The sequence below is a fragment of the Nonomuraea sp. H19 genome, assembly GCF_052068215.1.
GTDB lineage: Bacteria > Actinomycetota > Actinomycetes > Streptosporangiales > Streptosporangiaceae > Nonomuraea.
In genome coordinates, this window is the sequence record NZ_JBQHCV010000035.1 from 1 (window position 1) to 55,454 (window position 55,454).

The window sequence follows — 55,454 nt, forward strand, 5'->3', positions numbered from 1 at the left end:
AAGATGTGAGCACGCTTCTTGGTGGCGCGCCGGTTGGCGTAGGCGCCGGCCACCCGGGCGATGGCCCGCACGGCCGCCTGCGCGCCCAGCCCGGCCACCTGCGCGCGCACGTCGTAGTAGGTGAGCCGGTGCAGCTCCACCACGGTGAAGGTGCGTTGCCGCCAGGACAGGCGGGAGACGACGGTGGCCGCCTGATTGCACACCAGCACCGCCGCGGCCAGGGCGTCGGCCTGGGCCAGGGTGGGTGCGAGCCGGAACTGCACCACCGAAGGCAGGCCTTGCCGCTTGGCGGCAGAGCGGCGGATCGCCACCGCACACCTCCTGTCACTCCAGGCTCACTCACCGCACATATTACTTACTGTTACCAAGCTTTTCCATACTGTTTTCGAAAGGAGGGGTGGCGATTCCTCCCGGTCCTGAAGGACCGGGTCTCCGCGCCACAATTCAGATGAACTCGATCTGCCGGTGGCGCGGGGCGGGCTTGCCGAGGATCGCACCACCCGGGGTGGCAACGAAGCCGCCGAAGGCACTCGTGGCCCACGGGCTCTCGGTACGTTTGACCAGTCGCACGCGGTGTACGCCGGGGATGAGGCCGTTGACCCAGTACGTGGTCCGGCCCGGGGTCACCAGGGTGGCGACGGTCGCACCGTCGACCTCGACGTCGTAGTCATTGTCAGCCAGCGCTTGCCCGGGCACCGCAAGATCTGGTTCAGCCCCGTACGCCGACATGGGCTCCTACCACGGGCAACGTGGTGAGGCCTCACGGGCTCTGTGAAATGATCCTGAAACTAGCCGGGGTGGGGAACCCCGCGTACTCGCTCAATCGGAAAAATGCTCCTTGGGGATGACTCCGTGCACTCCGGTAGTCCGGTCGACCACCTGTGACACCTCGAAATCGGCAGCGGCGGACAGGTAGGCGTAGGCGACGGCGCGATCCATGCCATGGTCGTGTTCGAGGAAGTCGAGCGCGTTGACGACAGCCCGGCGCATGGCGACGTCAAGGTCGTTCGCCTGCCCGTTCTGGGACCCGTCGGGGTCGGACAGCCCGATCGGGACCCACGCCTGTGGCGTTTCGGCGAACGGGTAGTGGAAGGCGACCGAAGGGGCGTCGCCGGAGCCGGGCTTGCAGACAGTGAGCCGGAACGTGCCGCGCAGCGATCCCTCCATCGCGGTCAGCGCCACCTCGCCACCGCCCATCGCGTGGTGCGGGTCGCCAGTGTAGAAAAGAGCCCCTTCGGTGAACACCGGCAGGTAGAAGATCGCGCCCACGCCGAGCAGGTTGATGTCGATGTTGCCGCCACCGAGGGTGGGAGGGATCGAGTTGAGTGCTGGATCGGTCGGCCGGTCCGCGGACGCGAAGGCGACCCCCATCATCCCCATGAACGGACGCAGCGGGAAGGTCACCTCGCCGGAGTCTCCGCGCTTCATGACGCCGCTCGGCACACCCTTGCGCCCTCGGCGCACCGGCGTGAACACCGACACGTTGCCGTAGCGGGCCGGGTCGCCCGTAGGCCGTCCGTCTGTCGCCACGGGCGGCATGACCTCGTCGAGAGTGATCCCGTCCGGCGCGCCGCCGTTCGGCGTCCGAGCCAGCGCACCCTTGCCGTGCCGGCTCGACACGACGCCGTATGGCACTCGCGGCAGCATCGTCAAGATCTCGATCTTGAGCACGTCGCCCCGCTGCGCACCGTCCACATGGATCGGCCCTGTCACGACGTGCGGCCCGTCGACGTTGAAGTCGCGGACCGTTCGCGAATAGTCACGGGCGATCGCGATCGCGTCCTGCAGCACGTTCGCCCGAGGCACTCCGTGCTCGCCGAAGTAGGCGACCGGGTCACGCCCCTGGTCTTCGAGGAGGCCTTCATGCGAGACCGAGTCGATGGTGACCGTCTCACCTGATTTCATCCGGAGCACTGACGGGCTGCTCAGCGCCGGCACGTACCCCCACCGGACTTGCTCGACCACCGACGGCAGGTAGTGCTTGCCATCGATGGGGCCCTTGCAGGGCTGGAGGATCTCCCGAGGGAGCGTCACCGCCGGCGCGGCGGACGTCGATGTGGTCGCGGCGAAGGCGGCGCGCGAGCCGAGCAGGCTCCCGCCTGTCCCGGTCACGACCGCTGCCGCGCGAAGGAAATTCCGTCGCCCCAGTCTCGAGATCAGGGCGTCGCGCACGTCGCTGGGACTCTTCGGCACTTTCATGATTCTCCTTGCGACCCTCGCACTCCGAATGTGCCGAGGGGTAGGCCGCAACTGATGGTGTAGGAGGCCGGTTACATCCCTGTGTGCGTGGGGTTTCGGAGAGGACGGTTTCGTGTGCGCCGGTTTCGTGGCTCAGATCCCGCACCAATCGGCGCAGATCCGCTCGAAGATCTCGACTGATTCGGCCAGCTTGGTCACCGAGCACCATTCGTCGGTTACGTGGGCCTGATCCGCCTCCCCGGGGCCGCAGATCACCGTAGGGACGGATCCGAGGGCGGGGGTCAGCACCGAGGCGTCGGTGAAATACGTCGCCGCTCGTGGCTCATCCGCCCGCCCGGTCACCTGCCGGACGATCTCGCGAACCGACCGCGCCCATTCGTCCTCCGGATCGGTCCACACCGGCGGCAGGTCCACCAGCGGGCGCAGCCGCACGTCCGGACCGGCCGCACGGGACAGCGATGCCTCGACCTCCCTGTGGTCCTGACCCGTGATCGTGCGGATGTCCACGGTGGCGACCGCCCGGTCAGGCACGGAGTTCGTGTTCAGGCCACCCTGGATGGTGCCCACGTTCAGAGTCGGCGCGCCCATGATCGGGTGAGGTCCGGCCTCGAACCGGTATTCCTCGAACCTGGACACCGCCCGGACCAGCTTGTAGATGGCGTTGTCCCCCAAGGAAGGCATCGAGCCGTGCGCGGTGACACCGGTGGCGAGCGCCTCCAGCCAGAGTGCGCCCTTGTGCCCGTGGACCACGGCGTTGCCCGTCGGTTCCGCGATGACGAGGGGACCGCTCGGCCCTTCGAGCAGCGACCCTGCCACGTGCCGCGCGCCCAGTGAGCCCGTTTCCTCCGCGGCGGTCAGCACGAGCCGCAGCCCAGCCCGTGTCGGCGTGGCGGCCGCGATCCTGGTCGCGGCGAGCACGATCGCCGCCACGCCACCCTTCATGTCGCTGGCGCCCCGGCCGTAGAGGCGGTCGCCGTCGAGGTCGCCGGACGGGTCGTGCTCCCATCGCGCGGACCCGAGCGGCACCGTGTCGAGGTGCCCGGACAGGCACAGCGGCGGCACGTCCAGGCCGGTATGCCACTCGGCGACGAGAGTGCCGCGCCGGGGTTCGTGCTCGCTGATCATGACCGTGAACCCGGCCTGTTCCAGCAGCGGAGCGAGCAACTTCAGCGCTTCGCTCTCCGCCTTGCCCACCGTGTCGAGGCCGACCAGGCCACGGGTGAGGGCGACTACGTCCGTCATGGCGCCTCCGGCTTCGGGGTCGATTCCCTGATCTGCAAGGTAGGCGCGATCGCGATGCTACGGGGACCGTACGTGTCCGGTTGGAGCAGGAGCCGTACGCATTCGTCGGCCATCACGTCCCACTGCTGGCGCACGGTGGTCAGCGGCGGGTCGGAGATCTCCGCGAAGGTGATGTCGTCGAAGCCGGTGACGGCCACGTCGTCAGGCACCCGTACCCCGGCCTGCCGCAGCCCGCGCAGCACCCCCAAAGCGATCGCGTCGTTGCCGCACACGATGCCGTCGACCGTGTCCAGGTCGCCGATCAGCCGCCGCGCGGCTTCGAGTCCCCATTCGACCTCGAAGCTGCCGAGCAAGGCGGTACGGGCGGCTTCCAGACCGTGACGCCGCAGGGCCGCGTCGAAGGCGTCCGAGCGGGCGCGCCCGGAGTAGTTCGTGTGTGCGGAGCTGACGAACACCAGTCGCCGCCGGCCGACCGACACCAGCAGGTCGATCACCTGAGCGAGCCCCGCCCAGTCGTCGGCGCCGACCCAGTCGCTCAAGGTCCCGTCGACCCGGCGGTCCACCTGGATCACCGGGATCTGCCCGATCACGCCGGAGACGGCGGGGATGCTGCCGGTGAAGTCGTACGGGCTGATGATGATGCCGTCCACCTGGCGCTCCACCAGCGTTCGCAGCCTGCGCGCTTCGACGTCCACGTCGCGTTGCGAATCGCACAGCAACAACTCCAGCCCTTCGCGCTGCAGCCGCCGCTCGACGGCTTCGACCAAGGCGGGGAAGAACGGGTTGGAGATCTGCGGGACGAGCATGCCGATCGTGTTGGACCGGTTGGTGCGCAGGGCGCGGGCGACCGCGTTGTAGCGGTAGCCGAGTTGCTCGGCCGCCGCGACCACCTTGCGGGCGGACTCCGGGTTCACCGGCCGCGAGCGCGACAGCACGCGCGAGACCGTCGAGGTCGACACCCCGGCCAGCTTCGCGACGTCGTGGATCGTCGCCATCCACTCTCCTACCTGTCATGCGGTTGCTTCTGGCAAACGTTTTCTCGACAGTTTAACCAGTATGCAATCTTGACGCCAGACAATTTCCGTTCATACGCTGCAATTCCTGGCAAACGTTTGCCAGCCGCCTGCCGTGGAGTGACCATGCGAAACACCTGGAAGGCGGGCGCCATCGCGCTCGCGATGACCCTCACCCTGACCGCCTGCTCGCGCGATGACACGCCCACCAGCGCTACGCCCGCCGCCGCGACCGCGAGCGCCGACGGCAAGATCAAAGTAGGCCTGGTGCAGATCAACCAGCAGGCCATCTTCTTCAACCAGATGAACGAGGGCGCGCAGGCCGCGGCCGCGGCCCAGGGCGTGGAGCTGACGATCTTCAACGCCAACGACGACTCGGTGCAGCAGAACCAGGCCGTGCAGAACTTCGTGCAGCAGGAGTACGACGCGGTGATCGTGGTCGCGATCGACGTCGAGGGCATCAAGCCCGCGATCGAGGAGGCGAGCAAGGCCGGCCTGAAGGTGATCGCGGTGGACGCCATCGTCGACGACCCGGCGGTGAACGTGCAGGTGGGTGTGGACAACACGGCCGCGGGCCGGCAGATCGGCGAATTCGTCAACGACTACGCCAAGCAGAACGCGATCAAACCCAAGATCGGCATCGTCGGTGCGCTGAACTCGTTCATCCAGAACGCCCGCAAGGACAGCTTCAGCACCACGGTGACCGCGGCCGGCGCGAAGATCGTACAGACGGTGGACGGCAAGAACACTCAGGAGGGCGCCGCGACGGCGGCCGAGAACCTGCTCACCGCACAGCCCGGCATGAACGTCATCTACGCCACCGGCGAGCCCGCCCTGCTCGGCACCGTGGCGGCCATCCAGAACGCGGGCACGGCCGAAAAGATCAAGGTGTTCGGCTGGGATCTGACCAAGCAGGCCATCGACGGCATCGACGCCGGCTTCGTCGCCGGGGTGGTGCAGCAGGACCCGAAGACCGAGGGCATGAAGGCCGTCGAGGCGGCCAAGACGCTGGTGAGCGGCGGCCAGGTCGGCAAGCGGATCGACGTCCCTGTCACCATCGTGACGAAGTCCAACGTGGACCCCTACCGGGCGGTCTTCAAGTGACGGAATACCGCGTCGAACTGGTCGACGTCCGTAAGCGGTACGGGATGATCGACGCCCTGCGGGGCATCACGATCCAGGTCCGGCCCGGCGAGGTCCTCGGGCTGGTCGGCGACAACGCCGCCGGCAAGTCCACCGCGATGAAGATCCTCGCCGGGGCGGTGATCCCCGACTCCGGCGAGATCCGGGTCAACGGCGCGCGTGCCGCGTTCACCACGCCCAAGGAGGCGCGCGACGCCGGGATCGGCATGGTCTACCAGGATCTGGCGCTGTGCGACGACCTCGACGTGGCGGGCAACCTGTTTCTCGGTCGCGAGCCGCGATCGGGCGGTGGCCTGTTCCTCGATCGGCGCCGGATGCACGCCGAGGCACGCAGGCAACTGGACGCGCTCAACATCCGGATCCCGCTGACGAACGTCCTGGTGCGCAACCTTTCCGGCGGGCAGCGGCAGGCGGTGGCCATCGCGCGGGCGGTGTCGTTCGACCCGCAGGTGCTGATCCTGGACGAGCCCACCGCCGCGCTCGCGGTCACCGAGGTGGAAACCGTGCTGGAGCTGATCCGCACGGTTTCGGCGCGCGGCGTGAGCGTCATCCTCATCACCCACCGGCTCCAGGATCTGTTCCGCGTCTGCGACCGGCTCAGCGTGATGTACGAGGGCACGGTGCGCGCCGACCTGAACGCGGCGGAAACCAGCCTGGACAAACTGGTCGCCGAGATCGTCGGACGGGAGGTCGCATGAGTGAGGCCGTCAACGGGCGCGTGGTCACCACGCGGTCCGCGCGTGCGCACGCCTTCCTGGGAATGCACGTCCAGACCGTGGCGATCGCGGTGATGCTGCTGGTCGTGCTGGTCGTGTTCGCCTTCGCCGCGGACACCTTTCTCAGCGCCGGGAACGTGTTGAGCGTGCTGCGGCAGAACAGCCCGGCACTGATCGTCGCCGTCGCGATGACGTTCGTGATCACCGCCGCCGGCATCGACCTGTCCGTCGGTTCGGTGCTGGCGTTGTCCGGCGCGCTGCTCGGCATCCTGCTCTCGGCCGGGGTGAGCCCGACGGCGGCGTTCTTCATCGTGATCGCGATGGGCGCCGCGATCGGCGGCTTCAACGGCTGGTTCTCCTGCTATCAGGGAATTCCCGCGTTCATTGTCACGCTCGCGACACTCGGCATCATCCGAGGTGTCGCGCTGCGCTCGACGAACGGCTACTCGATCTCGATACCGAAGGACAACTGGGTCGGGTTCCTGGGTCAGGGCCGGATCGCCGGCATCCCGCTTCAGGCCCTCATCGCGATCGCCGTGGCGGTCGCGGCCTGGGTGGTGTTCACCAAGACACCGTTCGGCCAGTACGTCGTGGGCCTCGGGAGCAACAAGGAATCCCTGCGGCGTGCCGGGGTGAACGTCCGGCTGGTCGGGCTCGTCGTGTTCGTGCTGGCCGGGGTCGCCGCCGCGCTGGCCGGGGTGTTGGTGGCCATGCGGCTCGGCAGCGGATCGTCCAACCAGGGCATCGGCTTCGAGCTCACCGTGATCACCGCCGTGGTGCTCGGCGGGACGGACCTGTTCGGCGGGCGCGGCAGCGTGCTCGGGACGGTGCTCGGAGTGCTCACGCTGGGCTTCATCGAGAACGGTCTGCAACTGGCGCACGTCAGCCCGTTCTACGTGCAGATCGTGCAGGGCGCGATCCTGCTCGCCGCGATCCTGGCCAACACCAAGCTGTTCGCGCGGTTCACGGCGGCCAAACCATGAGCCGGGCCATGAGCCCGGTGATGACGGTGACCGGGCCGGTCGACGTGAGCGAGCTCGGCGTCACGCTGATGCACGAGCACCTGCTCAACGACTGCACGTCGTGCTGGAATCCGCCGGCGCCCGAAGACGCCGAGGGACACGAGATCGCGAGCGCTCCCCTGCGGATGGAGTTCCTCGGGCGGCTGCGCAACGATCCGTTCCTGTCGCGCGACAACTGCCGCCTCGACGACGTCGGACTGGCGACCGCGGAGGCCGCGCGGTTCGCCGCCGCCGGGGGCGGCACGATCGTGGAGCAGACCTGCGCGGGCATCGGCCGCGATCCCGCCGGGCTGGTCCGGATCGCCCGCGGCACCGGGCTGCGGATCGTGATGGGCTGCGGCTTCTACCTGGAGTCCAGCCATCCCCCCGAGGTCGCCGGGATGACGGCCGAGGACGTGGCCGGGCATCTGGAGCAGGAGATCCGCGACGGGGTCGACGGCGTCCGGCCCGGGATCATCGGCGAGATCGGCGTCTCCGCCGCGTTCACCGCGGCCGAGGAGAAGGTGCTGCGCGGCGCGGCCCGCGCCCAGAGGCGGACCGGGTTGCCGCTGTCGGTGCACCTGCCCGGCTGGGAGCGGCACGGTCACCGCGTGCTCGACGTGGTGGCCGAAGAAGGCGCCGACCTCGGCGCCACCGTCCTGTGCCACCTGAATCCGAGCCTGTACGACGCCGCCTACCAGCACGCGCTCGCCGAGCGCGGCGCCTGGCTCGAATACGACATGATCGGGCTGGAGTTCTACTTCGCCGACCAGGACGCCCAATCCCCCGCCGACGAGGACAACGCCCGTGCCATCACGGCGCTCATCGCGGCCGGCCACGGCGACCGGCTGCTCCTGTCGGGGGACGTGTTCCTCAAGACCATGCTCACCCGCTACGGCGGCTACGGATACGACCATGTGCTGACGAGCTTCTCCGCCCGGCTGCGCCGGCACGGCCTGGCCACGGCGGACCTCGATCGGCTGCTCACGCACAACCCGGCGGCCGTGTTCCGCGGCGCGGCGAAGGGAGCCGACAGATGACCAGTGTTCTCGTCGCGGGAGAGTCGTGGGTGAGTGAGGCGACGCACTACAAGGGCTTCGACTCGTTCACCTCGGTCACCTTCCACACCGGCATCGATCCGCTGCGCGACGCGCTGACGGGCAACGGCATCGCGGTGACCCATCTGCCCGCGCACGACGTACCCGAGAGGTTCCCGTCGAGCGTCCGGGAACTGTCGGAGTGGGACGTGGTGATCCTTTCCGACATCGGCGCGAACAGCCTGCTGCTGCACCCCGCCACCTGGGTGGACGGGCAGCGCAGACCGAACCGGTTGAAGGTCCTCGCCGAGTGGGTGGAGGCGGGGGGCGGGCTCGCGATGGCCGGCGGCTATCTGAGCTTCCAGGGCTTCGAGGGCAAGGGTTTCTACCATCGCACGCCGGTCGACGCGGTGCTGCCCAGCGTGATCGCACCTCATGACGACCGGGTGGAGACGCCCGAAGGGGCCGACCCGGTGGTGCGCTCCCCTGACCACAGGATCCTGTCCGATGTGGAGGGTCCCTGGCCCTTCCTGCTCGGCTACAACAGGTTCGGAGTCAAGGACGACGCGCAGGTGCTCGCCGAGGTGAACGGCGACCCGCTGCTGGCCGTGCGCGAGGTGGGCGCGGGCCGGACGCTGGCCTGGGCCTCGGACATCGCACCGCACTGGTGTCCGCAGGAGTTCGTCGACTGGGCGGGCTACGCGGTGCTGTTCAGCAACGCCTGCCGGTGGCTGGGGCGCGAGCTGTGACCCCCGTCATCCTGGACTGCGACCCCGGGCACGACGACGCGATCGCCATCATCCTGGCGGCCGCCGATCCCGCGATCGACCTGCTCGCCATCACCACCGTCGCGGGCAACCAGACGCTGGAGAAGACCACGCTGAACGCCCGGCGGGTGTGCACCGTCGCCGGCATCGAGGGCGTGCCGATCGCCGCCGGCTGCGCGCGGCCGCTGATCCGGCCGCTGCGCATCGCCGACGACGTCCACGGCGCGTCCGGCCTGGACGGGCCCGCGTTCCCCGAGCCCACGGTGGAGGTCGTGGACGAGCACGCCGTCGAGCTCATGCACCGGATCCTCACCGGGCACGGCGAGCCGGTGACCCTGGTGCCGACCGGGCCGCTCACCAACGTGGCGTTGTTGCTGACCCGATATCCCGAGGACGCCGCGCGGATCCGGGAGATCGTGCTGATGGGCGGTTCCGCCGAGCGCGGCAACGTCACTCCGTACGCCGAGGCGAACATCTACGTCGACCCCGAGGCCGCCGCCATCGTGCTCGGCAGCGGCGTGCCGATCACGTTCTGCGGGCTCAATGTCACGCACCAGGCGCTCGTCACCGAGGACGTGGTGGCACGGCTCCTCGGACTGGACACCGAACTCGGGCGGATCTGCGCCGACCTGATGACCTTCTTCGGTTCGACCTACCGGCGGCTGTGGGGTTTCGCCGCGCCGCCGCTGCACGATCCGGTGGCCGTGGCACGTGTCATCGACCCCACGCTCGTGGCCTGCGTCGACGCGCACGTCGCGATCGAACTGCACGGCGCGCACACCCTGGGCGCGACGGTCGTCGACCTGCACTCCTACCTCGGCCACCCGCCCAACGCCAAAGTGGCGCTCACCCTCGACCGGGATCGCTTCTGGGACCGGGTGATCGACGCGATCGCCCGGGTCAACTTCCCGGCGCGCTGAGGCGGTAGTCGAAGGTGTAGGAGTGGCCGCCGTCCGGGGCGATGATGACGTCCATCTCGCCCCTGAGGCCGCGCAGCTCGCCCGTCGCCGAGTCCGGCACGACCGAGATCCGCAGCGACTGCTCGCCGGCGTCGCTCACCGCGTTGTGCTGGACGACGAAGCTGCCGGACCGCCCGTCGAGGCTGCCCTCGATGCGCTCCAGCGCCACGTACGAGCGGGAGTCCTCCACCGGCGTCGTCGCCACCATCATCGTGACGACGCTGGTGCCGGTCAGGTCCCCGTGGAAGGTCTTGGACATGGTCACGAGGCCCAGCGTGACGCCGTCGCGGTCGTCGAAGGGCGGCTTGGCGTCCCAACCGGCGGTGTCGAACGTTCCTTTTGCGGTCATGAGCACATCATGCCGGTCGTGCCTGTCGGATCCTGTCAGGTACCGGCCAGGCGCTCCACCACGGGCGCGAACTGGCCCAGGGTTCGCCCGCAACGCCCTTTCATCGGGCCCAGCGCCGCAGGTCGGCGATGGCCTTTCCCTTCTGGTGCTGCGGCAGCTTAGCGATCACCTCGCCGAAGACGTCATGCTGGACACCGGGCGCGACGTACACGGCCGAGCAACGGCTTCCGGGCCCCAGCCGGTACGGCTCCGCGGTCGCGGGGTCGTCGCCCCCGTTGACGAACATCAGCCGGGTGCCGTGCATGCGGACCCACCGGTCGACGTCGCGGACCACGCTCTGATCCTGCTTCACCCGGATGTCTTGTGACATGTAGGTCCTGGGCCGGTAGCTGTCCTGGTGGCGCAGCAGCGGCCGCAGGTGTGGAAACGACGGGGTTGGCCACCCGATTTCCCGTTCGGCCTGGTAGAAGACGGACAAGAACGGCCTCAGGGTCTGGTCGGCGAAGAACCCGAACCCCGGGACCTGCTTGAGGTGCTGGTAGAGCACCTCATCGGGCGACTCGAGCGGCGGCAGCTTCGCCGAGGCCGCTCCTGGCGTGTGCATCCAGAACCGGAGCTTGTACTCCATCACCGCGTTCTCGGAGGCCTTGTCGATGCCGCCCACAGTGCTGAACGTCCAGCCTTCTTCGGCCGCGTCGGCGTCGCGCCACCATCCACCGCATCATCCACGGCCCGGGAAACCCAAGGCAGGCCCTCCTCGCCGGTGGCCCGCCCCCGGCCTCAATCGGCGACGAGCCGGACCTGGTCCGCCTGCTCGCGCTGGCGACGCAGCTCGTAGGTGCCGGGCGCGATACCGGTGAAGGCGTGTTCGGGGTGCGCGAGGTAGGCGGTAGCGCCCTCCTCGACGGTCAGCACGCCGAGCACCAGCGCGCGGCCGGACTGGTCAGGATTGAAGAACACCGCGCCGGTCGCGACCAGGAGGTGGGTGTTGGCCTGGGCCTGGCCGCGGACGACCGGGACGCCGGAGGCGGGGATCGGGGTACGGGCCGGCTCCCTGGTGACCGGCACGACGGCGACGTCGCCCTGGAACTGCAGGCCGGACAGGATGGGGATCTCGGCCTGCCGGTCGAGGTGCTCGTCGACGGTGACGCCGAAGGTAGCGATGGCCTGCTCGATGGTGGGCATCTTCTCAGGGCTCCTCAAAGGTCAGGATCGGCGCTGTGCCTGGGCGTACTGGGCGGGGGTGAGGCCGTAGGTCCAGGCGGCGGCCTCGATGGGGTCGGTGCAGTCGGCGGGGACGGTGAGGCCGAAGCGGCGGCGGGTGCCGTCCCGCTCGACGGTGCCGTTGGTGCACAGCAGGACGCGCACGCTCGTGGGGTAGACGCCCGGGGGGACGTCGTGCAGGGTGAGCGTCTGGCCGGGGTTGCCGGGGTCGGGCGCGGCGGGCCCGATCTGGGCGAGGCGGGCCTCGATGACGAAGCGGTCCCAGCCGCGGCGTTCGATGGCGCAGCGGCGGATCTCGGCGTTCGGCTCGCGGATGATCTCGTCGGCGGTCAGGGTGTCGTCGATGACGGTCCGGGGGACGTGGGTGCCGTGCCAGAAGTACAGCCCGAACCCGTCGGCCCAGGCGACGGCGGGCCCGTCGGGGCAGTGGAGCCGGCGCCTGGCCAGGTTGCCCTCGCCGACCTGTTCCTGGCGCAGCTCGTCCGGGGGCGGGCAGAGCAGGACGAAGTCGCGGAACGGCCACCACCACCAGGCGTCGGGCGCGGACCGGTGGCCCGGCAGGCAGGCCCGCCACAGCAGGCGGATCGCGCCGCGGATCGTGTCCTGCCGCACGCCGCCCACCGCCGCGTCCACCGCCAGCCGCACGACCGCGTCCGCGGCCTCGGTGACCGTGGCCCGGGCGCCGGTGTGCGTGCCGCGCGGCGCGGGGTCCGCCGTCGCGGCGATCTCGGCGTGCAGGGCGGTCGCCGCCGCCCCGTGCACCGGATCGCCTGCCACGCCGTCCGCCGCGGCCTGGACGGCGTCGCGCACCGCCCGCCCGATCGTCTCACCGGCTGTGCCGTCCACGGCGCGGTGGACCGAGTCGAGGACGCGGCGGTTGCGGTGGCCGGCGGCCAGGCAGGCGGCGATCGGTGCGGCGAACGCGCCGACGAGCGGCGAGGGCACCCACACGACCCGCTCCGGGAACGGGACCCCGATCTGCCGGTAGCAGGCGCGGGCGGCCGGCTCGAACGCCTGCCTCCCCTCGGCGGGGACGTCCTGCTCGTCGGTCGCGGGACGGGCCGAAGCCGGTGCGCTCACAGTGGAGACCTCCCATGCCGGCGGCCTGGCTCCGCCTCAGGACGCCGCAATTCATACCATGCCGCGCGGAGCTGTCCACGCCCGCGATCACGCGTCCGATGGGCGATACGCCTGCGGGCAAGGTCATTTCAGCGGTAGTTTAGCGGGGCTTTGTCTTGACATGTCAATGATGATCCGTACATTCGTTCGAATGGAAGTCATGGTCATCGAGGAATCATTACGGGCTCGTCCCGACGACTTCGCCGCGTGGCACGCGTACAGCGACCGACTGCTGCGGCAGGGCGACGCCAGAGGCATGCTGATTCGCCTTGAGCAGCGCCTGGCACGCACCCGCCCCGCCGATCGGCCGGCCGTGGAGCGCGAGATCGCCGACCTCGTCGCGGAGCACGAGGACCGATGGGACGACGGGCTGCCGGGCAGGGCGCGGGTGCGGTCGCGCCGGTACGGCTTCGCCACGGAGGTGGCCGTCGAGTGGTCGGACGATGTCCGCGAGGTCGTGGAGCAGGTGCTGCGCGCCCCGTTCGTCACCACGCTGAGGATCACCTCGAACGCGGCGGCTGAAGAGGACGAGGACGACGACTGGGACGACGACGAGGAGTCGTACCTGGCCGTGGACCGCGGCAAGCCGCGCCCGGGCGGCCTGGACCTGCGAGCCCTCGCCGGGCTGGACCTCGGGCGGCTCACCCATCTCGACCTGTCCTACCTGAGCGTCGGCTTCGACGGCGCCGAACTCCTCGCCGCCCTGTTCGCGTCGGACCGGTTGCGGGCACTCGACCTGCGGTACTGCCGCATCGCCGACACCGGCCTGGCGGCGCTCGCGGCCTGCTCGCACCTGGGCGGGCTGCGCCGCCTGCACCTGCAGCGCAACAGGGTGACCGCCGAGGGCGTGCGGTCGCTGCACAGGTTCACGGAGCTGACCGAGCTCGACCTGCGCTACAACGACCTCGGAGAGGCGGGCGCGCAGGCGCTGCTCGCCGCCCCGTTCGCCGGGTCCCTCACCCGGCTGTGGCTGTACGACTCCGATGTGGGCCAGGACGGCGTGCGGAAACTGGCGCAGGCCGCGAATCTTCCGCCGGGGCTGCGGAGCATGTGGAGGTGCGTGTGAGCATCGAACTTCGGGACCGGTTCTTCGCCCTGTCGGCCGGGGACGCCCCCGCCGAGGAGGTCGCCCGGTATCGGGCGGAGGTGGACGCGACCGACGCCGGACCGGCCGCGATGGTGGACGGGCTGGAGGTCTGCTGGCATCCGTCGGCGCGGTTCAAGGCCGTGCGCTTCATCGACGCCGAGCTCATCGACGAGCGGGTGCGGGAGCTGTTCGCCCGGCCCAGCGCGGACGCGCCGTACCTGGCTGCCGTGTTCGCGGATCCGCACGAGCTGTCGTTCCGCACGTTCGAGAACATCGTCCCGCTGGACCGCCTCCTCGAGGCCGTACCCCTGGAGATGGAGCTGACCGGGCGGACAGAGCACGCCGAAGGGGTGCACTCGTTCTCGCTGCGCCTGCCGGAGCAGGCCCGAGACCGGCTGGCGCGGCTGGACGACATGAACCTGTACGTGCCGCCGCTGAACGCCGCCTCCCGGGGCGGCGAACGGTTCATCTTCCACTCGGCGCTGCTGGCCGAGGCGTTGACCGCGGCGGTGGCCGACGCGCTGCCGCCGTCCGTGGCGGAGGGGTTCTCGCACGTGAACCCGGTGTTCCGGTGCAACGGGTTCGAGCCCGGTGACGCAAACTTCCACCTGCATCGGGACACGCCGTACTACGACGCGACGCGCCGGCACATCTCCCGCTACACGCTGCTGCTGTACCTGACCGGCGGCACGGGCTCGCCGGCGCTGGACCTGGTCGGCGGCGCCGCGCTCGGCGAGATCGGCGCCTTCACGTGCGTGATCTTCGATCAGCGGTACGAGCACGAGGGCGCCCCCTACCGCGACGGCCGCAAGGTGTTCCTGCGTACCGAGCTGATCTTCACCGCCGGCGAGGTCACCGAGGCGCCGGAGATCGGCGCGCTGTTCAGCAAGGCGTGCTACCTGACCGGCGAGAGCGTGTTCGCGCCCGAGCTGGCCCGGCACGCCGATGCGTACTACAACCAGGTGGCCGCCGCCCACTGGGACGGCTGGGGCGAGGGCCCCGCCCGCGAGACCTTCGTGCACAAAGAGTTCCGCGGGGTGCACTTCGTGACCAACGGCTACGACTTCTGGTTCCCCAGGACCGACGCGCTGCCGCCGGCGGAGTGCGCGGCCATCACCCTGCTCGACTACTTCAACTGCAAGCTCGGCGACACCGCGTTCCGCGCGCTGTGCCGGACGGAGGTGATCGAGGCCGAGGATGCCGCCTGGATCCCGGAGTTCCTGCGGGACAAGCACGGCCACTCGGTCATGACGCGGGTGGACAAGTCCGCGTTCTTCCCCGAGCCGGAGCAGCCCGACGGCGCGATCTGCTGCCCGTTCCACACCTCCGGGCAGTTCGACCCCACGCGCTTCGACGAGGTCGTCAAGCTCTACACCGACGCCCAGTCCTTCGCCCAGGCGCACATCCTGCCCGCGCCGATCCTCATGCTCGGCGAGGACGTGGCCCTCGACCCGGACCGGTTCGTCATCCAGGACGGCCTCATCCACGTGCTCGGCAAGAACACCCTCACGCCGGTCAACTTCGCCGCCTGCTGGAACGACGAATCCATCCCCGAGGACTACGTGGTCGTCGCGGCCAAGGTCGGCGTGGAGCAGTTCCTCGTACCACCGATCATCTACAACGAGTCCGCCGGCTGCCGCCACCTCAGGTTCGACTTCTTCCGCAACTCCTGGATGGTCGGCCACCAGCGGGCCACCATCCCCGTTCCCAGGATCACCGAGCTGAGCTGGGCCGATCCCGAGGACAGCCAGGCCTGGCGGCGCGAGGTGGACGACTCCCTCATCGACGACGAGCACCCGCTGGAGCCCAGCGACCTGTGGGACGACGAGGAGGACGACTGGGACGACGAGGACGAGGACGAGGACGAGGAGTGAACGGCCGGGCCCGGCCCGCACCGGGCCGGGCTCCGGCGTCGTGCACCAGTGGTCCGCCGGACGGGTGATGGGCTACATCCCGGCGCGCAGCCCATCCGCCATGGCTACTCCCCCAGCAGTACGCGGGTGAAGTCGTTGCCGAACTTGCCCGCCGGGTCCAACCGCCGCACCAGCGAGCGGAAGCGGTCGGGGCAGGACGGCCACCGGGTGAACAGCTTGCCCCAGTGCGGGCGGGGCTCGAACGGCGCCAGCGTCTCCTCCACCAGCTCCAGCACCGGCAGCACGCCGGCCAGGTCCTTGACCCAGGTGAAGTGGATGCCCACGCTGTCACGCCCGTGGAAGGGGCTGAGCCACAGGTCGTCGGCGGCGATCGAGCGCACCTCGGAGATCTGCAGGACCGGGCGAATGCGGTCGCCGATCGCGTACAGCTCCCGCAGCGCCTTGACCGCGTGCTCCCTGGGCAGGATCAGCTCCGACTGCAGCTCCTCGCCTGCCCCGCTGGGCTCGAAGTCGGGGCGGAAGTGCGGCAGCCGCTCGTGCCATGGGCCCGGTACGCCGAGCTGGAGCGTGCAGCTGTCGGCGGGCATGGTGGGCAGCGGGTGCCGGGGGCCGTCGGCGGGGGTGGTGCCGTACCAGTCGGGGCTGGTCAGCTCCTCGGTCCGCTTCAGCCAGACGCGGGTGTCGCGCCAGTCGGTGAAGAGGCTGACGCTGTAGCCACTCGACATGATCTCGTCGAAGTCGGTGAGCGCGTCGGTGGACAGGCCCTCGCGGACGTACTGGCGTACCTCGAAGGCGGGCACCAGGTCGAGGGTGAGCGAGGTGACGATGCCGAGCGCGCCCAGCGCCACCACCGCGCCGGGGAAGTCGGCGTCACCGCGCGAGAGGGTCAGCACGGAGCCGTCGGCGGTGACGAGGTCGAGCGACGAGACGGCCGCGGCAAGGCCGGGGATCGCGTCGCCGGAGCCGTGCGTGCCGGTCGCGACCGAGCCGGCGACGGAGATGTGCGGCAGCGAGGCCATGTTCGCCAGCGCGAAGCCGGCCTGATGGACGATGGGGGCCAGCCGGGCGTACGTCATGCGCGCCGGGACCCGCACCTGGCGGGCCGCGCCGTCGATGTCCACCCCGTCCGGCATCCGGTCGAGCACCACGAGGTCACCGGTGGTGTCCGCGACGTCGTTGAAGGAGTGGCCGCTGCCAAGCGCCCGCACCCGGTCGCTGCCCGCGACGAGCCGCTGGAGCTCGTCGAGCGAGGAGGGATGATGGACGTCTCTCGCCTGAAATGCGGTGTTTCCAGCCCAATTGATCAGCGTCACGGCCTTACCTTCCCACAGCGCCACCTTGTCAGCCTGCCCGGGTACCGCTAGTTTCGTGAGCCGCTGACGGAGGTGTGCCGTGCTCTATCTGTCCCAGGCCGCCGGCCTGGCCACGCTCGTGCTCTGGCTCTACTGCCTCTTCGACGTGATCACCACGCCGGACGTGCTCTGCCGAAACCTGCCCAAGATCGCCTGGGTGGTCATCGTGCTGCTGTTCCCGCTGGTGGGCTCGATCATCTGGCTGGTGGCGGGCCGGCCGAAGCGGACGGAGACGGCGACGCGGCCCAGCGCGTTCCCGGAATACGACCGCCCCGGCCGGTTCACCGCCACCAATCCCGATGACGACGAGGAGTTCCTGCGCCGCTGCCGCGAGCGCGCCGAGGAGCAGCGCAGGAACGCCCCCAAGAAACCCTCCGAGGACTAGAAGCCCTGGGCCAGGCGGTAATACGCCTGGTTCCAGCGCAGTTCCTTGGTGAACCGCTCGGTCGTCGTGTCGGCGTCGATGACCAGCAGCTCCACGCCCAGCATGTCGGACAGGTCGGTCAGTTCTTCCCTGCCGACGGCCGTGGACAGCACCGTGTGGTGCGGGGCCCCGGCGGTGAGCCACGACTCCGTGGACGTGCGCAGGTTCGGGCGGGGGCTCCAGACCGCGCGGGCCACCGGCAGCTTGGGCAGCGGCTGGGGTGGCGCCACGATGTCGATCTCGTTGGCCACCAGCCGGAACCGGTCCCCCATGTCGGCCAGGCCGACCACGATGCCGGGACCCGGCTCGGCGTCGAACACCAGCCTGACCGGGTCCTCCCGGCCGCCGATGCCCAGCGGGTGGATCTCGCACGACGGCGTGCCGGTCGCGATGGACGGGCAGACCTCCAGCATGTGCGCGCCCAGGATGAGCTCCTGGCCGGGCGTCATGTCGTAGGTGTAGTCCTCCATGAACGACGTGCCGCCCGGCGCCATGGCCTTGAGCGTGCGCAGCAGCACGGACGTCTTCCAGTCGCCCTCGCCGCCGAAGCCGTAGCCGTCGGCCATGAGCCGCTGCACGGCCAGTCCGGGGAGCTGGCGCAGGCCGCCCAGGTCCTCGAAGTTCGTGGTGAACGCCTTGAAGCCGCCGGCCTCCAGGAAGCCGCGCAGGCCCAGCTCGATCCTGGCCGCGTAGCGCAGCGACTCGTGGCGCTCGCCGAGCAGCTCGGGGGCCACCTGGTAGAGCTCCGCGTACTCCTTCACCAGCGCGGTCACGTCGGCGTCGGAGGTCGCGTCCACGGCCTCGACCAGCTCGTTGACGCCGTAGGTGTTGACCGAGACGCCGAAGCGCAGCTGCGCCTCCACCTTGTCGCCCTCGGTGACGGCCACGTCGCGCATGTTGTCACCGAAGCGCGCCAGCTTCAGCGTGCGCACCTCGGCCAGGCCCTTGGCGGCGCGTACCCAGGTCTGGATGCGCTCGCCCACGGACGGGTCGCTGACGTGCCCGGCCACGGTCTTGCGCGGCACGCCCAGGCGGGTCTGCACGTGGCCGAACTCGCGGTCGCCGTGGGCGGCCTGGTTGAGGTTCATGAAGTCCATGTCGATGGAGCTCCACGGCAGCTCCACGTTGGCCTGCGTGTGCAGGTGCAGCAGCGGCTTGCGCAGCGCGTCGAGCCCGGCGATCCACATCTTGGCCGGGGAGAACGTGTGCATCCACGTGATCACGCCGGCGCACGAGTCGTCCGCGTTGGCCTCGAGCATGATCCGCCGGATCGCGGCGGCGTCCGTCAGCACGGGCTTCCAGTCGACGGGGACGGGCAGCTGCTCGGCGATGCGCTGGGACTGCTCGGCCACCTGGCGCAGCGTGTCCTCGCCGTACAGTCCCTGGCTGCCGGTCAGAAACCAGATCTTCAACGCGGGCTCCTCTGTCCGTAGACGTTCTGATAGCGGTCGTACAGGCGGTCGATGTCGTCCTGGGCGATGGTCAGCGGCTCGCCGAGCTGCCGGGCCACGTGCACGGTACGGGCCACGTCCTCGCACATCACGGCGGCCTTCACCGCGGCCTTCGGGTCCTTGCCGATGCTGAACACGCCGTGGTTCTGCATGAGCACGGCCTTCGAGCGGTGGCCCTTGAGCGTCTCGACGATGCCCTGGCCGATGGAGTCGTCGCCGATCAGCGCGAACGGGCCGATCGGGATCTCACCGCCGAACTCGTCGGCCATCGCGGTCAGCACGCAGGGGATGGCCTCGCCGCGGGCGGCCCAGGCGGAGGCGTACGTCGAGTGGGTGTGCACCACGCCGCCCACGTCGGGCATGTTGCGGTAGACGTACGCGTGCGCGGCCGTGTCGCTGGACGGCGCGTGCTCGCCCTCCACCAGGTTGCCGTCGAGGTCGCACACGACCATGTTCTCCGGCGTCAGCTCGTCGTAGGAGACCCCGGACGGCTTGATGACGAACAGATCTTCGCCCGGGATCCGGCCGGAAACGTTTCCAGCGGTCCAGACGACCAAGTTGTACCGGACCAGCTCGGCATGGAGGTCAGCGACGGTTTTTCTCATGCGTGGGCCTCGTTCCTGATCGCGCGCAGCGTGTGCAGCATCTTTCCGTCTCCGAAGAAGTCGTGGAGCCTGCGGTATTCGGCGTAGAGCCGGTCGTAGGCGTCGGCGCGCGCCTCGTCGGGCACGTACGCGGCCTCGGTGCGCTGGCCCATGGCCGCCGCGGCCTCCTCGATGCCCGGGTAGGCGCCGGCGGCGACGGCCGCGTGGATCGCCGAGCCGAGCGCGGGCCCCTGGTCGGAGCCGATGACCGACAGCGGGCGGCGCAGCACGTCGGCGTAGACCTGCATGAGGAAGGGGTTCTTGAGCAGGCCGCCGGCGACGACGAACTCCTCGACGGGCACCCCCGACTTCTCGAACGTCTCCACGATCATGCGGGCGCCGTACGCGGTGGACTCGATGAGCGCGCGGTAGACGTCCTCCGGCTTGGTGGCCAGGGTCTGGCCGATGATCACGCCGGAGAGGTTGTGGTCCACGAGCACCGAGCGGTTGCCGCCGAACCAGTCCAGCGCCACCAGCCCGTGCTGGCCCACGGCCTGCTTCTCGGCCAGCGCCGTGAGCTGTTCGTGCCCTGCGGGCCCGAAGTTGTCGACGAACCAGGCGAAGATGTCGCCGACCGCCGACTGCCCGGCCTCGTAGCCCCACAGGCCGGGCACGATGCCGTCGCGTACGACGCCGCACATGCCGGGCACCTCGGCGAGCTGGTCGCTGGGCATGATGTGGCAGGTGGAGGTGCCCATGATGGCCACCATCTGGCCGGGCCTGACGGCGTCGGCGGCGGCCGCGGTGACGTGGGCGTCCACGTTGCCGACGGCCACGGCGATGCCCTCGGGCAACCCGGTCCACCCGGCGGCCGCGGCGGTCAGGCGGCCGGCGAGGCCGCCGAGCGGGGCCAGCGTGACGCCGTTGACCTCGTCACCGACCTGCCCGGTGGCGAGCTTGCCGACGAAGCCGGCGAAGCCGGGGTTGAGCGCGGCGAGGAACTCCTCGGACGGGTAGCCGCCGTCCTGGAAGACGCCCTTGTAGCCGACGGTGCAGATGTTGCGGCTCTCGACGCCGGTGAGCTGCCAGATGATCCAGTCGGCGGCCTCGATCCAGCGCTCGGTCCTGGCGTACACGTCGGGGGCTTCTTCCAGGAGCTGCAGGCCCTTGGCGAACTCCCACTCGGAGGAGATCTTGCCGCCGTAGCGGGGCAGCCAGCTCTCGCCCCGGCGCGCGGCCAGGTCGTTGATCCGGTCGGCGTGCGACTGCGCGGCGTGGTGCTTCCACAGCTTCGGCCACGCGTGCGGCTCCGCGGGGGTCTCGAAGCACAGAGGGGTGCCGTCCGCTGTGGTCGGCAGCACGGTGCAGGCGGTGAAGTCGGTGCCGACGCCGATGACCTGCTCGGCCGGTACGCCGGCGGCGGCGATGGCCTCGGGCACGGCGATCCTGAGCACGTCGAGCCAGTCCTGCGGCGACTGCAACGCCCAGTCAGGGCCCAGCCGCACGTCCGAGCCGGGGAGCGTGTGCTCGATGACACGGTGCGTGTACTCGTGGACCGCGCTGCCCAGCTCGGCGCCGTCGCTCACGCGCACGACCACCGCACGCCCCGAGAGCGTGCCGAAGTCGACTCCGACCACGTAATTGTTAGCGTTCACATTGAACTCCAGGGATTTTCCGGGGGCATGCACATCATCATCTACCGCGCGGCGCCCGTACTCGATCTCACCACGAAGCTGGGCCTCACGACCAGGCGCTCGTACGCGGTGGGGCCGGCGTCGATCTGCCGCAGCAGCACCTCGATGCAGTGCCGGCCCACCACGTCGAAGTCCTGCCTGACCGTGGTGAGCGGCGGCGAGAAGAACTCCGACTCGGGGATGTCGTCGAAGCCCACCACGCTGATCTGCTCGGGCACCCGCACGCCCATCTCGCTGAGCGCGCGCAGCACGCCGAGCGCCATCTGGTCGTTGGCCGCGAAGACGGCGGTGACGCCGTCCATCGCGGCCAGGCTCTTGCCCGCCTCGTAGCCGGCGCGCGGGCTCCAGTCGCCGGCCAACGGCTCGGGCACGGGCCGGCCCGCCTCCTTGAGGGCGGCGCGCCAGCCCTCGATCCGGCCCTCGCTCTCCAGCCACTCCGCCGGGCCGCTGACGTGCCAGACGGTCTCGTGGCCCTGCTGGAGCAGGTGCCGCGTGGCGAGCTTGGCGCCTTCGATCTGGTCGATGCACACCGCCGACACGTCGGTCCGCTGCGTGGTGCCCTCGACGGCCACGGCCGGCATGCCGGCCGGCAGGCTCTCCAGGGCACGCGAGGCCGAGTGCTGCGGCGCGACCACCACGACCCCGTCCACGCCCTGCTCGGTGAGGTAGTCGACGGCATCGCACACGCTGTCGGCGTCGATCGACTTCAGGCTCACGATGCTGACGAAGTAGCCCGCGTTCCTGGCCGCCTGCTCGATGCCGTAGATGGTGCTGGCCGGGCCGTACAGCGTGGTGTCGAAGCTCACCACGCCGAGCGTCCGCGACCGCCGGGTGACCAGGGCGCGGGCGACCAGGTTGCGGCGGTAGCCCAGCCGGGTGATCGCCGCCTCCACGCGGGCCCGGGTGTCGGCCCGGACGTTCGGGTGGTCGTTGAGCACGCGGGAGACCGTCTGATGCGACACGCCCGCTTCCTTGGCCACGTCGGCCATGACCGGCAGGCGGGGCTTGGGGGTTGTCAACGGTCTCTCCTTTCGGCTGGGCTGATCTTAACGGGATCAGCGGGAGGCACCTGCCCGGCGCTTGGTCCACACATCGAATGCCACGGCCGCCAGCAGGACGGCGCCCTTGACGAGCATGACCTGCTCGCTGGGCGAGCCGATCAGCGACATGCCGTTGTTGATGACCGCCATGATCAGGCCGCCGGTGATCGCGCCGACCACCTTGCCGACGCCGCCCTGCACGGCCGCGCCGCCGATGAAGGCCGCGGCGATGGCGTCCAGCTCGAAGCTGTTGCCCGCCGTCGGGCCCGCCTGGTTGAGCCGGCCGGCGAAGATGATGCCGGCGATGGCGGACAGCACGCCCATGTTGACGAAGATCCAGAAGACCACCGACTTGACCTTCACGCCGGACATGACGGCCGCCTGCAGGTTGCCGCCGATGGCGTAGATCTGCCGGCCGAACACCGTGCGGTTGGCCATCAGCGAGTACGCCAGCACCAGCACCGCCAGCAGCACCAGCACCCACGGCAGGTTCTTGAAGCGGGCGAGCTGCACGACGAGGAAGAGGATCAGCCCCGCCCCGGCCGCCAGCTTCAGTACGAACAGCGCCATGGGCTCGACGGCCTGGCCATAGCCCTTGCGGGCGTTACGGGTGCGCCACTGGGCGGTGGCCATGCCGGCGATCGCGACGACGCCGATCAGCAGGCTGAACAGGTCGGCGCCGCCGAGCGGGCCGAGGCCGATGTTGTCCAGATAGCCGCTGGTGAAGCCGTTGGCCAGCGTGCGGACCTGGTCGGGGAACGGGCCGATGCCCTGGTTGCCCAGCACGGTCAGCGTCAGCGCCCGGAACAGCAGCATGCCGGCCAGCGTCACGATGAACGCCGGGATGCCGAAATAGGCGATCCAGTATCCCTGCCAGGCCCCGATCAGCGCGCCGGCCACGATCGTGACGAGCAGGGCCAGCGGCCACGGCCAGCCCATGTTCACCATGAGCACGGCGGCCAGCGCTCCGGTGACCGCGACCACCGAGCCGACCGACAGGTCGATGTGCCCGGCGATGATGATCAGGATCATCCCGATCGCGAGGATCAGGACGTAGGAGTTCTGGACGATGATGTTGGAGATGTTCTGCGGCTGGAGCAGCGCGCCGTCGGTCAGCACCGAGAACAGCGCGATGATCAGCGCGAAGGCGATGTAGATACCGCTGGAGCGCAGGTTGAGCGACAGCCCGCCGAGCGACACCCGTCCCGGCTGCCGTGGCGCTCCTCCGTCGCCCTTGGCGCCGACTTCCACGTCGGCGGGCGTGATGCTGCTCATCAGAGCTACTCCTGTCCCTTGGTCATGAGATACATGAGGCGTTCCTGCGTGGCGTCCCGTCGCGGCACCTCGCCGGTGATACGACCCTCCGAGAGGGTGTAGATGCGGTCGCACAGGCCGAGCAGCTCAGGCAGCTCAGAAGAGATCACCAGCACGGCCTTGCCCTCGTCGGCGAGGCGGTTGATGATCGTGTAGATCTCGTACTTGGCGCCGACGTCGATGCCTCGGGTGGGCTCGTCGAGGATGAGCACGTCCGGCTCGGTCAGGATCCACTTGGAGAGCACGACCTTCTGCTGGTTGCCGCCGCTCAGCTTGCCGACGACGCTGTTGACGCTGGGCGCCTTGATGTTCATGCTCTTGTGGAACTCTTCGGCGACCCGGTATTCCTCGTTCTCGTTGACCCAGCCGCGCTTGGCCAGGCCCTTGAGCCCGGCCGCGCTGATGTTGCGCTTGATGTCCTCGATGAGGTTGAGTCCGTACCGCTTGCGGTCCTCGGTGGCGTAGGCGATGCCGTGCTCGATCGCGTCCTGGACGTTGCGGATCTCGATCGGCTTGCCGTCCTTGAAGATCTTGCCGGAGATGTGCACCCCGTACGTCCGCCCGAACACGCTCATCGCCAGCTCGGTGCGCCCGGCGCCCATCAGCCCCGCGAGCCCCACGATCTCGCCGCGGCGCAGCGTGAGGGCGGCCCCGTCGACGACCTTCCGGCCGGGCTGGCTCGGGCTGTAGACGGTCCAGTCCTCGATGCGCAGCGCCTCGTCGCCGATCGTCGGCTCGTGCGGCGGGAAGCGGTTGTCGAGGGCGCGGCCGACCATGCCGGAGATGATGCGGTCCTCGGTCACGTGGTCGGATTCCATGTCCAGCGTCTCGATCGTGCGCCCGTCGCGGATGATCGTGACGGCGTCGGCGATCGCGGTCACCTCGTTGAGCTTGTGCGAGATGATCACGCAGGTGATGCCCTCGTCCCGCAGGCCGCGCAGCAGGCCCAGCAGGTGGGCGGAGTCGTCGTCGTTGAGCGCCGCGGTCGGCTCGTCGAGGATGAGGAGCTTGACCTCCTTCGACAGCGCCTTGGCGATCTCCACGAGCTGCTGCTTGCCCACGCCGATGTCGAAGATCGGCGTCGTCGGGTTCTCGCGCAGGCCGACCCGCTTCATCAGCTCGGCGGCCTCGTAGTTGGTGCGGTTCCAGTCGATGATGCCGCGCTTGGCGCGCTCGTTGCCGAGGAAGATGTTCTCCGCGATCGACAGCTGCGGGCTGAGCGCCAGCTCCTGGTGGATGATGACGATGCCGGCGTGCTCGCTGTCGCGGATGCTGCCGAACTCGCAGCGCTTGCCCTCGAAGGTGATCTCACCCTCGTACTCGCCGTGCGGGTAGACCCCGGACAGCACCTTCATCAACGTCGACTTGCCGGCGCCGTTCTCGCCGCAGATGGCGTGGATCTCGCCCCGCCGGACGGACAGGTTGACGTCCTGCAGCGCCTTCACGCCGGGGAACGTCTTGGTGATCCCGCTCATCCGCAAGATGTGCTCGGTCATTATGCCCCTTGCTCAGGAAAAGGCCCGGGGACCGGTCCCCGGGCCTGGAATCCCTACTTGAGCTGGTCCTCGGTGTAGTAGTTGCCGCCGATGATGACTTCCTTGTAGTTGTCCTTGTCGACGATCACCGGGTCGAGCAGGTACGACGGGACGACCTTGTTGCCGTTGTCGTAGTCCTTCTCGTTGTTGACCTCGGGCTTCTGGCCCTTGAGCACGGCGTCGGCCATCTTCACGGTCTGCTCCGCGAGTTTGCGGGTGTCCTTGAAGATGGTGGAGTACTGCTCATCGGCGATGATCGACTTGACCGACTGGAGCTCGGCGTCCTGACCGGTCACGATCGGGTACGGCTTGCCGTAGCCGGAGCTCTTCAGCGCCGAGAGGATGCCGATGGACAGGCCGTCGTACGGAGAGAGCACGCCGTCGACCTTGGTGCCACCGGTGTAGGTCTTGGTGAGGATGTCCTCCATGCGCTTCTGCGCCGTGGCGGGGTCCCACCGCAGGATGGCGGCCTGCTTGAAGTCGGTCTGGCCGCTCTTGACCACCAGCGTGCCGTCGTCGATCTTCGGCTTGAGCACCGACATGGCGCCGTTCCAGAAGAACGTGGCGTTGTTGTCGTCGGGCGATCCGCCGAACAGCTCGACGTTGAACGGGCCCTTCTTGCCGCCCTCGACGCCGAGGCCCTTCAGCAGCGAGGTGGCCTGCTGGACGCCGACCTTGAAGTTGTCGAACGTGGCGTAGTAGTCGACGTTCGGGCTGTTGCGGATGAGCCGGTCGTAGGCGATGACCGGGATCTTGTTGTCGGCGGCCTGCTGCAGCTGCGAGGTGATCGCGGTGCCGTCGATCGAGGCGATGATCAGGAGCTTGGCGCCCTTGGTGATCTGGTTCTCGATCTGGTTCGCCTGAGTGGGGATGTCGTTCTCGGCGTACTGGAGGTCGACCTTGTAGCCCAGCTTCTCGAGCTGCTGCTTGACGTTGTCACCGTCGTGGATCCAGCGCTCCGACGACTTCGTGGGCATGGTCACGCCGACCAGGGCGCCGGCGGTGCCGGCGGACGCGGAGGTGGAGGCCTCGGCGTCGACCGTCTTCTGGCTGGAGCCGCAAGCCGTCATGGTCGCGGCGAGCGCGATGACGGACACCACGCCCCCGATTCGTCCCAACCTCATTGTGTATCTCCTTGGATGGGGGTCGCGGCAGCGCTGCGGCTGCTGCCGGTAGAGTGAGGGGATTGATCACAGAACGTTACGAATCAGAACATAATTCGCGTTCACTTCTCGCCGATTGTTATCGTTAACAAAGACTGTGTCAACGCCCGGTCATAACCTCATGGAAACTTTCAGGTAACTTTCCCGCAGGTCAGCGCCGGGATCGGGCCGAGAACAGGCGCTGCAGCAAGATGAAGACGAAAAGCAACAATCCGATGAAAATCTTGGTCCACCACGAGCTGAGCGTCCCCTCGAAGCTGATGATCGTCTGGATCAGCCCCAGCACGAGCACTCCGAGCACGGTGCCGAACAGGAAACCGTTTCCGCCGGTCAGCAGCGTGCCGCCGATGACGACCGCGGCGATCGCGTCCAGCTCCATGCCCACGGCGTGCAACCCGTAGCCGGACAGCATGTAGAACGACAGCAGCACTCCGCCCAGCGCCGAGCAGAACCCGCTGATCGTGTAGACCGCGATTTTCGTCCGCCCCACGGGCAGTCCCATCAGCAGCGCCGACTGCTCGCTGCCGCCGGTGGCGTAAACAGAGCGGCCCAGGCGCGTGTAATGCAACACGTACGCCGCCACCAGCACGACCACCACCGCGATGATCACGCTCGGTGAGATCCACAGATCCGCGAACAGGTCGATCCGCGTCTGCGCGAACGCCGTGAACGTCGGATCCTCGATCGGGATGGATTCGGTTCCGATCGTGTAGCACAGCCCCCGGGCCAGGAACATGCCGGCCAGCGTCACGATGAACGGCTGGATGTCGAAGGCGTGCACGATATAGCCCATCACCAGCCCCAGGCCGGACCCGATGAGCAGCACCAGCGGCACCACCAGGTACGGCGGCCACCCCGGCCCGGCCATCAGGCTCGCCGAGATCATCGTGGACAGCGCCACCACCGACCCCACCGACAGGTCGATGCCCCCGGTCAGGATCACGAACGTCATCCCGACCGCCACCACCAGCAGGAACCCGTTGTCGATGAAGACGTTGAGGATGACCTGCCCGCTGGCGAATCCCTCGTAGCGGATCCCGCCCACCGCGAACATGGCGACGAACAGGCAGCCGGTCACCAGGACCGGAAGGTATTTGGCCGGGATCGTGGCCCGGCCCACCGTCATCGTGGTCATATTCGTGCTCATGGCCTCACTCCGTTCGGCGGGCTTGGTCGCCATATGCCGTCGCCTTCCCCCGTCGCTCTGGTCGCTCCGCTCCCGCCGCTCCTCCTCCAGGCGACGGCACTCCCGCGCGCACCTGCACCTTCTCCTCAGGGGCGGGGCTGGGCTGCGCCGTGCGCCGGCGCCGGCCGAACGCCTTCGCGCGGAAGGACGGCGACTGGATGAGGCAGACGGCCGTCACGACCAGCGCCTTGAACAGCAGCGTGGTCTCCGGCGGCACGCCGATCGAGTAGATCGTCGTGGTCAGTGTCTGGATGATCAGCGCGCCCAGCACGGTCCCGCCGAGCGAGAACCGGCCGCCGGACAGCGACGTGCCGCCGATCACGACGGCCAGGATGGCGTCCAGCTCGATCCACAGGCCGGCGTTGTTGCCGTCGGCGCTGGAGACGTTGGAGCTGATCATCAGTCCGGCGACGCCTGCGCACAGGGCGGCGAACGCGTACACCATGATGATGATCCCGCGCGCGCGGATCCCCGCGAGCCTGCTGGCCTCGGCGTTGCCGCCGACGGACTCGATCAGCATGCCCAGCGCCAGCCGCCGGGTGAGGAACGCGGTGATCGCCAGCACGGCGAGCACGATCAGGATGCCGAACGGCACGGTCAGCCAGTAGCCGCCGCCGATCACCTTGTACGCCGGGCTGTTGACGGTGATGATCTGCCCGTCGGTGATGAGCTGGGCCAGGCCGCGCCCGGCCACCATGAGGATGAGCGTGGCGATGATCGGCTGGATGCCGACGCCGGCGACCAGGAACCCGTTCCAGGCACCCATCACCACGCACAGCGCGAGCGCCAGCGCCACGGCGGTGAACATGCTCGCGTCCTGGCTGATCTGCAGGCACGCCAGCGCGCCGGAGATCGCCACCACCGAGCCGACCGACAGGTCGATGCCGCCGGTGGCGATGACCAGCGTCATGCCGAGCGACACGAGGATCAGCGGCGCGCCGAACCTGAGGATGTCGATCAGGCTGCCGTACAGGTGGCCGTCCCTGAGCTGGATCGAGAAGAAGCTGGGGGTGAAGAACACGTTGAGCGCCAGCAGCAGCACGAGGACCACCACCGGCCAGAGGAGCCGTCTCATGAGGTACGGCCTCCGCTCGCGATCGTTTCCATGAGCACGTCCGTCGTCAGCGAGTCGTCGTTGGGCAGCTCGGCCACCAGCCGCCGGTCGCGCAGCACCTCGACCTTGTGGCTGAGCCGCAGCACCTCCTCCAGCTCGGCGGAGATGAACAGCACCGCCATGCCGCCGTCGGAGAGCTCGGCCACCAGCCGCTGGATCTCGGTCTTGGCGCCCACGTCGATGCCCCGGGTGGGCTCGTCGAGGATGAGCAGCCTGGGCTCCAGGATGAGCCACCTGGCCAGCAGGACCTTCTGCTGGTTGCCGCCGCTGAGGTTGCGTACGAGGTGCTCGGGGTTGGGCGGGCTGATCTTCAGGGCCTTGATGTACTTGCCGACCAGCTCGTCCTGCTGCTCGCGCGGCACCGGCCTGGTCCAGCCTCTGGTGGCCTGCAGGGCCAGGATGATGTTCTCGCGCACGGTCAGGTCGGGGATGAGCCCGTCGGCCTTGCGGTTCTCCGAGCAGAACGCGATCTTGTGGGTCATGGCCACGCGCGGCGTGCGGAGCGACGCCGGCGACCCGCCGATCGCGATCTCGCCGGTGCCGGCGTGGTCGGCGCCGAACAGCAGCCTGGCGACCTCCGTACGTCCGGAGCCGAGCAGTCCGGCCAGGCCGACGACCTCGCCCTCGTGAATGGTCAGGCTGAACGGCTGGATGGCCCCGGCGCGGCCCAGCTCGCGCGCCTCGACCAGGGGCCGGTCGAAGACCTTGGCCTCGCCGTGCAGGCGTTCGAGGGCGGCCAGCTCCTGGCCGATCATCTTGGCGACGAGCTCGACCTGGCTGAGCTCGCGGGTGAGGTACTCGCCGACGAGCCGGCCGTTACGAAGGATCGTCATACGATCCGAAATTTCGTAGATCTGGTCGAGAAAGTGCGAGACGAAGAGGATGGCGATGCCCTCCTCCTTGAGCCGCCTCATCACCCTGAAGAGCTGCTCGACCTCGTCCGCGTCCAGGCTGGAGGTGGGCTCGTCGAGGATCAGCACGCGGGCGTCGATGTCGATCGCCCGCGCGATGGCCACCATCTGCTGGATGGCCAGCGAGTACGTCGACAGCGGCGCGGACACGTCCACGCTCAGCTCCAGCCGGGACAGCAGCTCAGCCGCCCTGGCCCGCATCCGCTTCCAGTCGATGCGCCCGAACCGGCGCGGCTCGCGGCCGATGAAGATGTTCTCGGCCACCGAGAGGTTCGAACAGAGGTTGACCTCCTGGTAGACCGTGCTGATGCCGGCGTGCTGCGCCTCCAGCGGGCTGGCGAACCCGACCGAGGCGCCGCCCAGCTCGATGGTGCCCGCGTCGGCGGGGTGGACGCCGGTGAGCACCTTGATCAGGGTGGACTTGCCCGCGCCGTTCTCTCCCATGAGCGCGTGCACCTCGCCGGGCAGCAGCCGCAGGTCCACGCCGTCCAGGGCCTTGACCCCGGGAAATTGTTTGCCGATCCCGCTCATCGTCAGGACCGGCGCGGGTACAGCCATGTCGCCCCTTTCGTCTTCATGCCTCACTCCGGGGATCCACCGCCCTGCCTCGTCACTACGCTTCCTTCACTCCGCCGTCCAGACGGCCGTGCTCCTGTGCTGCTGCGCCGGCCGCCGCAGGGCCGCCGCGGGGGGCTCCTCGGAAAGGGCCGTCAGGGGGACGGCGGGGTCGCGGTGTGCGGCGGCCGGTCGCTGGAATGGGAGCACCGGGCCGGCCGTGAGCCGGTCCGGCGCCTCGACTCAGTACTGGCGGGTGGACAGGACCTGCTTGGCCTGCTCCTGGGTGAACACGGTCTCCTCGGTCACCACGCGGGCCGGCACCTGCTCGCCCTTGACGACCTTCTTGGCCAGGTCCATGAGCTGCGGGCCGAGCAGCGGCGAGCACTCGACGATGTAGTTGATCTTCCCGTCGGCGAGCGCCTGCATGCCGTCCTTGACGGCGTCGACAGTGATGATCTTGATGTCCTTGCCGGGCACCTTGCCGGCACCCTCGATGGCCTCGATCGCGCCCAGACCCATGTCGTCATTGTGCGCGTAGAGCACGTCGATGTCCGGGTTGGACTTCAGGAAGGCCTCCATGACCTCCTTGCCCTTGGCCCTGGTGAAGTCGCCGGTCTGCGAAGCGATGATCTTGAACTTGGGGTCGGCTCCGATGATCTCCTGGAACCCGGCCTTGCGGTCGTTGGCCGGCGCGGAGCCCGTCGTGCCCTGCAACTCGACGATGTTCACCGGGTCGGCTGCGCTCTTGTACTCCTCCACCAGCCACTTACCGGCCTTGCGCCCCTCCTCCACGAAGTCCGAGCCGAGGAAGGTCTTGTAAAGGGAGGTGTCCTTGGAGTCCACGGCGCGGTCGGTCAGGATGACCGGGATCTTCGCGTTCTGTGCCTCCTTGAGCACCGTGTCCCAGCCCGACTCCACCACCGGCGAGAAGGCGATGACGTCCACCTTCTGCTGGATGTAGGAGCGGATGGCCTTGATCTGGTTCTCCTGCTTCTGCTGGGCGTCGGAGAACTTGAGCGTGATGCCCGCGTTCTTGGCCGCGTCCTGGACGGACTTGGTGTTCGCGGTACGCCAGCCGCTCTCCGCGCCGACCTGCGAGAAGCCCATGGTGATCGTGCTGTCGCCGCCACCGCCGGTGTTGGCGGAGGTGTCACCGCCGCCGCTGCCGCATGCCGCCACCGACATCGCGGTGAGCCCGGCGAGCATCAACGCCGAGATTCTCTTGAACACGTGGGGGGTTCCCTTCTTTGTGAACGCTAACATCCCCTGGCGGGATGCCGGCGCCGCCTGCCTTGCTGCCGTACGGCCCTATCTGATTTCGGCCGCCCGGGCCGTGCTGGCCCTGGTCACGAACGTCGGCGGCACCACGAGCCGCTCCCGCTCCTCGGGACCGCCTTCGAGTTGCCGTACGAGCACCTCGATGCTGTGTCTGCCGACCGCGTCGAAGTCCTGCCTGATGGTCGTGAGCGGCGGCGAGAAGAACTCCGACTCGGGGATGTCGTCGAAACCGACGACGCTCACCTGGTCGGGCACCCTCACCCCCTGCTCGGTGAACGCCCGCAGCACCCCGAGCGCCATCTGATCGTTGGCGACGAAGACCGCGGTGACGTTCTTCATGCGCGCCAGGCTGCGGCCCGCCTCGTATCCCGAGCGCGGACTCCAGTCCCCGGCGAGCGGTTGCGGGGCCTCGCGGCCCGCCTGCTCCAGCGCGGCCCGCCACCCGGCCACGCGCCCCTCGGCCTCCAGCCAGTCGGTCGGACCGCTGATGTGCCAGACCGTCTCGTGCCCCAGCGACAGCAGGTGCTCGGTGGCGAGCCTGCCGCCGGCGACCTGGTCGACGCAGACCACCGACACCCCGCCCGCCTCGCCGCCTTCGACGGCGACGGTGGGGATGCCGAGCGGCAGGTCGCTCAGCGCCTGGGCGGCCGAGCGCTGCGGCGCCACCACCACGACCCCGTCAACGCCCTGGTCTGTCAGGTAGTCGAGGGCGTCGCGGACGCCGCTGGTGTCGATGGATTTGAGGCTGACGATGCTGACGAAGTAGCCGGCCGACCTGGCCGCCTGCTCGATGCCGTACACCGTGCTGGCCGGGCCGTACAGCGTGGTGTCGAAGCTCACCACGCCGAGCGTCCTCGACCGCTTGGTGACCAGGGCGCGGGCGACGAGATTTCGGCGGTAGCCGAGCTTGTCGATCGCTTCGAGCACCCGGGTGCGGGTCTCACTTCGCACGTTCGGGTGGTCATTGAGCACGCGTGAGACCGTCTGATGCGATACGCCTGCCTCTTTGGCCACGTCGGCCATGACCGGCAGACGGCGCCCCAGGGTAGATCCCACTGCGTGCTCCTTTCCTGGCTTGGCCACGACTGTGAACGTTAACAACGGGTCTCGTCAAGGGCCACCGCATTACGGTCGGGTTACGCGAACATCGACTTGACGAGGCGCCCAGGCGGTCCTTACCGTGGCGCGGATCACAACTGTTAACGCTCACGAAATTGTTAACGCTAACAATTCTGAGGAGCCCCCCACTCATGATGCGCATCGTCTCGTCGGCCCTGCTCTTAGCGGGCTTACTGGTCACGCCGCCGGCCATCGCGCCGGCGGATCCCCTCCCGGAGGGCGCCGTCGTCGACCAGTTCGACGGCGCCACGCTGGGCCCGGACTGGACGGTGCTGTCGCCGGACAGCTCCCGCTGGTCGGTGTCCGGGAGCGCGCTGCACGTGGACACCCTGACCGGCGACACCCACCAGGCCACGAACACCGCCAGGAACCTCTTCCTCCTCGACGTCCCCCGCGGCGATTTCGAGGTGGTCACCAAGCTCAGCGCCCCGGTCGCGCTGGACTACCAGAGCGCGGGCCTGCTGGCCTGGCAGGACTGGGACAACTACGTACGGGCCGGGCTGGCGCACGTCGGGTTCGCCGGCGGGCCGGTGATCGAGACGGCCACGGAGGTCGGCGCCGCCTTCACCTCGTCCTTCGCGGCCCGCTCCGGTTCGACCGGCGAGATCATCAAGCTGGCGCGGACCGGTGACGAGTTCGTGTCCTCCTACTGGGACGGCTCGGCGTGGGTGCAGGCGGCCAGGATGACCGCCCGGCTCGACGTCCGGCAGCTCGGGTTGTTCGCGCTGTCGGCGCAGAACGGCACGTCCATGCGGGTTGCCTTCGACTACGTCGCGATCAAGGCGAGCGAGGGCGCGGCGGTGGTCCCGCCGGGGCCGTTCACCCTGCGGGCGGCGGCGCTGCCGTACCTGTCGGCCGATCGGTCAGGACTCGTACGGGCCTCCGCGCGACCGGGGATGACGAGCCTGGCCGTCACGGCCACGGCAGACGGCGTCGGCGTGACGCTGAAGGACCTGGCCACGGGCAAGTATCTGCAGGCCACGGAGCAGCTGCGGCTCAGCGGGAGCGCGTCGGTCTTCCAGCTCAAGGACGCCGGCGGCGGCAAGGTCACGGTGTCCTCGGGCGGCCGGAACGTCGCCATCAGCGACGGGAAGCTCGTCATGGGGACGGAGGCGGCGAAGTTCCGGGTCGAGAGCTACAGCTCCGGCAAGCTCACCGTGGACACCAAGGCCAAGGGGACGGCGGTCAGCCCGAACCTGTACGGGGTGTTCTACGAGGACATCAACCACGCCGCCGATGGCGGCCTGTACGCCGAACTGGTGCAGAACCGCTCGTTCGAGTTCAACAGCACCGACGAGCCCTCCTACACGGGCTTGACCGCGTGGACCAAGGCCGAGCGGGGCGCGACCGCGACGCTGACGATCTCCTCCGAGCAGCCGCTGAACGCCGGCAACCGCAACTACCTGCGGTTGGAGGTCGCCGGCGACGGCACAGCGGGGGTGAGCAACGCCGGGTTCAACAGCGGCATCCCGCTCAAGGCCGGCGAGCGCTATGACCTGTCGCTGTGGGCCAGGCGCGCCGAGAGCGGCCCGCTGACGATCACGGTGGAGGCCGGCGCGACCGTGCTCGGCACGGCGAGCGTGCAGGTCAAGGCGGGCGGCTGGGCCAAGTACACGGCGTCGTTCGTGTCGTCGGGCACCACCGACGCGGGCCGGCTGGTCGTCCAGGCTCCCGGTGGCCGGACGGACCTGGACATGGTGTCGCTGTTCCCGCACGACACCTTCAAGGGGCACGGCCTGCGGACGGACCTGGCGAAGATGATCGCCGACCTGAAGCCGCGGTTCCTGCGCTTCCCGGGCGGGTGCGTGACGAACGTCGGCACGTACGACCCCTACTCGGTGAACCAGGACCGGCGCCGCATCTACCACTGGAAAGAGACGATCGGCCCGGTCGAGGAGCGGCCGACGAACTTCAACTTCTGGGGCTACAACCAGTCCTACGGCATCGGCTACTTCGAGTATTTCCAGTTCGCCGAGGACATCGGGGCCGAGGCGCTGCCGGTGCTGTCGGTGGGCGTCAACGGCTGCGGTGAGAACCGGCCGCTGACCGACGAGGCCAAGCTGGCCACGTGGGTGCAGGACACGCTCGACCTGATCGAGTTCGCCAACGGTCCCGTGACGTCGGAGTGGGGCAAGAAGCGGGCGGAGCTCGGGCATCCGAAGCCGTTCGGGCTGGAGTACATCGGGCTCGGGAACGAGGAGATCTATCCCGAGTTCTTCACCAACTACCCGAAGTTCGCGAACGCGATCAGGGCCAAGTACCCGAAGATCAAGATCATCAGCAATTCGGGGCAGACGTCGCAGGGCGCCTGGTTCGACCGGATGTGGCAGTTCGCCCGCGACCAGAAGGCCGACCTGGTCGACGAGCACTACTACAACAACCCCGACTGGTTCCTGGCCAACAACCACCGCTACGACGCCTATGATCGCGAAGGTCCGAAGGTGTTCGTGGGCGAGTACGCCTCGCGCGGCAACACCTTCGGCAACGCGCTGGCGGAGGCGTCGTACATCACCGGCCTGGAGCGCAACTCCGACGTCGTGGAGATGACCTCGTACGCGCCGCTGCTGGCCAACGTCGACTACGTGGACTGGGCGCCCGACCTCATCTGGTTCGACAACGACCAGGCCTACGGCTCGCCCAGCTACCACGTGCAGCGGCTGTTCTCCACGAACGTCGGCGACCGGGTGCTGCCGAGCTCGTTCGAGGGCGAGGCCAGGCCGGTGGAGGACATCAAGGGCGCGGTCGGGCTCGGCGCCTGGCGCACCCAGGTCCGCTACGACGACGTGAAGGTGACCGCCGCGGACGGGACCGCGCTGCTGTCGGACGACTTCGCGGCGGGGGCCGGCAAGTGGACCCCCGGCCTGGGGACCTGGGCCGTGCAGGACGGCGCGTACGTCCAGACGGCCGAGGTGGAGGACGCCAGGTCCACGGCGGGTTCGGCCGACTGGTCGAACTACACGATGGAGGTGACCGCCCGCAAGACCGCCGGGGCCGAGGGCTTCCTGGTGATGTTCGGGGCGCGCGACACCGGCAACTTCTACTGGTGGAACCTCGGCGGCTGGAACAACACCCAGTCCGCCATCGAGAAGGCCGTCAACGGCGGCAAGTCCACGATCGCCACCTCCGCCCACACGGTGGAGACGGGCCGCGACTACCGGATCAAGATCCAGGTGAGCGGGCGCAAGATCACCACCTGGCTGGACGGGCAGCAGGTCCACGAGTTCGTGGACTCCTCCAGGGTGGAGCCGCTGTACCAGGTGGTCTCCAGGGACGGGAAGTCCGTGACGCTCAAGGTCGTCAACGCCCAGGACACGGCCGTGCGCGGCCGCGTCGACCTGGGCGATGCGCGCGTCCGGCCGGCCGCCGAGGTGACGTCGCTGACCGGGGCGCCGTCGGACACCAACTCGATCGCCGAACCGGAGCTGGTGGCGCCGGTGAAGTGGCGGGCGAGCGGCTTCGCCTCGGCCTTCACCTACGACTTCCCGGCGCATTCGGTGACGTTCGTGAAACTGCGGGAGCGCTGACGTAGTCGTCGCACCATCCGGCCGGGACGCCGCCCGACGCGGCGTCCCGGCCGGGCTCCCCTACTGGACCACGCGGAAGTGGGTGGTCAGCCGGCCTTCGCCGTCGAGGACGTGGAACGCGATCGACGGCGGCAGGTCGAAGTCGACGCAGTTGTCGAACGTGGTGCCGCCCTCCCACGGCAGCTTCAGCGTCGAGACGACACCGGGGCCCACCAGCAGCGGGCGGCCGGCGAAGGTCGTGGCGGCCGCCGTGTGGGCGTGGCCGACCAGCACGGCGGCCACGTTGGGGTACGCGGCGACCAGCTCTTCGATGCGCTCGTGCCGGTGCAGCCTGATGCCGTCGGCCATCGGGCTGTGCAGGAGCACCGGCGGGTGGTGGAACGCCACGAACACCGGCAGGTCGCTCTCCCGCAGCACGCCCTCGAGCCAGGCGATCGTCTCCTCGTCCAGGTGGCCGGCGTCCTGGCCGGGAATGGACGAGTCGCACATCGCGTAGATCGCCTGTGCGCTGCGATAGACCTGGTTGATCGGCCCGTCCGCCGGCTCCTCGCCGAGCAGGACCCGGCGGAACTCCCCTCTCCTGTCGTGGTTGCCGGGGCCGACCAGGACGGGATGGCGTGAGCTGAGCAGCTTGCGCGCCTCCTCGTACTCCTCTGCCAGCGCGTGATCGGCGATGTCACCGGTGACCAGCACCGCGTCGAGATCATGGGGCAGCGCGTCCAGGTAACGCATGACGGCGTTGGCGCGATCCACGCTGCGGGGCGTCGCGCCGATGTGGATGTCACTCAGGTGAGCGATCACGATCATTCGCTTGGGGTCCTTCCCGGTTCTGCCAGCTCACCCAGGGTAGGCCGGGATACCGGCCCATGCGTAAGATCCAGTTTCGTGCCGAAAGATTGGGCCGGTTCCGGGGTGGACCTCCACCTGGAGATCTCCACCGCCGATGGGCGGCGACGGGGGCTCGAGGACTCGTTGCGGGAGGCCATCAGGGATGGGCGGCTCCAGCCCGGCACGCGGCTGCCCTCGACGCGAGCGCTGGCCGCCGAGCTGGGACTGGCGCGCGGTACGGTGAGCGCCGCGTACGACCAGCTCGTCGCGGAGGGCTACCTGACCACCCGCCCGGGCTCGGCGACCGAGGTGGCCGACGTGTCGCCCCGGGGCCACGCCTCAGCCATCCCGCCCGCAGCGGCTACGCTCCACGACAGATCCGCGCCCGCCACGCCCCGCGGCAGGGCCGCACCCGCTCCGACCATTCCGGGCACGCCGTCCGCGCCTGAAGTGTCGATTCCTCCCATGCCGTCCGCGCCCCTGCACGACCTGAGCCCGGGGCAACCCGACGTGTCGGCCTTTCCCACGCGTGCCTGGCTCCGTGCCACCCGTCAGGTGCTCTCGACCGCGCCTGCCGGAGTCTTCGGCCGATGCGATCCGCGCGGCCGGATCGAGCTCCGAGCGGCGCTCACCGGCTACCTCGCCAGGACCCGCGGCGTACTCACGACACCGGACCTGATGGTGATCACGACCGGCTTCGTCCAGGCCCTCAATCTCCTCGCCACCGTCATCGACGGCCCGATCGCCATGGAGGACCCCGGCCACGACTTCTACCGCGAGGTGGTCCGCCGCACCGGGCACGAGATCGTCCCGCTGCCGGTGGACGAGCTGGGCGCGCAGGTCGGCACGCTGGCCTCCGCCACCGCGGCTGCGATCGTCACGCCCGCTCACCAGTACCCCATGGGCGTCCCCCTCCATCCCCACCGCCGCCACGTCCTGCGCGAGTGGGCGATCGGGGGCGGGCTGGTGGTCGAGGACGACTACGACGGGGAGTTCCGGTACGACCGGCAGCCCGTCGGCGCGTTCCAGGGCACCGCGCCCGAGCACGTCGTGTACTTCGGCACCACGTCGCAAACGCTGGCCCCATCCCTGCGCCTGGCCTGGATGGCCGTGCCGCAAGCCCTGATCGGCCGGGTCACCGAGGCGAAGCTGCACGCCGACGCCCACACTGAAGTGCTCGGCCAACTCGTGCTGGCCAGGCTGATCGAGACGCATGACTACGACCGGCACATCCGCGCCGCCCGCCTGCGCTACCGGCGGCGCCGCGAACTGCTGATCGCCAGGCTCGGCGCCGCGCTGCCCGGAGCCACCCTGCCCGGGGTGGCCGCCGGGCTGCGCGCCCTCCTTCTGCTCCCGGATGACGGCCCCGCCGAAATCGACCTCCTCGACGCGTGCGAGCGCCGCGGCATCGCACTGCGCCCCGCCTCCCCTCTCTGGCACGGCACCGGACAGGAAGGCCTGCTCATCGGATACGCCGCCGCGTCCGAACGCGCCTACCCGCACGCGTTGGAAGCCCTGGCGAAGACGCTCGCGGAACTCGGCGGGCGCCCCGCTCGTTCTTCCCCATGAGCGCGACGGCAAGGAGAATCATGGGCTGGCACTACAGAAAGTCAATCAAATTGGGACCGTTCCGCATCAACCTGTCGCGACACGGCGTCGGCCACAGCTACGGCAACCGGCGTTTCCACATCACGACGACTCCCGACGGCCGCCGTCACGTCTCCGTCCGTCTGCCCGGCGGCTTCCATGTAGGCAAGACGTTCGGGTCTCGCAAATACCACAGGCATTACTAGACCCGATATACCGCGCCTTATCGGGGTAGCTGGATGCTCTCGCGATCTCAATGGAGGAATGCGATGAGCTGGAGCTACCGAAAGTCGATCAAGTTCGGCCCGTTCCGGCTGAACCTGTCCCGCCGCGGCGTGGGACATAGCTGGGGCAACCGGATGTTCCGGGTGACGCGGACGGCGAACGGCCGCCGTACGCTGTCGGTCAACCTGCCCGGCGGCTTCCACTGGCGCAAGACCCTCGGCGGTCACTGACCGCTTGAGATAGAACGGGCCGGGGGCGAAAAGCCTCCGGCCCGTCCCCCTTCCCGCGCCGTCAAAGAGGCGGCCCTGCCGGCCACTGAGCCCCGTAACGCCGGACGAGCTCCGCGCCGATCCTGGCCAGCTCGGCCTTGACCGCGTCCGGCTCCACCACCTCCACGCGGTCACCCCACCCCGCGAGCTGCTCGGCTATCGACAGCGCCGTCGGCGCCGCCACCCGCACCCGGACCCGCCCGTCCTCCGCTGCCTCGCCCGCGTCGCAGTGGCGCCCGAAGTGGTCGCGCAGGATCGGCAGCAACCTCGCGGCGATGAGCACGGTCGCGGAGGTCAGCGAGCGCCGCTGCTCCACCTCCTCGACGACGCGCTCCCACGCTTGGGAGAGCTCGAAGCCGGCGGGCGGCTCGAACGGCTCCTCGGTGACGTCGGCCGCGGCGATCCGGTCCACCCGGAATGTCCGCTGCCCGCGTTCGGTCCCGGCCACGAGATACCAGACGTCGTCCTTGTCGACCAGGCCCCAGGGCTCGACCAGCCGCGTGGTGCGCTGACGGGCGCGGCCCTCGTACCCGAGCCTGACCTTGCGGCGTCGTACGGTGGCGTTCTGCAGCAGCTCCACCAGCTCGGGCCGCTCGCGGTCGCGCTCGCCCCAGCGGGCGGGGTCGATCACCACGGCGCCGGCCGCGGCCTCGGCGTCGGCCCGGAACGTCTGTGGCAGGGCCCGCAGCAGCTTGCGCAGCGCCGACCTGACCTCCGGCGCGACCGCCGCGGCCGGGCCGGCCAGCAGGAACAGGGCCCGCGCCTCGTGCGCGGTGAACCCGCTGAGGTCGGTACGGGCACCGCCCAGCAACGACCAGCCCCCACCGCGCCCGGCCTGCGGGTAGACGGGGACGCCCGCCGCGGACAGCGCCTCCAGGTCGCGCCGCGCGGTGGCCACGGACACCTCCAGCTCCCTGGCCAGCTCGGCGGCGGTGACCCGGCCGCGGGCCTGCATGAGCAACAGTGTGGCGACGAGACGATCGGCGCGCATGGCTGGAAGTCTGGCAAACAAAGTGCTCAATTGGTGAGCACTTTGGCTGGGAGAATTGCTGTATCAACGAAAGGGGCAACGACATGTTCCGGGGATTCGCCACGCTGAACTTCTACGCGGACGACCTGGAGGCGGCGAAGAGCTGGTACGCCGAGCTGTTCGGCATCCCGCCGTACTACGAGGTCCCCGGCGGGTACGCCGAGTTCCGCATCGGCGACTACCAGCACGAGCTGGGCCTGATCAACAGCCGCTACGCCCCGGCGGGCGCGACCGACGGACCGGCGGGCGCGATCACGTACTGGCACGTGGACGACCTGCAGGCCACCCTGGACAGGCTGCTCAGCATGGGGGCCAAGGAATACCAGCCCATCACCGCCCAGGGTGGCGGGACATTCATCACCGCCTCCGTCGTGGATCCCTTCGGCAACATCCTCGGCATCATGCGCAACCCGCACTATCTGGACGTGCTCGCCGACGGGGTGCCCAAGAAGTAACGGGTCTGCCATCCTTGATCCGTGTCCCGTCCGCGCATCCTGCTGACCGCGCCGCCCCGCACCGGGAAGACCACCGTGATCCGCCGCCTCGCCGAGCTGCTGCGGAAGGCGGACGTGCCGGTCCGCGGCTTCCTCAGCGACGAGCTGCGCGAGCGCGGCCGCCGGGTCGGCTTCACTGTCGAGGAGTTCGGCGGCGAGAAGGTCGTCATGGCTCACGCCTCGTGGGTGTCCGGTCCGCGCATCGGGCAATATGGGGTCAACGTGCCGGCGTTCGAGCGCGTCGCGCTGCCCGCCATGGACCGGGCGCTGGCCACGAAGGGCGCGGTGGCGCTCATCGACGAGATCGGGCCGATGGAGCTGCTGTCGCCGGCGTTCATGCCGCGGTGCGAGGCGCTGTTCGCCGCCAACGTCCCGATCGTGGCCACCGTGCACCAGCGCAGCCGACCGGCGTTGCAGGCACGTCTCGAGGCCGAGCTGATCACGGTGACCCCGCACAACCGCGACGACCTGCCCGCGACGCTCGGCCGGCTGCTGTCGCCCTAGAGGCTCGCCGGATCCCGCACCCGCAGGCCGAAGGCCGACAGTCCCTGCTCGTGGTGTTCGATCAGGCCGAGGCGCCGATAGAAGGCGTGGTTCGCGGGCCCTTCCGGGGTGGATTCGTGGTCGGTGGTGAGCACGAAGTAGCGGCAGTGCGCGTAGCGTTCCTTGAGGTGCTCCAGCAGCCGCCGGCCGACCCCCTGGCCGTGGCACTTGGCGTCGACCAGCAGTTCCTGCACGTAGCAGACGATCTCGTCGTCGGACACCGTCCGCGCCAGGCCGAGCAGCTTGCCCGACTCGTCCCTGGCGGTGATGACGAGGTGGGAGTTGACCAGGCTCCGGCAGACGCGGGGGATGTCGCGCGTCCACGGCTGCCAGCCGACCGAGTCGTAGAGCTCGAAGAGCTCGGCCTCGTCGAACGACGTCTCCTGAGCGATGAACACCACTTATGGGGCTCCTGAATTCCGGCATAGAGTGACGCACCCGAGCTTAGGCGTGGCGTTCAATCGAGGAGTCGGCGGAGTGGTGCCCGAGATCCGCCCAGGACGGTTGATCCTGCTGTGCGGGCTGCCCCGCTCGGGGAAGACCACGCTGGCCAGGCGGCTGGCGGAGGAGATCCCCGCGGTCCGGTTGTGCCCGGACGAGTGGCTGGCGGACCTCGGCGTCGACCTCCACGCGGTGGAGCCCCGCGACCGGCTGGAGAAGCTGCTGTGGCGGCATGCGCAGGAGCTGCTGCGCCTCGGCCAGACCGTCATCCTGGAGTACGGGTTCTGGTCGCGGGCCGAACGTGAGGAGATGCGGCTCGGCGCACGCTCCCTGGGTGCTGCCGTCGAGTTGCGCCATCTCGCGGCGCCGCTGGAGGAGCTGCATCGCCGTCTGGAAAGCCGGAACACCGTCGGCGGCTGGGGGACGACCGCGATCACCCGGGACATGCTCGACCACTGGGCGACGCTCTTCGAGCCTCCGACGCCCGCGGAGATGGCCCTGTTCGACGCGCCGGTTGCTGGTTTGCGTTAATTCACGGTTATCGAGGTTTCGAATGGGTTTCATCCCTTGGAGTGCGTGTTTGTCCGTACATAGGGTGCTAACCACGACGGGAAAGTCACCTACCGTGATCTCGTCATAACCCCCGATCGGCAATGGCGCTCGAGCGGCCACCGCTCAGCGTGCGTGCGGCGGGCCTCGGCGCGTGACATAGGGAGCACTGTGCGCAGGTTCGTCACATCTCTGTTCGGCCAGGTCCTCATCGCAGCCGCCATCGGCGCCGTGGTGGGCCTGCTCTTCCCGGCCTTCGGCGCCGAGCTCAAACCGCTCAGCGACGGCTTCATCACACTGATCAAGATGGTCATCACGCCCCTGGTGTTCTGCGTGGTGGTCGCGGGCATCGCGGGAGCGGGCGAACTCAAGCGGGTAGGCCGGGTCGGCCTCAAGACGATCGTCTACTTCGAGGTCATCACCACCATCGCGCTGCTGCTCGGCCTGGTGCTCGCCCTGGTCTTCCAGCCGGGCGCGGGCATGAACGTCGATCCGGCCTCGCTCGACACCGGCAAGCTGGCGACCCAGCAGGAGAACGCCGCCGAACTCGCCGAAGGGGGACCGGTCGGCTTCCTTCTCGGGCTCATCCCCTCGTCGGTGATCGGCGCCTTCGCCGAGGGCAACGTGCTCCAGGTGCTGCTGTTCGCGGTGCTGTTCGGCTGCGCGCTGCTGCTGGTCGGGGAGAAGGCGCGTCCGGTAGGGCAGTTCATCGAGACGGTCAGCGAGGTGCTGTTCAAGGTCGTCGCGCTGATCGTCCGGCTGGCCCCGCTGGGCGTGCTCGGCGCGGTGGCGGTCACCGCGGGCAATTCAGGTGGGGACGCCCTGGTCCGGCTGGGCTGGCTCGTCGCGCTGTTCTACGTCGCGGTCGCGCTCTTCGTCGTGGTGATCCTCGGGTTCGTGATCAAGCTGGCCGGGTTCAACATCTTCAAGCTGATCGGCTACCTCCGTGAGGAGGTCCTGATCGTGCTGGGCACCGCCTCGTCCGACAGCGTGCTCCCCCAGGTCATGCGGAAGCTGGAGCACCTCGGGATCAAGAAGTCCACGGTGGGCCTGGTCATCCCGACCGGCTACTCCTTCAACCTGGACGCCTTCTCGATCTACCTGACCCTCGCCGCCGTCTTCATCGGGCAGGCCACCGGCGTGCCGCTGTCCATGGGGGACCTGCTGGTCGTGCTCCTCGTCGCACTGGTCACCTCCAAGGGCGCGCACGGCATCCCCGGTTCGGCCATCGTGGTGCTCGCCGCCACGCTCAGCTCGATCCCGGCGATCCCGGTCGCGGGCCTGGTCCTGGTGCTGTCGGTGGACTGGTTCATGGGCATGGCCAGGGCGGCCGGCAACCTGCTCGGCAACTCGGTGGCGACCGTGGTCATCGCGTCATGGGAGGGCGACATCGACAAGGAACGCGCCGCGAACGTCCTGGACGGCAAGGAGGTCGCCGAGATCGGCCCGGAGGAGGGGGAGCCGGTGACCGTATCGGCGTAACGTCGCCGCCTCGTACGCGTCGCGCGCCTCTTCCGAGGTGCGCGACGTCTTGAGTGGAGCTATGGGGATTCGAACCCCAGACCTCCTCCATGCCATGGAGGCGCGCTACCAACTGCGCTATAGCCCCTTGCGATCACCAAGTGTATAGGAATCCGCGAGCGCCCGTGTCACGCCGAAGGGCTGCACTCCGGAGAACATCGCCCGCTTCATGGCCTCGATCGGCCTGGCGGAGAGCTCCGGCCTGTCCTTGCTGATGGCCGAGATGAACAACGCGCCGGCGCCGGTCATCTCGGCCCTCTCAGGCTGCGTGGTCAGGCGGTCTAGCGGACCGGCATGCCGACCTCGCGCACCAGCGCACCCAGGTCCACCCCGGCGTCATGAAGGATCCGGGCGGCGCCGTTCGAGTAGTCGGCCAGCAGTCCCCAGAGCAGCCCCTCCCCCGTGACAGGTCCCGGCCGCCACATGGCCACCTCGATCACCTTCCTGGCGTGCATCGCCAGCGGGATCTGCCCCAGCGGCCCGTACAGCGTCACGCGGAGCGGCCGCAGCCGGGAGCGGCGCAGCCGCCACGCCGCCGACGTGTCGGCCCCGGCCCTAGTGCGGCGGTGCACGAGGTCGAGATCGATCCCCAGTGTGGCGAGCAGCGAGTGCGCGTCGCCGGCGTCCACCCGTTCGCGCACATCACGTCCGGAGGCGGTGAACGCCGCGAGCGAGAACGGCCGCGCCTCGACCAGCCCCAGCAGCATCAGATCGGCGTCGAGCGCGGGCCTCCCGGCGTCGAGCGCGAGGATCCCGGCCCTGACCACGGCCCGGCGGGCGCCTTCTGTGAACCTGGCGAACACGCGTTACCTCCCAGTCCTGCGAGCATGCTTGCGATGAGCGGACTGCCGCCGAACCCCTAGCGCGTCGGCGATCTGCTCCCACGACCATCCCTGAGCGCGGGCGTTCGACACGTGCATCGCCTCCAGCTCCTCCAGCAGGGTCCTGAGCGCGGCCACCGCCGCCAGGCCCACCCCGGGATCGCGATCGGCGGCCGCCTCGGCCAGTTCGGTGACTTCCATGGTGTCAGCATGTGCTGACAAGCACTCGCTTGTCAACACGTGCTGACACGCAGCGCCGTTCGACCCGATCTCTAGCCCTTGTTCGCGGGCCGCTCGTCCTCGAGGTAGCGTTCGCGGCCCGCGTACAGGCCGGTGAAGAGCTGCGCGACGAGCACGCCGAAGATCAGCGTGTACGGCAGCGCCCACCCGCCGGTCAGCTGGCGCAGCACGCCGACCAGCAGCGGGCCGGCGCCGGCGATGAGGTATCCGGCGCTCTGCCCGAACGCCGACAGCCCGGCCGTGGCCTCCGGCGTACGGGTGCGCAGCCCCAGCATCATCAGCGCCAGCGGGAACGAACCCATGCCGACGGCGATGAACACCACCCACAGCAGGGCCATCGAGGCCGGCCCGGCCCAGAGCCCGAGGAAGCCGGCCGTGTAGAACGCGACCAGGCCCACCACGACGGGACGCTGGTCGCGGAAGCGCGAGGCCACCATGGGCACGACGATCGAGACGGGGATGTTGAGCGCGGTGAACACGCCGAGGATCACCCCGGCCTGCGAGGTGCTGAAGCCGCCGTCGGTGAGGATGGTGGCGAGCCAGCCGAACATGATGTAAGCGATCATCGACTGAGTGCCGAAGTAGATCGCGATCATCCAGGCCAGCCTGCTCCTGAGCAGGCGGCGGATGCCCACGTCCCGGCCGCCGGTGTCCCGCTCCGGCTCGCTGCGCAGCAGCGCGAGCCACGGGATGGCGGCGACGGCGGCCAGGGCGGCCCACACGCCGAGCGCGATGTGCCAGTCCCCCGACGCCTGCTCGATCGGCACGGTCGCGGCGGCGGCCAGCATGGTCCCCGTGGCCAGGGCCGTGGTGTAGACGGTGGTCATGACCCCGGTACGGGCCGGGAAGTGGCGCTTGATCAGCGTCGGGATGAGCACGTTGCCCACGGCGCCGCCGGACAGCGCGACCGCGCTGCTCAGCAGGAACACCGGGGCGGAGCCGACCAGCGACCTGACCAGCAGGCCCACGCCGAGCGTGATGAGGGCCAGCAGGAGGAGCCGGTGCTCGCCGACCCGCCGCGCGAGCGTAGGGGTGACGGCGCCGACGCCGGCGAAGGCCAGCACGGGGAGCGTGGTGAGCAGGCCGGTGCCGACGCTCGTCATGCCGAGCGCGCCGGCGAGCTGGTCGAGCAGCGGGCCGACGCTGGTGACGGCGGTGCGGAGGTTCAGAGCGGCGAGGACGATCCCCAGCACCAGCAGCCAGGCGAGGGGGGTTGTCGTTCTGCCTCTGGACTCTTGGGCGAGCACGCTCATTGCGGGGGAAATCTCCACTCATCAAATCATGGGATGAATCACCACCTTAACAGGACCGAAACATGCATTTATTCCTGGCCGCCGCGTCCACGGTTGTGGCTCAGGGACACGCGGGCCCCCCGTGAGCCGCAACGCGGCGCGCGGGGGGCCGGTGTCGTCAGAGCGTGCTGGTCACAGGACCGGGCGCGGACCCTCCGGCGGCTCGTGTCCCGGAGGCACCGGGCCGGGCGGCGGGAGCGTGGCCCCGGACGGGGAGTCCGTGCCACCCACCGTGCCGGGCGGCACGGGACGGTCGCTGTCGCCGTACGTCGACCCGCGCTGGTGCGGACCCGGCACGTCGCCGCGCCACTCGCCCGTCTCACCGCCGCGCGACTCGATGAACTGCTTGAACCGCTTCATGTCGCCGGCCACGCGCATGCGGACGAGCTGCAGCCAGTCGCCCGCGGTCTCGACGAAGCCCTCCGGGGCGTACTCCATCTGCAGCGTGACCCTGGTCCTGGCATCGTCGAGCCGGTGGAAGGTCACCACCCCGGCCTGGTGCGGCTTGTCGATGGTGCGCCAGGCGACGCGCTCGTCCGGGTGCTGCTCGGTGATCTCGGCCTCGAACTCGCGCCGGACCCCGGCGATCTCCGCTACCCAGGCGGTACGCGTGTCGCTGAGCTGCTTGACCGACTCCACGCCCTCCATGAACTCGGGGAAGCTCTCGAACTGCGTCCATTGGTTGTAGGCCACCCTGACGGGGACCTCGACGTCTACTGAGTGCTCGATCGTTGACATGTGCTCCGCCTGCCCGGGCACGCCGGAGGCTAACGCCGGGGCCGCAGCAGCCAGTAAAGGCCCACGACAGGCAGCACGAGAGGGATGAAGAGGTAGCCCTTGCCGTACGCCGACCAGACGGTCTCGTCGGGGAAGGCAGCGGGGTCCAGGAGGCTGGCGGTGCCGATGATGAGCACGCCGGCCAGCTCTATGCCGAGCGCGGCCAGCGCGAGGCGGCGGGCGCCACGCCACAGCGCGACCGTGAGCAGGATGTAGACGAGCGCCGCGAACGCCGACAGCGAGTACGCCAGCGGCGCCTGGTCGAACTTGCCCGCGATCTGCACGGCCGCCCGCGCCCCGGCGGCCAGCGAGAACAGCCCGTAGACGGCGATCAGCGCCCGGCCGGGACCGGTCCCGATGGAGGTCGTCACGCGGCCGCCACTCGGAGGAGCATCACGCGACTCCCTGCCAGATCTGCAGCAGCCGGCCGGTCATCACCGCGATCGCGAACCCGGCCACCACCAGGATCGCCGACCCCCACCTGCTCCGCTCGGCCAGCGCCAGGAACACCCCGGCGGGCGGGATCACGACCTCGCCGGCGAGGTAGCCCCACAGTGTGACCTTCTCCGCGGGCCCCTCACCCCCGGCCACCGCCGCGATCACGAACCCGAGCTGCACCAGCACGGCCACCTCGAGCAGGGCGAAGCCGACCAGCAGCACCATGCCCATCGGCCGGTTGCGGATCGCGACGATCAGGCTCGCCAGCATGAGCAGCAGCGAGCCGGCGATGACGATCGTGGAGACGACGGTGTTCATCGGGGGAAAGGTTATCGCCCGGAGAGGTCGCCCCCTCGCTCGGGCAGGCCGCCCTCGATGCCGTCCAGCAGCCGGCACCATGCCGCCGCAGGTGTTCACGAAGCGAACGTGGCCCACCCCTTTCGGCTGCGCCATCGCGCCGGCGGCCGTCCCGCTGGTGCCGATCGCGCTCGTAGGATCGAAGACGTGGAGAGGATCCTCGTCAGCGCCTGCCTGATGGGCCGCCGGGTGCGCTACGACGGTGGCGCCAAGACCAGCTCGGACGCCTGGCTCGCCGGCTGGCGCGAGGAGGGGCGGCTGGTGCCCCACTGCCCCGAGGTGGCGGGCGGGCTGCCGATCCCGCGCCCGGCCGCCGAGATCGAGGGCGGCGCGGGCGGGGCCGCCGTGCTCTCCGGGGACGCCCGCGTGCTGGCGACGGACGGCTCTGACGTGACGGCCGAGTTCCTGGCGGGCGCGCGGTCCGCGCTCGCCGTGGCGCGGTCGTTCGGCATCCGGCTCGCGGTGCTGAAGGAGGACAGCCCTTCGTGCGGCGCGTTGTCGATCTACGACGGCACGTTCGAGGGCCGCCGCACGCCCGGGCAGGGCGTCACGACGGCGCTGCTGGAGCAAAACGGCATCCGCGTGTTCAGTGAGGAACACGTCGCCGAGGCCGCCGATTACCTGCGGACCCTGGAGACGTAGAACGCAGCCGGCTACCTGCGGGCCCTGGAGACGTAGAACGCCGCCGACAGGCCTGCCGCCAGCGCCGCCGCGATCGTGCCGTGATACCAGGTGAGCAGCGGGTTCCCCAGCTCCGCCGGGCGCAGCGCCACCGCCAGGATCCCCATCAGCACCCCGGCCAGCGCGGCCGTGTGCGTGTAGATCAGCCCGTCCCACGCCCACCGCCGCCCGGCCAGCGCGCCGAAGGCACCGGCGAGCATGGCGGCGGCGCACAGAATCTCCACGACCACGGCCGGGACGATCACGGGCTGGCGCAGCGCGCCGAAGACGAGCCCGGCGTGCAGCAGCGCGGCCAAGCTGAAGATCAGCGCGTAGAACAGGGAAAGCCCGCCCAAGGCTTTGCGCAGTGCGTCCATGCTCCCACGTTCGCACTGCGGCGGCTCCGAGCCATCGTCCCCCAGGAGGCGGCGCCGCTACCACGTCCGCAGTAGTCGGCGTCCGTCACAGATGCATCGGGAAATCCAGCCGTCCTCATTTCGGAAACTTTCTTACCTTCTGGCGAGTCGTAGAGAGTGGGGCGCTGTTCGACCAACGGGGATTCGTGAGCGTTTGCCCGTGGCGCTGCTGGGGGCCCGGTTTCATTCCGAAACGGGAAAGGGATTCGACAATGCCTGTCGACCTGACCAACGCACACCCTCTCGACCTGGCGGCCGCGCTCGACGCGGACACCAAGGCGATGCTCGACAACCTGCAGCCGAACATCCTGCGCGCGCACGTTCGTGAGCATCTGTCCGTTCTTTTCGTCAGGTTCAACGACGCGGCCGAGGGCAGGGCCTTCCTGCGGTACCTCGCGACCACGAAGATGAAGTCGGCGCGCAAGCACCTGGAGGAGGTGCGGGACTTCGCGGCCCGGGGCCGGCGCGGCACGCCGTACGTCGGCGTCGGCATCAGCAAGGCCGGATACCGCGATCTCGGCCACTCGGTCGAGGACATGCGCAAATTCGGCGACAAGCCGTTCCGCGACGGCATGAAGCGGCGGATCGCCGATGTGAACGACCCGCCGGTGGAGCAGTGGGAGTGGACCTACCAGCGGGAGATCCACGCCGTCATCCTCATCGGGGACGCCGAGCCGGACACGGTGGCAGCGCTGCGCGAGGAGATCATCTCTGAGCTGCCGGAGAGCGCCCGGGTGCTCGGCGAGGAGACCGGGCGGGGCCTGCGCAACCCGGCCGGGGACGGCATCGAGCACTTCGGGTACGTGGACGGCCGCAGCCAGCCGCTGTTCGTCAAGGACGAGGTGGACAGGGAGCCGAAGCAGCACTGGAACCCGGCGTTCCCGCTGAGCAACGTCCTGGTCCCGGACCCCTTCGCGCCGGACCCATCCCGCCACCACGGCAGCTACCTGGTGTTCAGGAAGCTGGAGCAGAACGTCAAGGCGTTCAAGGAGGTCGAGCAGGAGCTGGCCGACAGCCTCGGCCTGGCCGTCGCGGACCGCGACCGGGCGGGGGCCATGCTCGTCGGCCGCTTCAAGGACGGCACGCCGCTGACCCTCAAGCCCAAGGCGGGCGGCGGGCCGGTGAGCAACGATTTCACGTTCGACGCCGATGACGGCAGCAAGTGCCCGTTCAGCGGGCACATCAGGAAGACCAACCCGCGCGACTTCGGGCGCGAGGTGCTCATGGCCCGGCGCGGGCAGACGTACGGGGAGCGCACCGACGACCCGTGGGACGACTCGCCGCCCGAGACGCGTCCCAGCGGGGAGGTCGGGCTGCTGTTCATGGCGTTCAACAGCAGCCTGCTCGACCAGTTCGAGTTCACGCAGCGGAGCTGGGCGAACAACCCGGACTTCCTGAACCCGGCGACCGGTCACGACCCGGTCATCGGGCAGGGAGCGCGGGACGTCAAGGTCACCTTCCCCAAGGTCTGGGGCAAGCCGGAGATGTCGGTTCCGCAGACTCAGGTGGCGCAGACCGTCACGATGAAGGGCGGGGAGTACTTCTTCGCGCCGTCCCTGGCGTACCTCCGCAACATGTGAGCCCCCCGCTGGGGGCCCACCGCCCCCAGCGGAATCTCACGCGGCCTCGCCGGCGCCTGCGCCGGCGAGGCCGTGGGGCCCGCCGCCGGCTCAGCGCCACGCAGGCGGACGAACTCGGTCATGCATCGAAGGATGTACGCGCGGATCGGCCCGGTGGAGGAGGCGACGGGGACGCGCGGATCGGCAGGATCGCATCATGATGATCGGCTTGATGCTCACCCTTGCCGCCCTGGCGGTGGTCGACAGCACCAGCTTCGGCACTCTTGTCATCCCCGTCTACCTGATGCTGACCTCGGATCGCTCCCGCGTGTCGCGGTTGCTGATCTATCTCGCCACCGTGGCGGTCTTCTATTTCCTGGTCGGAGTGGCGCTCATGCTCGGCCTGTCGGCGGCCCTGGAGCATTTCGGCGACGCTCTGCGCAGCCGGACGGCGTACTGGGTGCAGCTGGTGCTCGGGGTGGGCTTGTTCGCGCTGAGCTTCAGATTCGATCCGAAACGGCGGGCGAAGCTGGGCAAGCCGGAGCGGCGGTTCGAGCCGCGGATGGGCGGGCCGCGGGTGATGGTGCTGCTGGGGCTGACGGCCGGGGCGCTCGAGGTCGCCACGATGGCGCCGTACCTCGCCGCGATCGGCATCATGACCACCTCCGAGATGGCCGTCGGGCAGTGGATGCCGTTGCTCGCCGGCTACGTGGGGATCATGATCCTGCCGCCGCTCGCGCTCATGGGGCTGCGCGGGATCGCCGGGGCCTGGCTGGAGCCGAAGCTGGAGCGGCTGCGGGACTGGCTGACCAAGCATTCGGCCTCGATGGTGAGCTGGACGCTGGCGATCGTCGGGTTCCTGCTGGCCAGGGACGCGGCCTTCTACCTGTTCTTCCAGTGACCCGCCGGCCCTAGGATCGGATCTCCAGGGGGAGATCTGTCATGTTTCGTGCCTTTTTCCGGACCGAGGCCGGCAGCACCAGCGTGCTGCTCATCGCCACCGTTCTGGCCTTGCTCTGGGCCAACTCCCCCTGGGGCGACACCTACGAGGCCTTCTGGCACACGCCGATGGGCCTCTCCTTCGGGGACGCCGCCTTCTCGCTGGACCTGCGGCACTGGGTCAACGACGGGCTCATGACCCTGTTCTTCTTCGTCATCGGGCTCGAGGCCTCCTACGAGATACGGCTCGGGCAGCTCCGGGATCGACGGCTGATCGCCGTGCCGGCCGTGGCCGCGTTCGGCGGGATGCTCGTGCCGGCAGGCGTCTACCTCCTGCTCAACTACGGCGGGCCGGGCGCGGTCGGGTGGGGCGTGCCCATCGCCACCGACACCGCGTTCGTGCTCGGCGTGCTCGCCGTCGTCGGCGCCCGGTGCCCCGATCCGCTGCGGGCGTTCCTGCTGACGCTGGCCATCGTGGACGACGTGCTGGCCATTGTGATCATCGCGTTGTTCTACACCGCCGACCTGTCCGTGCCCGCCCTGCTCACCGCCGTCGCGCTGCTGGCGGCCATCGTGACGTTACGGTGGCTGCGGATCTGGCGGGCGCCCGCGTACATCGTGCTCGGGTTCGCGCTCTGGGTGGCCACGCTCGAAAGCGGGATCCATCCCACGCTCGTCGGCATCGCGCTGGGCATTCTGGTCTTCGTCTACGCCCCCACCGACCAGAAGCTGCTGCTCGCCGGCGAGGCCGTACAGGAGTTCACGAACGAGCCGAGCGCCCAGGCGGCCAGGGACGCCGCGCGGCGCGTCCAGCGCGCCGTCTCGGTGAACGAGCGGCTGCAGCTACGGCTGCACCCTTGGAGCAGCTACGTGATCGTGCCGGTCTTCGCCCTGGCCAACGCCGGGGTGCGGCTCGACGCCGCCACCCTGCGCGAGGCCCTCACCTCGCCGGTGGCGATCGGCGTGGCGCTGGGGCTGGTGCTCGGCAAGTTCGTCGGCATCTCGCTGGGCACGTGGCTGCCGCTCAGGTTCGGGTGGGGGGTCCTGCCGGGGAACCTCGTGTGGGGGCAGCTGCTGGGCGGGGCGGCAGTCTCCGGGATCGGGTTCACGGTGGCGCTGTTCATCGTGGACCTGGCCTTCGCCGATTCGGCCGTCCACGACCAGGCGAAGATCGGGATCCTGGCCGGGTCGCTGCTGTCCGCCGCGCTGGGCTGGGTGATCTTCCGGCTGGCGTGGGACCGGGGCGGGGTGTGCGCGCCTCCCGAGGCCGAGCCCGGCGAGGAACTGCCGGAGCTCCTCACCGTGCCCGTGGGACCCGACGATCACGTACGGGGACCCGCGAACGCCAAGATCACGATCGTCGAGTACGGCGACTTCGAATGCCCCTACTGCGGCCGGCTCCATCCGGTCCTGGAGGAGCTGCGCAGGAAGAACCCGGACGTACGCCTGGTGTTCCGGCACTTCCCGCTCAGGACCCTGCATCCCCGGGCCGCGGCCGCCGCGATCGTGGCCGAGGCCGCGGCCGATCGGGGCAGGTTCTGGGAGATGCACGACATCCTCTACGACAACCAGCGCTTCCTCACCGACGCCGACCTGGCGCACTACGCCGCCGAGCTCGACGTGGATCCCTGGTCGGACGTGCCGCGCCACGTCTCCAGGATCGCCGTCGACGAGGAGTCGGGCCGCGACAGCGGCGTGCGCGGCACCCCCACCCTCTTCCTGAACGGCATCCGCTACCAGGGCCGCCTCGACCTGGGCTCGATCAGCGGCGCGGTGGAAGAGCTACGGAAATCCCCGTAACGTCAATGAATCGCCTTAACCTTCGGGAGTTTCTTGATGGTCGAAACAATCTCCCTGCAAATCGTCAGCTTCATCGGTTTGTTCCTGCTGGGAGTTCTGCTGGTCGTCGGCATCGTCCTCATGGCAGCGCGCCGGCGCGACCACGGGCGGGCGGCGGTCATCGGGGCCCTGGGCTGCGTCGTGCTCCTGCTGGGCACGGTGTTCAGCGTCATCCAGGGCCTCCTGCTCGAGCTGCTGATCCCCCTCCTGAACCTCGGGCTGGCGCACACCTTCACGAGCGTGATCTCCTTCGGCTTCAACCTGATCGGGACGGGCATGCTGATCTTCGCCGTGGTGGCACGGCGGGACCCGCGGCAGCCGGCGCCGCCGCAGGGACCGGGCTGGCAGCATCCGCAGCCGCCGTTCCAGCAGCAGCCCGGCCGGCAGGGCCCGCCCTACCCGCCACAGGGCTGAGTCTCCTACGCTCCCGTGACGTACTCACCCCACGTGATCTCGCCGGCGGGCTGTGCCTTCGTGGTCAGGTGACCGGCCCGGAACACCCGTCCCAGCCTGCCGGGCAGCCGCACCCGCAGCACCCTTCGGCGCAGCCCGCGGGCGCGCAGCCAGGTCTCCGCCGCCTCGGCCATGGTCAGCACCTCGGGGCCGCCATAGTCCTCGATCCCGCCGGAGGGGCCACGCTCGACAAGGACCGTCAGGTGCCGCGCCACGTCTCTGACGTCCACCGGCTGCGCGGCCACCCCGGGGTCGACGACCAGCGCGCCGAGCCGGGCCATCCCGCGCAGCGCCTGGTCGACGAACTCGTGGAACTGCGTCGCCCGCAGGATCGTCCACGGCACGCCGCCGGCCTGGACGAGCCGCTCGGCCCGTACTTTCGTCCGGAAATACCCCCACGGCACCTGGTCGGCGCCCACGATCGAGGTGTAGATCAGGTGCCCCACGCCGGCCTGGCGGGCCGCCGCGAGCAGTGCCGACGTGCCGCCCAGCTCCACGCGTCGCGTGTAACGGCCCTTGTACGGCGCCGAGGCCAGGTGCACGATCACGGCCACCCCGGCCACGGCCTCGGCCACGCCGTGCCCGGTGGCCAGGTCTGCCACGACCCACCGCACGCCGCCCCCCGGGGCCCGTGCGGTACGGCTCGCCGCCCGCACGTCGAACCCGGCGTTCACCAGGCTCTCCAGAACGGAACGGCCGAGCCGTCCGGTACCGCCAGTTACGAGTACAGAAGTCATGTTGCCTGGACGGGACAGACCGCGAGAATGTGACAAAGTAGGCGTAAATCGATACTCCACCGGTGCGGGGAATCATGACTCGAGAGCAGCCCGACCGCCAGGAACCCGATGCCGATCAGACGATCAGGCACCGCAACCCCTACCCGGCCCCGCCACCCCGCCAAGACCCGCCGATGTCGCCCTCGACACAGCGGCTGCCGTACACGCCCGACATGCTGCCCGACGTCCCCCTCTACGAGGCCAAGCCGCCGAAATCCGCCTGGTGGTGGATGATCGTGGCCGGCGCGCTGGTGCTGCTGATCGCGGCCCTGGCGGTGGCCGCGGTCCTGTGGATCCGCGGCACCGCCGCCGAGGCTCCCACGTCACGCGCGCTCCAGAGCGTCACGCCCGCGTGAAATCCATGGTCCAGTTCGTCTCCCACATCCGCCCGTCGTCGTCCGAGAAGGCCTGCTCCCACCGGGCGCGGTCCGGGCCGATGACGGTCCAGATGAACCGGCACCGCACCCGCCTGCCCTCATGGCTCTCCTCGCCGTAGAACTCGCCCCGGTCCCCCGCGAACGCGCCCACCATGGGCGAGGTGTCGAGCACGCCCCGGTTGCTATTGGCCCAGTAGATCGACCACTGCCGCGTCTCAGGGTTGTACACGCGCACGGTCAGCCCGCTGAACCCCTTGGTCGGGAATATGACCTCATCGAAGCTGGCCGCGCCGGCGAAATGCCGGGTGGCGACCGAATGGCCGGGGAACTCGTCCCATTCATCGCTCCCGGCGAGTGCCTTCACCAGGCGCCGGCCGGCGACGTCCCAGCGGCCGGTGAGGAAGTCGAAGTCGTTCATGCGCCGTAACGTACGCCCGGACCACTGACATGTAGTGTCAGCGATTGTGCGTGCTTCCCGCCTGGTCTCCATCCTGCTGCTCCTGCAGACGCGCGGCCGGATGACGGCCCAGGAGCTGGCCGACCGCCTCGAGGTCTCGGTACGCACCATCTACCGCGACGTCGAGTCCCTCCACGGGGCCGGCATCCCGCTCTACGGCGACGCCGGCCCCAAGGGCGGCTACCAGCTCCTCGACGGCTACCGCACCAAGCTGACCGGGCTGACCACGGACGAGGCCGAGTCGCTGTTCCTGGCCGGGCTGCCCGGTCCCGCGGCCGAGCTGGGCCTGGGGGCGGTGGTGACGGCCGCGCAGCTCAAGCTGATGGCCGCGCTGCCCGTCGAGCTGCGCGATCGGGCCGGTCGCATCCAGGAACGATTCCTCCTCGACGCGCCCGCCTGGTATCGCGACCCGGAGCCGGTGACGTACCTGCCGGCCGTGGCCGACGCCGTCTGGAACGAGCGCCGCATCCAGGTCAGGTACCGCCGGTGGAAGGCGCCCCAGGAGGTGGAGCGGCTGCTGGACCCGTACGGGCTGGTCATCAAGGCGGGGCGCTGGTACCTGGTCGCGGGGGCGGGCGAGGACGTGCGG

Annotated in this window: 57 protein-coding genes, 1 tRNA gene and 2 pseudogenes (1 of these 60 running past the window's edge); 24 read left to right on the plus strand and 36 right to left on the minus strand. The window is 69.5% G+C overall.

Features of this window, described 5'->3' with window-relative positions:
- The 5 genes and pseudogenes from ACTMTI_RS48335 to ACTMTI_RS48355 all read right to left on the minus strand — a co-directional run.
- Positions 1–311 (minus strand): annotated as a pseudogene (locus tag ACTMTI_RS48335) (hypothetical protein); the annotation flags it as partial.
- Between the two features lie 133 nt (positions 312–444).
- Positions 445–696, minus strand: coding sequence for a hypothetical protein (locus ACTMTI_RS48340; protein ID WP_441127628.1), 252 nt, complete (start codon positions 694–696; stop codon positions 445–447).
- A gap of 123 nt (positions 697–819) precedes the next feature.
- Entirely contained in the window at positions 820–2,199 is a 1,380-nt protein-coding gene (locus ACTMTI_RS48345; RefSeq protein WP_441127629.1) for an acetamidase/formamidase family protein, read from the minus strand.
- 132 nt (positions 2,200–2,331) lie between these two features.
- Complete coding sequence (locus ACTMTI_RS48350; protein WP_441127630.1) at positions 2,332–3,441, minus strand: M20 family metallopeptidase; 1,110 nt, start codon at positions 3,439–3,441, stop codon at positions 2,332–2,334.
- A complete protein-coding gene (locus tag ACTMTI_RS48355) occupies positions 3,438–4,436 on the minus strand; it encodes a LacI family DNA-binding transcriptional regulator (RefSeq protein WP_441127631.1) in 999 nt (332 codons plus the stop codon). Before ACTMTI_RS48355 ends, ACTMTI_RS48350 begins: the two co-directional genes overlap by 4 nt.
- A 144-nt stretch (positions 4,437–4,580) precedes the next feature.
- On the opposite strand from ACTMTI_RS48355, the gene ACTMTI_RS48360 reads away from it, so the two are divergent.
- The 6 genes from ACTMTI_RS48360 to ACTMTI_RS48385 are packed head-to-tail and all read left to right on the plus strand — an operon-like array spanning position 4,581 to position 10,038.
- Entirely contained in the window at positions 4,581–5,558 is a 978-nt protein-coding gene (locus ACTMTI_RS48360; protein ID WP_441127632.1) for a substrate-binding domain-containing protein, read from the plus strand.
- The gene (locus tag ACTMTI_RS48365; protein WP_441127633.1) at positions 5,555–6,295 is read left to right on the plus strand and encodes an ATP-binding cassette domain-containing protein; all 741 of its coding nucleotides are present in this window, start codon (positions 5,555–5,557) and stop codon (positions 6,293–6,295) included. Before ACTMTI_RS48360 ends, ACTMTI_RS48365 begins: the two co-directional genes overlap by 4 nt.
- A complete protein-coding gene (locus tag ACTMTI_RS48370) occupies positions 6,292–7,296 on the plus strand; it encodes an ABC transporter permease (protein ID WP_441127634.1) in 1,005 nt (334 codons plus the stop codon). Before ACTMTI_RS48365 ends, ACTMTI_RS48370 begins: the two co-directional genes overlap by 4 nt.
- An 8-nt stretch (positions 7,297–7,304) precedes the next feature.
- On the plus strand, positions 7,305–8,354 hold the full coding sequence (locus ACTMTI_RS48375; RefSeq protein WP_441127635.1) for a phosphotriesterase family protein: 1,050 nt from the start codon (positions 7,305–7,307) through the stop codon (positions 8,352–8,354).
- Positions 8,351–9,100, plus strand: a complete 750-nt coding sequence (locus tag ACTMTI_RS48380; RefSeq protein ID WP_441127636.1) for a glutamine amidotransferase — start codon at positions 8,351–8,353, stop codon at positions 9,098–9,100. The genes ACTMTI_RS48375 and ACTMTI_RS48380 overlap by 4 nt, the downstream gene beginning before the upstream one ends.
- On the plus strand, positions 9,097–10,038 hold the full coding sequence (locus tag ACTMTI_RS48385; protein ID WP_441127637.1) for a nucleoside hydrolase: 942 nt from the start codon (positions 9,097–9,099) through the stop codon (positions 10,036–10,038). The genes ACTMTI_RS48380 and ACTMTI_RS48385 overlap by 4 nt, the downstream gene beginning before the upstream one ends.
- Here the strand turns inward: ACTMTI_RS48385 and ACTMTI_RS48390 are convergent.
- The 4 genes and pseudogenes from ACTMTI_RS48390 to ACTMTI_RS48405 all read right to left on the minus strand — a co-directional run bounded on the left by ACTMTI_RS48390 (position 10,019) and on the right by ACTMTI_RS48405 (position 12,730).
- Positions 10,019–10,426 carry a DUF3224 domain-containing protein gene (locus ACTMTI_RS48390; RefSeq protein ID WP_441127638.1) on the minus strand — a complete coding sequence of 136 codons (408 nt, stop codon included), beginning with the start codon at positions 10,424–10,426 and terminating at the stop codon, positions 10,019–10,021. The two genes, ACTMTI_RS48385 and ACTMTI_RS48390, sit on opposite strands and share 20 nt — an antisense overlap.
- A 100-nt stretch (positions 10,427–10,526) precedes the next feature.
- Positions 10,527–11,114 (minus strand): annotated as a pseudogene (locus tag ACTMTI_RS48395) (aminopeptidase); the annotation flags it as partial.
- 92 nt (positions 11,115–11,206) lie between these two features.
- Positions 11,207–11,611 carry a hypothetical protein gene (locus ACTMTI_RS48400; RefSeq protein WP_441127639.1) on the minus strand — a complete coding sequence of 135 codons (405 nt, stop codon included), beginning with the start codon at positions 11,609–11,611 and terminating at the stop codon, positions 11,207–11,209.
- 21 nt (positions 11,612–11,632) lie between these two features.
- On the minus strand, positions 11,633–12,730 hold the full coding sequence (locus tag ACTMTI_RS48405) for a DUF6745 domain-containing protein (RefSeq protein ID WP_441127640.1): 1,098 nt from the start codon (positions 12,728–12,730) through the stop codon (positions 11,633–11,635).
- Positions 12,731–12,920: 190 nt separating this feature from the next.
- On the opposite strand from ACTMTI_RS48405, the gene ACTMTI_RS48410 reads away from it, so the two are divergent.
- Positions 12,921–13,835: a hypothetical protein gene (locus ACTMTI_RS48410; protein WP_441127641.1), complete on the plus strand. Its 915-nt coding sequence runs from the start codon at positions 12,921–12,923 to the stop codon at positions 13,833–13,835.
- Positions 13,832–15,730, plus strand: coding sequence for a hypothetical protein (locus tag ACTMTI_RS48415; protein WP_441127642.1), 1,899 nt, complete (start codon positions 13,832–13,834; stop codon positions 15,728–15,730). Before ACTMTI_RS48410 ends, ACTMTI_RS48415 begins: the two co-directional genes overlap by 4 nt.
- Positions 15,731–15,834: 104 nt before the next feature.
- Here the strand turns inward: ACTMTI_RS48415 and ACTMTI_RS48420 are convergent, their stop codons facing one another.
- Positions 15,835–17,043: an FAD-binding protein gene (locus ACTMTI_RS48420; RefSeq protein ID WP_441127643.1), complete on the minus strand. Its 1,209-nt coding sequence runs from the start codon at positions 17,041–17,043 to the stop codon at positions 15,835–15,837.
- A 79-nt stretch (positions 17,044–17,122) separates the two neighbouring features.
- Between ACTMTI_RS48420 and ACTMTI_RS48425 the strand changes: the two genes are divergently transcribed.
- A complete protein-coding gene (locus tag ACTMTI_RS48425; protein WP_441127644.1) occupies positions 17,123–17,467 on the plus strand; it encodes a PLD nuclease N-terminal domain-containing protein in 345 nt (114 codons plus the stop codon).
- Here the strand turns inward: ACTMTI_RS48425 and araA are convergent.
- From araA to ACTMTI_RS48485, 12 genes are all read right to left on the minus strand, one after another.
- A complete protein-coding gene (gene araA, locus ACTMTI_RS48430) occupies positions 17,464–18,918 on the minus strand; it encodes an L-arabinose isomerase (RefSeq protein ID WP_441127645.1) in 1,455 nt (484 codons plus the stop codon). The genes ACTMTI_RS48425 and araA overlap by 4 nt on opposite strands.
- Positions 18,915–19,562: an L-ribulose-5-phosphate 4-epimerase gene (locus ACTMTI_RS48435; RefSeq protein WP_441127646.1), complete on the minus strand. Its 648-nt coding sequence runs from the start codon at positions 19,560–19,562 to the stop codon at positions 18,915–18,917. The genes araA and ACTMTI_RS48435 overlap by 4 nt, the downstream gene beginning before the upstream one ends.
- Positions 19,559–21,178 carry a ribulokinase gene (gene araB, locus ACTMTI_RS48440; protein WP_441127710.1) on the minus strand — a complete coding sequence of 540 codons (1,620 nt, stop codon included), beginning with the start codon at positions 21,176–21,178 and terminating at the stop codon, positions 19,559–19,561. The genes ACTMTI_RS48435 and araB overlap by 4 nt, the downstream gene beginning before the upstream one ends.
- A gap of 59 nt (positions 21,179–21,237) precedes the next feature.
- Entirely contained in the window at positions 21,238–22,254 is a 1,017-nt protein-coding gene (locus ACTMTI_RS48445; protein WP_441127647.1) for a LacI family DNA-binding transcriptional regulator, read from the minus strand.
- 36 nt (positions 22,255–22,290) lie between these two features.
- Complete coding sequence (gene mmsB, locus ACTMTI_RS48450; protein ID WP_441127648.1) at positions 22,291–23,550, minus strand: multiple monosaccharide ABC transporter permease; 1,260 nt, start codon at positions 23,548–23,550, stop codon at positions 22,291–22,293.
- 5 nt (positions 23,551–23,555) lie between these two features.
- Positions 23,556–25,085 (minus strand): multiple monosaccharide ABC transporter ATP-binding protein, encoded by a 1,530-nt coding sequence (gene mmsA, locus ACTMTI_RS48455; protein WP_441127649.1) that lies wholly within the window; start codon positions 25,083–25,085, stop codon positions 23,556–23,558.
- Positions 25,086–25,138: 53 nt separating this feature from the next.
- On the minus strand, positions 25,139–26,248 hold the full coding sequence (chvE, locus tag ACTMTI_RS48460; protein ID WP_441127650.1) for a multiple monosaccharide ABC transporter substrate-binding protein: 1,110 nt from the start codon (positions 26,246–26,248) through the stop codon (positions 25,139–25,141).
- Positions 26,249–26,438: 190 nt separating this feature from the next.
- Positions 26,439–27,434 (minus strand): galactofuranose ABC transporter, permease protein YjfF, encoded by a 996-nt coding sequence (gene yjfF, locus ACTMTI_RS48465; RefSeq protein WP_441127651.1) that lies wholly within the window; start codon positions 27,432–27,434, stop codon positions 26,439–26,441.
- Between the two features lie 4 nt (positions 27,435–27,438).
- A complete protein-coding gene (locus tag ACTMTI_RS48470) occupies positions 27,439–28,548 on the minus strand; it encodes an ABC transporter permease (RefSeq protein WP_441127652.1) in 1,110 nt (369 codons plus the stop codon).
- On the minus strand, positions 28,545–30,056 hold the full coding sequence (locus ACTMTI_RS48475) for a sugar ABC transporter ATP-binding protein (RefSeq protein ID WP_441127653.1): 1,512 nt from the start codon (positions 30,054–30,056) through the stop codon (positions 28,545–28,547). The genes ACTMTI_RS48470 and ACTMTI_RS48475 overlap by 4 nt, the downstream gene beginning before the upstream one ends.
- Positions 30,057–30,296: 240 nt before the next feature.
- The gene (locus ACTMTI_RS48480) at positions 30,297–31,286 is read right to left on the minus strand and encodes an ABC transporter substrate-binding protein (protein WP_441127654.1); all 990 of its coding nucleotides are present in this window, start codon (positions 31,284–31,286) and stop codon (positions 30,297–30,299) included.
- Positions 31,287–31,364: 78 nt separating this feature from the next.
- Positions 31,365–32,357, minus strand: a complete 993-nt coding sequence (locus tag ACTMTI_RS48485; protein WP_441127711.1) for a LacI family DNA-binding transcriptional regulator — start codon at positions 32,355–32,357, stop codon at positions 31,365–31,367.
- Positions 32,358–32,584: 227 nt separating this feature from the next.
- Here ACTMTI_RS48485 and ACTMTI_RS48490 point away from each other — a divergent pair, with 227 nt between their 5' ends.
- On the plus strand, positions 32,585–35,977 hold the full coding sequence (locus ACTMTI_RS48490; protein WP_441127655.1) for an alpha-L-arabinofuranosidase C-terminal domain-containing protein: 3,393 nt from the start codon (positions 32,585–32,587) through the stop codon (positions 35,975–35,977).
- A 60-nt stretch (positions 35,978–36,037) separates the two neighbouring features.
- Here ACTMTI_RS48490 and ACTMTI_RS48495 read toward each other — a convergent pair whose 3' ends face one another.
- Positions 36,038–36,784: a metallophosphoesterase gene (locus tag ACTMTI_RS48495; protein WP_441127656.1), complete on the minus strand. Its 747-nt coding sequence runs from the start codon at positions 36,782–36,784 to the stop codon at positions 36,038–36,040.
- A gap of 78 nt (positions 36,785–36,862) precedes the next feature.
- Here ACTMTI_RS48495 and pdxR point away from each other — a divergent pair, with 78 nt between their 5' ends.
- From pdxR to ACTMTI_RS48510, 3 genes are all read left to right on the plus strand, one after another.
- The gene (gene pdxR, locus ACTMTI_RS48500) at positions 36,863–38,374 is read left to right on the plus strand and encodes a MocR-like pyridoxine biosynthesis transcription factor PdxR (protein ID WP_441127657.1); all 1,512 of its coding nucleotides are present in this window, start codon (positions 36,863–36,865) and stop codon (positions 38,372–38,374) included.
- Between the two features lie 20 nt (positions 38,375–38,394).
- Positions 38,395–38,598, plus strand: coding sequence for a DUF4236 domain-containing protein (locus ACTMTI_RS48505; protein ID WP_441127658.1), 204 nt, complete (start codon positions 38,395–38,397; stop codon positions 38,596–38,598).
- Between the two features lie 63 nt (positions 38,599–38,661).
- Positions 38,662–38,847, plus strand: a complete 186-nt coding sequence (locus tag ACTMTI_RS48510) for a DUF4236 domain-containing protein (protein WP_441127659.1) — start codon at positions 38,662–38,664, stop codon at positions 38,845–38,847.
- Between the two features lie 61 nt (positions 38,848–38,908).
- On the opposite strand, the gene ACTMTI_RS48515 is transcribed toward ACTMTI_RS48510, so the two are convergent.
- Complete coding sequence (locus ACTMTI_RS48515; RefSeq protein WP_441127660.1) at positions 38,909–39,877, minus strand: helix-turn-helix transcriptional regulator; 969 nt, start codon at positions 39,875–39,877, stop codon at positions 38,909–38,911.
- Between the two features lie 83 nt (positions 39,878–39,960).
- Here ACTMTI_RS48515 and ACTMTI_RS48520 point away from each other — a divergent pair, with 83 nt between their 5' ends.
- Positions 39,961–40,371 carry a VOC family protein gene (locus tag ACTMTI_RS48520; protein ID WP_441127661.1) on the plus strand — a complete coding sequence of 137 codons (411 nt, stop codon included), beginning with the start codon at positions 39,961–39,963 and terminating at the stop codon, positions 40,369–40,371.
- A 21-nt stretch (positions 40,372–40,392) separates the two neighbouring features.
- Positions 40,393–40,914 carry a nucleoside-triphosphatase gene (locus ACTMTI_RS48525; protein ID WP_441127662.1) on the plus strand — a complete coding sequence of 174 codons (522 nt, stop codon included), beginning with the start codon at positions 40,393–40,395 and terminating at the stop codon, positions 40,912–40,914.
- Here the strand turns inward: ACTMTI_RS48525 and ACTMTI_RS48530 are convergent.
- Complete coding sequence (locus ACTMTI_RS48530) at positions 40,911–41,354, minus strand: GNAT family N-acetyltransferase (RefSeq protein ID WP_441127663.1); 444 nt, start codon at positions 41,352–41,354, stop codon at positions 40,911–40,913. The genes ACTMTI_RS48525 and ACTMTI_RS48530 overlap by 4 nt on opposite strands.
- Before the next feature lie 76 nt (positions 41,355–41,430).
- On the opposite strand from ACTMTI_RS48530, the gene ACTMTI_RS48535 reads away from it, so the two are divergent.
- Positions 41,431–41,925, plus strand: coding sequence for an AAA family ATPase (locus ACTMTI_RS48535; RefSeq protein WP_441127664.1), 495 nt, complete (start codon positions 41,431–41,433; stop codon positions 41,923–41,925).
- Positions 41,926–42,114: 189 nt separating this feature from the next.
- Positions 42,115–43,425, plus strand: coding sequence for a C4-dicarboxylate transporter DctA (gene dctA / locus ACTMTI_RS48540; protein ID WP_441127665.1), 1,311 nt, complete (start codon positions 42,115–42,117; stop codon positions 43,423–43,425).
- 54 nt (positions 43,426–43,479) lie between these two features.
- Here the strand turns inward: dctA and ACTMTI_RS48545 are convergent.
- From ACTMTI_RS48545 to ACTMTI_RS48580, 8 genes are all read right to left on the minus strand, one after another.
- Positions 43,480–43,552, minus strand: a tRNA-Ala gene (locus ACTMTI_RS48545).
- Positions 43,543–43,713, minus strand: coding sequence for a hypothetical protein (locus tag ACTMTI_RS48550; protein ID WP_441127666.1), 171 nt, complete (start codon positions 43,711–43,713; stop codon positions 43,543–43,545). Before ACTMTI_RS48550 ends, ACTMTI_RS48545 begins: the two co-directional genes overlap by 10 nt.
- Before the next feature lie 32 nt (positions 43,714–43,745).
- On the minus strand, positions 43,746–44,267 hold the full coding sequence (locus ACTMTI_RS48555) for a Clp protease N-terminal domain-containing protein (RefSeq protein ID WP_441127667.1): 522 nt from the start codon (positions 44,265–44,267) through the stop codon (positions 43,746–43,748).
- 3 nt (positions 44,268–44,270) lie between these two features.
- Positions 44,271–44,486, minus strand: a complete 216-nt coding sequence (locus ACTMTI_RS48560) for an RNA polymerase subunit sigma-70 (protein WP_441127668.1) — start codon at positions 44,484–44,486, stop codon at positions 44,271–44,273.
- 71 nt (positions 44,487–44,557) lie between these two features.
- Positions 44,558–45,778 (minus strand): CynX/NimT family MFS transporter, encoded by a 1,221-nt coding sequence (locus tag ACTMTI_RS48565; RefSeq protein WP_441127713.1) that lies wholly within the window; start codon positions 45,776–45,778, stop codon positions 44,558–44,560.
- A gap of 171 nt (positions 45,779–45,949) precedes the next feature.
- A complete protein-coding gene (locus tag ACTMTI_RS48570; protein WP_441127669.1) occupies positions 45,950–46,555 on the minus strand; it encodes an SRPBCC family protein in 606 nt (201 codons plus the stop codon).
- Positions 46,556–46,584: 29 nt separating this feature from the next.
- Complete coding sequence (locus ACTMTI_RS48575; RefSeq protein ID WP_441127670.1) at positions 46,585–46,965, minus strand: hypothetical protein; 381 nt, start codon at positions 46,963–46,965, stop codon at positions 46,585–46,587.
- A gap of 22 nt (positions 46,966–46,987) precedes the next feature.
- Positions 46,988–47,350, minus strand: coding sequence for a hypothetical protein (locus ACTMTI_RS48580; RefSeq protein WP_441127671.1), 363 nt, complete (start codon positions 47,348–47,350; stop codon positions 46,988–46,990).
- Between the two features lie 186 nt (positions 47,351–47,536).
- Between ACTMTI_RS48580 and ACTMTI_RS48585 the strand changes: the two genes are divergently transcribed.
- The gene (locus ACTMTI_RS48585) at positions 47,537–48,031 is read left to right on the plus strand and encodes a DUF523 domain-containing protein (RefSeq protein ID WP_441127672.1); all 495 of its coding nucleotides are present in this window, start codon (positions 47,537–47,539) and stop codon (positions 48,029–48,031) included.
- Between the two features lie 11 nt (positions 48,032–48,042).
- Here the strand turns inward: ACTMTI_RS48585 and ACTMTI_RS48590 are convergent, their stop codons facing one another.
- Positions 48,043–48,426, minus strand: coding sequence for a hypothetical protein (locus tag ACTMTI_RS48590; RefSeq protein ID WP_441127673.1), 384 nt, complete (start codon positions 48,424–48,426; stop codon positions 48,043–48,045).
- 251 nt (positions 48,427–48,677) lie between these two features.
- Between ACTMTI_RS48590 and ACTMTI_RS48595 the strand changes: the two genes are divergently transcribed.
- From ACTMTI_RS48595 to ACTMTI_RS48610, 4 genes are all read left to right on the plus strand, one after another.
- Positions 48,678–50,045, plus strand: a complete 1,368-nt coding sequence (locus ACTMTI_RS48595) for a Dyp-type peroxidase (protein ID WP_441127674.1) — start codon at positions 48,678–48,680, stop codon at positions 50,043–50,045.
- A 196-nt stretch (positions 50,046–50,241) separates the two neighbouring features.
- Positions 50,242–50,925, plus strand: coding sequence for a GAP family protein (locus ACTMTI_RS48600; RefSeq protein WP_441127675.1), 684 nt, complete (start codon positions 50,242–50,244; stop codon positions 50,923–50,925).
- Positions 50,926–50,966: 41 nt separating this feature from the next.
- Complete coding sequence (gene nhaA, locus ACTMTI_RS48605) at positions 50,967–52,763, plus strand: Na+/H+ antiporter NhaA (protein WP_441127676.1); 1,797 nt, start codon at positions 50,967–50,969, stop codon at positions 52,761–52,763.
- A gap of 36 nt (positions 52,764–52,799) precedes the next feature.
- Positions 52,800–53,216, plus strand: a complete 417-nt coding sequence (locus tag ACTMTI_RS48610) for a hypothetical protein (protein ID WP_441127677.1) — start codon at positions 52,800–52,802, stop codon at positions 53,214–53,216.
- Between the two features lie 5 nt (positions 53,217–53,221).
- Here ACTMTI_RS48610 and ACTMTI_RS48615 read toward each other — a convergent pair whose 3' ends face one another.
- A complete protein-coding gene (locus ACTMTI_RS48615; protein WP_441127678.1) occupies positions 53,222–53,992 on the minus strand; it encodes an SDR family oxidoreductase in 771 nt (256 codons plus the stop codon).
- A gap of 74 nt (positions 53,993–54,066) precedes the next feature.
- Here ACTMTI_RS48615 and ACTMTI_RS48620 point away from each other — a divergent pair, with 74 nt between their 5' ends.
- Positions 54,067–54,387, plus strand: a complete 321-nt coding sequence (locus ACTMTI_RS48620) for a hypothetical protein (RefSeq protein WP_441127679.1) — start codon at positions 54,067–54,069, stop codon at positions 54,385–54,387.
- Here the strand turns inward: ACTMTI_RS48620 and ACTMTI_RS48625 are convergent.
- Positions 54,374–54,826, minus strand: coding sequence for a hypothetical protein (locus tag ACTMTI_RS48625; RefSeq protein WP_441127680.1), 453 nt, complete (start codon positions 54,824–54,826; stop codon positions 54,374–54,376). The two genes, ACTMTI_RS48620 and ACTMTI_RS48625, sit on opposite strands and share 14 nt — an antisense overlap.
- Before the next feature lie 46 nt (positions 54,827–54,872).
- Here ACTMTI_RS48625 and ACTMTI_RS48630 point away from each other — a divergent pair, with 46 nt between their 5' ends.
- Positions 54,873–55,454, plus strand: the 5' portion of a protein-coding gene (locus tag ACTMTI_RS48630; RefSeq protein WP_441127681.1) for a helix-turn-helix transcriptional regulator. It continues 411 nt past the right edge of the window; 582 of the gene's 993 nt are visible here — the first part of the coding sequence; its start codon is at positions 54,873–54,875; its stop codon lies off the right edge, out of view.

Bases quoted from the DNA above. Each gene is read 5' to 3' on its own strand.
- ACTMTI_RS48345 (WP_441127629.1), bottom strand. From the start codon at position 2,199: ATGAAAGTGCCGAAGAGTCCCAGCGACGTGCGCGACGCCCTGATCTCG.
- ACTMTI_RS48350 (WP_441127630.1), bottom strand. From the start codon at position 3,441: ATGACGGACGTAGTCGCCCTCACCCGTGGCCTGGTCGGCCTCGACACG.
- ACTMTI_RS48355 (WP_441127631.1), bottom strand. From the start codon at position 4,436: ATGGCGACGATCCACGACGTCGCGAAGCTGGCCGGGGTGTCGACCTCG.
- ACTMTI_RS48360 (WP_441127632.1), top strand. From the start codon at position 4,581: ATGCGAAACACCTGGAAGGCGGGCGCCATCGCGCTCGCGATGACCCTC.
- ACTMTI_RS48370 (WP_441127634.1), top strand. From the start codon at position 6,292: ATGAGTGAGGCCGTCAACGGGCGCGTGGTCACCACGCGGTCCGCGCGT.
- ACTMTI_RS48375 (WP_441127635.1), top strand. From the start codon at position 7,305: ATGAGCCCGGTGATGACGGTGACCGGGCCGGTCGACGTGAGCGAGCTC.
- ACTMTI_RS48380 (WP_441127636.1), top strand. From the start codon at position 8,351: ATGACCAGTGTTCTCGTCGCGGGAGAGTCGTGGGTGAGTGAGGCGACG.
- ACTMTI_RS48390 (WP_441127638.1), bottom strand. From the start codon at position 10,426: ATGACCGCAAAAGGAACGTTCGACACCGCCGGTTGGGACGCCAAGCCG.
- ACTMTI_RS48400 (WP_441127639.1), bottom strand. From the start codon at position 11,611: ATGCCCACCATCGAGCAGGCCATCGCTACCTTCGGCGTCACCGTCGAC.
- ACTMTI_RS48410 (WP_441127641.1), top strand. From the start codon at position 12,921: ATGGAAGTCATGGTCATCGAGGAATCATTACGGGCTCGTCCCGACGAC.
- ACTMTI_RS48435 (WP_441127646.1), bottom strand. From the start codon at position 19,562: ATGAGAAAAACCGTCGCTGACCTCCATGCCGAGCTGGTCCGGTACAAC.
- mmsB (WP_441127648.1), bottom strand. From the start codon at position 23,550: ATGAGCAGCATCACGCCCGCCGACGTGGAAGTCGGCGCCAAGGGCGAC.
- mmsA (WP_441127649.1), bottom strand. From the start codon at position 25,085: ATGACCGAGCACATCTTGCGGATGAGCGGGATCACCAAGACGTTCCCC.
- chvE (WP_441127650.1), bottom strand. From the start codon at position 26,248: ATGAGGTTGGGACGAATCGGGGGCGTGGTGTCCGTCATCGCGCTCGCC.
- yjfF (WP_441127651.1), bottom strand. From the start codon at position 27,434: ATGAGCACGAATATGACCACGATGACGGTGGGCCGGGCCACGATCCCG.
- ACTMTI_RS48470 (WP_441127652.1), bottom strand. From the start codon at position 28,548: ATGAGACGGCTCCTCTGGCCGGTGGTGGTCCTCGTGCTGCTGCTGGCG.
- ACTMTI_RS48475 (WP_441127653.1), bottom strand. From the start codon at position 30,056: ATGGCTGTACCCGCGCCGGTCCTGACGATGAGCGGGATCGGCAAACAA.
- ACTMTI_RS48485 (WP_441127711.1), bottom strand. From the start codon at position 32,357: ATGGCCGACGTGGCCAAAGAGGCAGGCGTATCGCATCAGACGGTCTCA.
- ACTMTI_RS48490 (WP_441127655.1), top strand. From the start codon at position 32,585: ATGATGCGCATCGTCTCGTCGGCCCTGCTCTTAGCGGGCTTACTGGTC.
- ACTMTI_RS48495 (WP_441127656.1), bottom strand. From the start codon at position 36,784: ATGATCGTGATCGCTCACCTGAGTGACATCCACATCGGCGCGACGCCC.
- ACTMTI_RS48505 (WP_441127658.1), top strand. From the start codon at position 38,395: ATGGGCTGGCACTACAGAAAGTCAATCAAATTGGGACCGTTCCGCATC.
- ACTMTI_RS48510 (WP_441127659.1), top strand. From the start codon at position 38,662: ATGAGCTGGAGCTACCGAAAGTCGATCAAGTTCGGCCCGTTCCGGCTG.
- ACTMTI_RS48515 (WP_441127660.1), bottom strand. From the start codon at position 39,877: ATGCGCGCCGATCGTCTCGTCGCCACACTGTTGCTCATGCAGGCCCGC.
- ACTMTI_RS48520 (WP_441127661.1), top strand. From the start codon at position 39,961: ATGTTCCGGGGATTCGCCACGCTGAACTTCTACGCGGACGACCTGGAG.
- ACTMTI_RS48550 (WP_441127666.1), bottom strand. From the start codon at position 43,713: ATGACCGGCGCCGGCGCGTTGTTCATCTCGGCCATCAGCAAGGACAGG.
- ACTMTI_RS48560 (WP_441127668.1), bottom strand. From the start codon at position 44,486: ATGGAAGTCACCGAACTGGCCGAGGCGGCCGCCGATCGCGATCCCGGG.
- ACTMTI_RS48565 (WP_441127713.1), bottom strand. From the start codon at position 45,778: ATGAGCGTGCTCGCCCAAGAGTCCAGAGGCAGAACGACAACCCCCCTC.
- ACTMTI_RS48570 (WP_441127669.1), bottom strand. From the start codon at position 46,555: ATGTCAACGATCGAGCACTCAGTAGACGTCGAGGTCCCCGTCAGGGTG.
- ACTMTI_RS48580 (WP_441127671.1), bottom strand. From the start codon at position 47,350: ATGAACACCGTCGTCTCCACGATCGTCATCGCCGGCTCGCTGCTGCTC.
- ACTMTI_RS48590 (WP_441127673.1), bottom strand. From the start codon at position 48,426: ATGGACGCACTGCGCAAAGCCTTGGGCGGGCTTTCCCTGTTCTACGCG.
- ACTMTI_RS48595 (WP_441127674.1), top strand. From the start codon at position 48,678: ATGCCTGTCGACCTGACCAACGCACACCCTCTCGACCTGGCGGCCGCG.
- ACTMTI_RS48600 (WP_441127675.1), top strand. From the start codon at position 50,242: ATGATGATCGGCTTGATGCTCACCCTTGCCGCCCTGGCGGTGGTCGAC.
- nhaA (WP_441127676.1), top strand. From the start codon at position 50,967: ATGTTTCGTGCCTTTTTCCGGACCGAGGCCGGCAGCACCAGCGTGCTG.
- ACTMTI_RS48610 (WP_441127677.1), top strand. From the start codon at position 52,800: ATGGTCGAAACAATCTCCCTGCAAATCGTCAGCTTCATCGGTTTGTTC.
- ACTMTI_RS48615 (WP_441127678.1), bottom strand. From the start codon at position 53,992: ATGACTTCTGTACTCGTAACTGGCGGTACCGGACGGCTCGGCCGTTCC.
- ACTMTI_RS48620 (WP_441127679.1), top strand. From the start codon at position 54,067: ATGACTCGAGAGCAGCCCGACCGCCAGGAACCCGATGCCGATCAGACG.
- ACTMTI_RS48625 (WP_441127680.1), bottom strand. From the start codon at position 54,826: ATGAACGACTTCGACTTCCTCACCGGCCGCTGGGACGTCGCCGGCCGG.